Annotated in this window: 57 protein-coding genes (1 of these 57 only partly in view); 38 read left to right on the top strand and 19 right to left on the bottom strand. The window is 72.5% G+C overall.

The window, feature by feature from the left end:
- Positions 1-650, top strand: partial view of a phosphate ABC transporter ATP-binding protein PstB gene (gene pstB, locus ACIP4P_RS42955; protein WP_350517196.1) — the 3' portion only. It extends 127 nt beyond the left edge of the window; the window shows 650 of its 777 coding nt (coding positions 128-777); its start codon lies off the left edge, out of view; the stop codon is at positions 648-650.
- Positions 651-833: 183 nt separating this feature from the next.
- On the opposite strand, the gene ACIP4P_RS42950 is transcribed toward pstB, so the two are convergent.
- A complete protein-coding gene (locus ACIP4P_RS42950) occupies positions 834-1,829 on the bottom strand; it encodes an inorganic phosphate transporter (RefSeq protein ID WP_350517197.1) in 996 nt (331 codons plus the stop codon).
- 5 nt (positions 1,830-1,834) lie between these two features.
- On the bottom strand, positions 1,835-2,455 hold the full coding sequence (locus ACIP4P_RS42945) for a DUF47 domain-containing protein (RefSeq protein WP_188298808.1): 621 nt from the start codon (positions 2,453-2,455) through the stop codon (positions 1,835-1,837).
- Between the two features lie 356 nt (positions 2,456-2,811).
- Here ACIP4P_RS42945 and ACIP4P_RS42940 point away from each other — a divergent pair, with 356 nt between their 5' ends.
- Entirely contained in the window at positions 2,812-3,192 is a 381-nt protein-coding gene (locus ACIP4P_RS42940) for a metal-sensitive transcriptional regulator (protein WP_400929275.1), read from the top strand.
- 61 nt (positions 3,193-3,253) lie between these two features.
- Here ACIP4P_RS42940 and ACIP4P_RS42935 read toward each other — a convergent pair whose 3' ends face one another.
- Together ACIP4P_RS42935 and ACIP4P_RS42930 are read right to left on the bottom strand one after the other, a co-directional pair.
- A complete protein-coding gene (locus ACIP4P_RS42935) occupies positions 3,254-3,442 on the bottom strand; it encodes a hypothetical protein (RefSeq protein ID WP_400929272.1) in 189 nt (62 codons plus the stop codon).
- A gap of 195 nt (positions 3,443-3,637) precedes the next feature.
- Positions 3,638-4,537 carry a hypothetical protein gene (locus ACIP4P_RS42930; RefSeq protein ID WP_400929269.1) on the bottom strand — a complete coding sequence of 300 codons (900 nt, stop codon included), beginning with the start codon at positions 4,535-4,537 and terminating at the stop codon, positions 3,638-3,640.
- Positions 4,538-4,696: 159 nt separating this feature from the next.
- On the opposite strand from ACIP4P_RS42930, the gene ACIP4P_RS42925 reads away from it, so the two are divergent.
- A complete protein-coding gene (locus tag ACIP4P_RS42925; protein WP_400929266.1) occupies positions 4,697-4,891 on the top strand; it encodes a hypothetical protein in 195 nt (64 codons plus the stop codon).
- Positions 4,892-4,912: 21 nt separating this feature from the next.
- Here the strand turns inward: ACIP4P_RS42925 and ACIP4P_RS42920 are convergent, their stop codons facing one another.
- A complete protein-coding gene (locus ACIP4P_RS42920) occupies positions 4,913-5,668 on the bottom strand; it encodes a phosphatase PAP2 family protein (RefSeq protein WP_400929263.1) in 756 nt (251 codons plus the stop codon).
- A 179-nt stretch (positions 5,669-5,847) separates the two neighbouring features.
- Positions 5,848-7,035 (bottom strand): NlpC/P60 family protein, encoded by a 1,188-nt coding sequence (locus ACIP4P_RS42915; protein ID WP_400929295.1) that lies wholly within the window; start codon positions 7,033-7,035, stop codon positions 5,848-5,850.
- Positions 7,036-7,283: 248 nt separating this feature from the next.
- On the opposite strand from ACIP4P_RS42915, the gene ACIP4P_RS42910 reads away from it, so the two are divergent.
- The 6 genes from ACIP4P_RS42910 to ACIP4P_RS42885 all read left to right on the top strand — a co-directional run bounded on the left by ACIP4P_RS42910 (position 7,284) and on the right by ACIP4P_RS42885 (position 14,911).
- Positions 7,284-7,634, top strand: a complete 351-nt coding sequence (locus tag ACIP4P_RS42910) for a hypothetical protein (RefSeq protein ID WP_350517202.1) — start codon at positions 7,284-7,286, stop codon at positions 7,632-7,634.
- A gap of 169 nt (positions 7,635-7,803) precedes the next feature.
- Entirely contained in the window at positions 7,804-8,622 is an 819-nt protein-coding gene (locus ACIP4P_RS42905) for a hypothetical protein (protein ID WP_400929260.1), read from the top strand.
- Positions 8,612-9,895, top strand: a complete 1,284-nt coding sequence (locus tag ACIP4P_RS42900; protein WP_400929257.1) for a hypothetical protein — start codon at positions 8,612-8,614, stop codon at positions 9,893-9,895. Before ACIP4P_RS42905 ends, ACIP4P_RS42900 begins: the two co-directional genes overlap by 11 nt.
- 7 nt (positions 9,896-9,902) lie before the next feature.
- Positions 9,903-11,492 (top strand): SCO6880 family protein, encoded by a 1,590-nt coding sequence (locus tag ACIP4P_RS42895; RefSeq protein WP_350517205.1) that lies wholly within the window; start codon positions 9,903-9,905, stop codon positions 11,490-11,492.
- 50 nt (positions 11,493-11,542) lie between these two features.
- Positions 11,543-12,892: an ATP-binding protein gene (locus ACIP4P_RS42890; protein ID WP_400929253.1), complete on the top strand. Its 1,350-nt coding sequence runs from the start codon at positions 11,543-11,545 to the stop codon at positions 12,890-12,892.
- Between the two features lie 219 nt (positions 12,893-13,111).
- Positions 13,112-14,911, top strand: coding sequence for a bifunctional metallophosphatase/5'-nucleotidase (locus tag ACIP4P_RS42885; protein ID WP_400929250.1), 1,800 nt, complete (start codon positions 13,112-13,114; stop codon positions 14,909-14,911).
- 72 nt (positions 14,912-14,983) lie between these two features.
- On the opposite strand, the gene ACIP4P_RS42880 is transcribed toward ACIP4P_RS42885, so the two are convergent.
- The 5 genes from ACIP4P_RS42880 to ACIP4P_RS42860 all read right to left on the bottom strand — a co-directional run bounded on the left by ACIP4P_RS42880 (position 14,984) and on the right by ACIP4P_RS42860 (position 20,623).
- Positions 14,984-16,459 (bottom strand): sensor histidine kinase, encoded by a 1,476-nt coding sequence (locus ACIP4P_RS42880; RefSeq protein WP_400929247.1) that lies wholly within the window; start codon positions 16,457-16,459, stop codon positions 14,984-14,986.
- The gene (locus ACIP4P_RS42875) at positions 16,456-17,226 is read right to left on the bottom strand and encodes a response regulator transcription factor (protein WP_400929244.1); all 771 of its coding nucleotides are present in this window, start codon (positions 17,224-17,226) and stop codon (positions 16,456-16,458) included. The genes ACIP4P_RS42880 and ACIP4P_RS42875 overlap by 4 nt, the downstream gene beginning before the upstream one ends.
- A gap of 134 nt (positions 17,227-17,360) precedes the next feature.
- Positions 17,361-18,581, bottom strand: a complete 1,221-nt coding sequence (locus ACIP4P_RS42870; protein ID WP_400929241.1) for a S1C family serine protease — start codon at positions 18,579-18,581, stop codon at positions 17,361-17,363.
- Between the two features lie 115 nt (positions 18,582-18,696).
- Positions 18,697-19,755, bottom strand: coding sequence for a LacI family DNA-binding transcriptional regulator (locus ACIP4P_RS42865; RefSeq protein WP_400929238.1), 1,059 nt, complete (start codon positions 19,753-19,755; stop codon positions 18,697-18,699).
- A 136-nt stretch (positions 19,756-19,891) separates the two neighbouring features.
- Complete coding sequence (locus ACIP4P_RS42860) at positions 19,892-20,623, bottom strand: response regulator transcription factor (protein ID WP_350517212.1); 732 nt, start codon at positions 20,621-20,623, stop codon at positions 19,892-19,894.
- A gap of 647 nt (positions 20,624-21,270) precedes the next feature.
- On the opposite strand from ACIP4P_RS42860, the gene ACIP4P_RS42855 reads away from it, so the two are divergent.
- The 7 genes from ACIP4P_RS42855 (at position 21,271) to ACIP4P_RS42825 (ending at position 25,877) form a co-directional block, all read left to right on the top strand.
- Positions 21,271-21,564: a MoaD/ThiS family protein gene (locus ACIP4P_RS42855; protein WP_350517213.1), complete on the top strand. Its 294-nt coding sequence runs from the start codon at positions 21,271-21,273 to the stop codon at positions 21,562-21,564.
- Positions 21,565-21,569: 5 nt separating this feature from the next.
- The gene (locus tag ACIP4P_RS42850; protein WP_400929233.1) at positions 21,570-22,979 is read left to right on the top strand and encodes a hypothetical protein; all 1,410 of its coding nucleotides are present in this window, start codon (positions 21,570-21,572) and stop codon (positions 22,977-22,979) included.
- A 101-nt stretch (positions 22,980-23,080) separates the two neighbouring features.
- Positions 23,081-23,803 carry a DUF2993 domain-containing protein gene (locus tag ACIP4P_RS42845; protein WP_400929230.1) on the top strand — a complete coding sequence of 241 codons (723 nt, stop codon included), beginning with the start codon at positions 23,081-23,083 and terminating at the stop codon, positions 23,801-23,803.
- Positions 23,804-24,058: 255 nt separating this feature from the next.
- Positions 24,059-24,139, top strand: coding sequence for an Ms5788A family Cys-rich leader peptide (locus ACIP4P_RS42840; RefSeq protein WP_350517234.1), 81 nt, complete (start codon positions 24,059-24,061; stop codon positions 24,137-24,139).
- A gap of 229 nt (positions 24,140-24,368) precedes the next feature.
- Positions 24,369-25,205 (top strand): sulfurtransferase, encoded by an 837-nt coding sequence (locus tag ACIP4P_RS42835; protein ID WP_350517216.1) that lies wholly within the window; start codon positions 24,369-24,371, stop codon positions 25,203-25,205.
- A gap of 37 nt (positions 25,206-25,242) precedes the next feature.
- Positions 25,243-25,533 carry a DUF1416 domain-containing protein gene (locus ACIP4P_RS42830; RefSeq protein WP_030244525.1) on the top strand — a complete coding sequence of 97 codons (291 nt, stop codon included), beginning with the start codon at positions 25,243-25,245 and terminating at the stop codon, positions 25,531-25,533.
- Between the two features lie 65 nt (positions 25,534-25,598).
- Positions 25,599-25,877, top strand: a complete 279-nt coding sequence (locus ACIP4P_RS42825) for a DUF3099 domain-containing protein (protein WP_400929226.1) — start codon at positions 25,599-25,601, stop codon at positions 25,875-25,877.
- Positions 25,878-25,899: 22 nt separating this feature from the next.
- On the opposite strand, the gene ACIP4P_RS42820 is transcribed toward ACIP4P_RS42825, so the two are convergent.
- Entirely contained in the window at positions 25,900-26,262 is a 363-nt protein-coding gene (locus tag ACIP4P_RS42820) for a DsrE family protein (protein ID WP_350517218.1), read from the bottom strand.
- 348 nt (positions 26,263-26,610) lie between these two features.
- Between ACIP4P_RS42820 and ACIP4P_RS42815 the strand changes: the two genes are divergently transcribed.
- The 3 genes from ACIP4P_RS42815 to ACIP4P_RS42805 all read left to right on the top strand — a co-directional run bounded on the left by ACIP4P_RS42815 (position 26,611) and on the right by ACIP4P_RS42805 (position 28,740).
- Positions 26,611-27,195, top strand: coding sequence for an FABP family protein (locus ACIP4P_RS42815; protein WP_350517219.1), 585 nt, complete (start codon positions 26,611-26,613; stop codon positions 27,193-27,195).
- Positions 27,196-27,293: 98 nt separating this feature from the next.
- Positions 27,294-27,758: a Fur family transcriptional regulator gene (locus ACIP4P_RS42810; protein ID WP_350517220.1), complete on the top strand. Its 465-nt coding sequence runs from the start codon at positions 27,294-27,296 to the stop codon at positions 27,756-27,758.
- A 19-nt stretch (positions 27,759-27,777) separates the two neighbouring features.
- A complete protein-coding gene (locus tag ACIP4P_RS42805) occupies positions 27,778-28,740 on the top strand; it encodes a folate-binding protein (protein ID WP_350517235.1) in 963 nt (320 codons plus the stop codon).
- Between the two features lie 47 nt (positions 28,741-28,787).
- Here the strand turns inward: ACIP4P_RS42805 and dtd are convergent, their stop codons facing one another.
- Positions 28,788-29,246: a D-aminoacyl-tRNA deacylase gene (dtd, locus tag ACIP4P_RS42800; RefSeq protein ID WP_400929221.1), complete on the bottom strand. Its 459-nt coding sequence runs from the start codon at positions 29,244-29,246 to the stop codon at positions 28,788-28,790.
- A 542-nt stretch (positions 29,247-29,788) separates the two neighbouring features.
- On the opposite strand from dtd, the gene ACIP4P_RS42795 reads away from it, so the two are divergent.
- The 3 genes from ACIP4P_RS42795 to ACIP4P_RS42785 all read left to right on the top strand — a co-directional run bounded on the left by ACIP4P_RS42795 (position 29,789) and on the right by ACIP4P_RS42785 (position 31,721).
- Entirely contained in the window at positions 29,789-30,400 is a 612-nt protein-coding gene (locus ACIP4P_RS42795) for an ABC transporter substrate-binding protein (protein ID WP_400929218.1), read from the top strand.
- 72 nt (positions 30,401-30,472) lie between these two features.
- A complete protein-coding gene (locus ACIP4P_RS42790; RefSeq protein WP_400929215.1) occupies positions 30,473-31,432 on the top strand; it encodes an asparaginase in 960 nt (319 codons plus the stop codon).
- 79 nt (positions 31,433-31,511) lie between these two features.
- Positions 31,512-31,721: a dodecin gene (locus ACIP4P_RS42785; RefSeq protein ID WP_350517224.1), complete on the top strand. Its 210-nt coding sequence runs from the start codon at positions 31,512-31,514 to the stop codon at positions 31,719-31,721.
- 129 nt (positions 31,722-31,850) lie between these two features.
- Here ACIP4P_RS42785 and ACIP4P_RS42780 read toward each other — a convergent pair whose 3' ends face one another.
- The gene (locus ACIP4P_RS42780) at positions 31,851-32,342 is read right to left on the bottom strand and encodes an inorganic diphosphatase (RefSeq protein WP_350517236.1); all 492 of its coding nucleotides are present in this window, start codon (positions 32,340-32,342) and stop codon (positions 31,851-31,853) included.
- 76 nt (positions 32,343-32,418) lie between these two features.
- On the opposite strand from ACIP4P_RS42780, the gene dacB reads away from it, so the two are divergent.
- The 6 genes from dacB (at position 32,419) to folE (ending at position 40,467) form a co-directional block, all read left to right on the top strand.
- The gene (gene dacB, locus ACIP4P_RS42775; protein ID WP_400929211.1) at positions 32,419-34,074 is read left to right on the top strand and encodes a D-alanyl-D-alanine carboxypeptidase/D-alanyl-D-alanine-endopeptidase; all 1,656 of its coding nucleotides are present in this window, start codon (positions 32,419-32,421) and stop codon (positions 34,072-34,074) included.
- A 162-nt stretch (positions 34,075-34,236) separates the two neighbouring features.
- Positions 34,237-35,421 carry a zinc-dependent metalloprotease gene (locus ACIP4P_RS42770; protein WP_400929208.1) on the top strand — a complete coding sequence of 395 codons (1,185 nt, stop codon included), beginning with the start codon at positions 34,237-34,239 and terminating at the stop codon, positions 35,419-35,421.
- A gap of 296 nt (positions 35,422-35,717) precedes the next feature.
- Positions 35,718-36,845 carry a tRNA lysidine(34) synthetase TilS gene (gene tilS / locus ACIP4P_RS42765; protein ID WP_400929205.1) on the top strand — a complete coding sequence of 376 codons (1,128 nt, stop codon included), beginning with the start codon at positions 35,718-35,720 and terminating at the stop codon, positions 36,843-36,845.
- Between the two features lie 70 nt (positions 36,846-36,915).
- The gene (hpt, locus tag ACIP4P_RS42760) at positions 36,916-37,470 is read left to right on the top strand and encodes a hypoxanthine phosphoribosyltransferase (RefSeq protein WP_045692298.1); all 555 of its coding nucleotides are present in this window, start codon (positions 36,916-36,918) and stop codon (positions 37,468-37,470) included.
- Positions 37,471-37,697: 227 nt separating this feature from the next.
- Positions 37,698-39,752, top strand: a complete 2,055-nt coding sequence (ftsH, locus tag ACIP4P_RS42755; protein ID WP_350517228.1) for an ATP-dependent zinc metalloprotease FtsH — start codon at positions 37,698-37,700, stop codon at positions 39,750-39,752.
- Positions 39,753-39,861: 109 nt separating this feature from the next.
- Complete coding sequence (gene folE / locus ACIP4P_RS42750) at positions 39,862-40,467, top strand: GTP cyclohydrolase I FolE (protein WP_400929200.1); 606 nt, start codon at positions 39,862-39,864, stop codon at positions 40,465-40,467.
- 28 nt (positions 40,468-40,495) lie between these two features.
- Here folE and ACIP4P_RS42745 read toward each other — a convergent pair whose 3' ends face one another.
- Positions 40,496-41,284: a ferritin-like domain-containing protein gene (locus ACIP4P_RS42745; protein WP_350517230.1), complete on the bottom strand. Its 789-nt coding sequence runs from the start codon at positions 41,282-41,284 to the stop codon at positions 40,496-40,498.
- 125 nt (positions 41,285-41,409) lie between these two features.
- Positions 41,410-42,564: an alpha/beta hydrolase gene (locus ACIP4P_RS42740; protein WP_400929197.1), complete on the bottom strand. Its 1,155-nt coding sequence runs from the start codon at positions 42,562-42,564 to the stop codon at positions 41,410-41,412.
- A gap of 378 nt (positions 42,565-42,942) precedes the next feature.
- Between ACIP4P_RS42740 and ACIP4P_RS42735 the strand changes: the two genes are divergently transcribed.
- The 7 genes from ACIP4P_RS42735 (at position 42,943) to ACIP4P_RS42705 (ending at position 49,540) form a co-directional block, all read left to right on the top strand.
- A complete protein-coding gene (locus ACIP4P_RS42735; protein WP_400929194.1) occupies positions 42,943-44,784 on the top strand; it encodes a phosphatidylglycerol lysyltransferase domain-containing protein in 1,842 nt (613 codons plus the stop codon).
- A gap of 79 nt (positions 44,785-44,863) precedes the next feature.
- The gene (folP, locus tag ACIP4P_RS42730; protein ID WP_400929191.1) at positions 44,864-45,736 is read left to right on the top strand and encodes a dihydropteroate synthase; all 873 of its coding nucleotides are present in this window, start codon (positions 44,864-44,866) and stop codon (positions 45,734-45,736) included.
- 10 nt (positions 45,737-45,746) lie between these two features.
- Positions 45,747-46,244: a nuclear transport factor 2 family protein gene (locus ACIP4P_RS42725; RefSeq protein WP_350509220.1), complete on the top strand. Its 498-nt coding sequence runs from the start codon at positions 45,747-45,749 to the stop codon at positions 46,242-46,244.
- Positions 46,245-46,490: 246 nt separating this feature from the next.
- Entirely contained in the window at positions 46,491-46,850 is a 360-nt protein-coding gene (gene folB / locus ACIP4P_RS42720; RefSeq protein ID WP_030288941.1) for a dihydroneopterin aldolase, read from the top strand.
- 43 nt (positions 46,851-46,893) lie between these two features.
- Positions 46,894-47,481, top strand: a complete 588-nt coding sequence (folK, locus tag ACIP4P_RS42715) for a 2-amino-4-hydroxy-6-hydroxymethyldihydropteridine diphosphokinase (RefSeq protein WP_400929187.1) — start codon at positions 46,894-46,896, stop codon at positions 47,479-47,481.
- Between the two features lie 198 nt (positions 47,482-47,679).
- Positions 47,680-48,168 carry a DUF3180 domain-containing protein gene (locus tag ACIP4P_RS42710; protein WP_350516819.1) on the top strand — a complete coding sequence of 163 codons (489 nt, stop codon included), beginning with the start codon at positions 47,680-47,682 and terminating at the stop codon, positions 48,166-48,168.
- Between the two features lie 154 nt (positions 48,169-48,322).
- Positions 48,323-49,540 (top strand): hypothetical protein, encoded by a 1,218-nt coding sequence (locus ACIP4P_RS42705; RefSeq protein WP_400929183.1) that lies wholly within the window; start codon positions 48,323-48,325, stop codon positions 49,538-49,540.
- 85 nt (positions 49,541-49,625) lie between these two features.
- Here ACIP4P_RS42705 and ACIP4P_RS42700 read toward each other — a convergent pair whose 3' ends face one another.
- Positions 49,626-50,201 carry a TerD family protein gene (locus ACIP4P_RS42700; RefSeq protein ID WP_400929180.1) on the bottom strand — a complete coding sequence of 192 codons (576 nt, stop codon included), beginning with the start codon at positions 50,199-50,201 and terminating at the stop codon, positions 49,626-49,628.
- A gap of 145 nt (positions 50,202-50,346) precedes the next feature.
- A complete protein-coding gene (locus ACIP4P_RS42695) occupies positions 50,347-50,844 on the bottom strand; it encodes a hypothetical protein (RefSeq protein WP_400929178.1) in 498 nt (165 codons plus the stop codon).
- 105 nt (positions 50,845-50,949) lie between these two features.
- On the opposite strand from ACIP4P_RS42695, the gene arfB reads away from it, so the two are divergent.
- Positions 50,950-51,381, top strand: a complete 432-nt coding sequence (gene arfB, locus ACIP4P_RS42690) for an alternative ribosome rescue aminoacyl-tRNA hydrolase ArfB (protein ID WP_400929175.1) — start codon at positions 50,950-50,952, stop codon at positions 51,379-51,381.
- Positions 51,382-51,439: 58 nt separating this feature from the next.
- Here arfB and ACIP4P_RS42685 read toward each other — a convergent pair whose 3' ends face one another.
- A complete protein-coding gene (locus ACIP4P_RS42685) occupies positions 51,440-51,967 on the bottom strand; it encodes a flavin reductase family protein (protein WP_400929172.1) in 528 nt (175 codons plus the stop codon).
- 366 nt (positions 51,968-52,333) lie between these two features.
- On the opposite strand from ACIP4P_RS42685, the gene ACIP4P_RS42680 reads away from it, so the two are divergent.
- Together ACIP4P_RS42680 and ACIP4P_RS42675 are read left to right on the top strand one after the other, a co-directional pair.
- On the top strand, positions 52,334-54,124 hold the full coding sequence (locus ACIP4P_RS42680; RefSeq protein WP_400929169.1) for a diguanylate cyclase domain-containing protein: 1,791 nt from the start codon (positions 52,334-52,336) through the stop codon (positions 54,122-54,124).
- A 172-nt stretch (positions 54,125-54,296) separates the two neighbouring features.
- Positions 54,297-55,292: a carbohydrate-binding protein gene (locus ACIP4P_RS42675; RefSeq protein ID WP_400929166.1), complete on the top strand. Its 996-nt coding sequence runs from the start codon at positions 54,297-54,299 to the stop codon at positions 55,290-55,292.
- Positions 55,293-55,503 lie beyond the last annotated feature (211 nt).

Below are 55,503 nucleotides of genomic sequence, written 5' to 3'. Positions count from 1 at the left end.
AGTCCACCTTCCTGCGCACCCTCAACCGGATGCACGAGGTGATCCCCGGCGCCCGGGTCGAGGGCAAGGTCCTCCTGGACGACGAGAACCTCTACGCCTCCAACGTCGACCCGGTCGCCGTGCGCCGCTCGATCGGCATGGTCTTCCAGCGCCCGAACCCGTTCCCGACCATGTCGATCTACGACAACGTGGTCGCCGGGCTCAAGCTCGCCGGTGTGAAGAAGAAGGCCGTCCTGGACGAGGTGGTGGAGCGCTCGCTGAAGGGCGCCAACCTCTGGAACGAGGTCCACACCCGGCTGAACAAGCCGGGCGCCGGCCTCTCCGGCGGCCAGCAGCAGCGCCTCTGCATCGCCCGCGCGATCGCCGTCGAGCCGCAGGTCCTGCTGATGGACGAGCCCTGCTCCGCGCTCGACCCGATCTCCACCCTCGCCATCGAGGACCTGATCGGCGAGCTGAAGTCGCAGTTCACCATCGTCATCGTGACCCACAACATGCAGCAGGCGGCCCGCGTCAGCGACCGCACCGCCTTCTTCAACCTGGCGGGCGTCGGCCAGCCGGGCAAGCTGATCGAGCTGGACGACACCCAGCGGATCTTCTCCAACCCGTCGGTGCAGGCGACCGAGGACTACATCTCCGGCCGCTTCGGCTAGAGCCGGACCCCAGCTGTCCCGCGGTGCTGCATGGCGGTGCCGCCGCGGGGCATGAAGAAGGGCCCGCCCCCCGAGATGTGGGGGGCGGGCCCTGCTCTGTTATTCGCCCGCTCGCCTCCGGTTGTGCCTCGGGGCGGGGGTCGCCCGCTCGCCTCCGGTTGCGCCTCGGGGCGGCTTTGGGCGTCAGCCCCAGAAGAGGTGGACGAACCAGTACATCAGCGCTGCGACGATGGCGGCCGCCGGCATCGTGATGAACCAGCCGAGCACGATGTTCTTGGCGACGCCCCAGCGCACCGCGCGGATCCGCTTGGTGGCCCCCGCGCCCATGATCGCCGCGGTGATCACGTGGGTGGTGGAGATCGGCGCCTTGAAGACGAACGACGTGATGTACATGATCGCCGCCGAGGTGGCCTCGGCCGCGAAGCCCTGCGGCGGGTCCAGCTCGATGATCTTGCGGCCGAGGGTCCGCATGATCCGCCAGCCGCCCGCGTAGGTGCCCAGCGAGAGCATCGTCGCGCAGGAGATCTTCACCCAGACCGGGATGTCCCCGGTGGTCTGGTGGCCCGAGATGGTGAGCGCCATGACCACGATGCCCATGGTCTTCTGGGCGTCCTGCAGACCGTGCGCCAGCGCCATCGCGGCGGCCGAGGCGGTCTGGGCGACCCGGAAGTTGCGCTTGGCGCGGTGCGGGTTGGCCCGGCGGAACAGCCAGAGGATCGCCAGCATCACGGCGAAGCCGCCGATCAGACCGACGATCGGCGAGACGATCATCGGGATGACGATCTTGTCGATCACCCCGCTCCAGATCACGTCGATGCCGCCGGCCAGCGCCGCGCCCACCATGCCGCCGAACAGCGCGTGCGAGGAGGAGGACGGCAGACCGAAGTACCAGGTGATCAGGTTCCAGGCGATCGCGCCGACCAGGGCGGCGAACAGGATCGCCATCCCCTGGTTGCCGGTGGGGGTCTCGATGATCCCCTTGGAGACGGTGTGCGCCACCCCGCTGCCCAGGAAGGCACCGGCCAGGTTCATCACGGCGGCCATCGCGAGCGCGGCCTTCGGGGTCAGCGCCCGGGTCGAGACCGACGTGGCGATCGCGTTCGCCGAGTCGTGGAAGCCGTTGGTGTACGTGAAGAAGAACGCAACGCCGATGACGGCGATGAGTGCTGCCATGTCCACGGGGGTCAGGACTCCTTGACGGCGATGGTCTCCACCGTGTTGGCGACGTGCTCGAAAGCGTCCGCCGCCTCCTCCAGGACGTCCACGACCTGCTTGAGCTTGAGCACCTCGATGGCGTCGTACTGGCCGGAGAACAGGTGGGCGAGCAGCTTGCGGTGGATCTGGTCGGCCTGGTTCTCCAGGCGGTTGACCTCGATCCAGTACTCGGTGAGGTTCGACATGCTGCGTAGGTTCGGCATCGCCGCGGCGGTGAGTTCCGCGGCCCGGGCCAGTACCTCGATCTGCTGCTCGACGCCCTTCGGCAGGGTCTGGATGTCATAGAGGACGACCAGATCGACGGCCTCCTCCATGAAGTCCATGATGTCGTCCAGCGACGAGGCCAGGCTGTAGATGTCCTCGCGGTCGAACGGCGTGATGAAGGAGGAGTTCAGCTGGTGGAAGACGGCATGGGTGGTGTCGTCCCCGGCGTGCTCGGCGGCGCGCATGCGCTCGACGATCTCCGCGCGGGCCGACACGTCTGATCCCAGCAGTTCCAGCAGGAGCTTCGATCCGACGACGAGGTTCTCCGCGGCGGCGGCGAACATGTCGTAGAAACTCGTCTCCTTCGGGGTCAGGCTAAAACGCACGGAATTCTCCGATGTGCGGGGTAGGGACTGAACGATGCTAGGTGCAACCGAGCACGATCGCGCAAATGGGGTGGTGGCCGGGGAGGCGGATCCTCCCCTTCCGTTCGTGCCGCACCGGATGGCCCGACCGCACGGTTGAACGCGGACGCGAGGCCCCAGTCTGACGGAACCTCGCCCGGATCGCCCTCGTCCTGCGCGCGCACGACCGGGGCGCCGCTCAGACGGGTGAACCCCGGCACGATCCCCACCAGGCGCTCCGGCACATGCCGGGTGGGCCGTCGGAACACCACACGGGGCCCCGGTGTTGGACACTGGTGGCCGACGCAGCCACCAGGCACTCAGACGAAGGCGGGCCGATGACCACGACGCAAGCGCGCACCGAGCCGGACCACACGCCCGGCACCGAGCCGCAGGCCGACACCCCCGCCGTCGCGGGCCACGCGGGTGGTCACGGCCCGCACGGCTACAGCGCCCAGAAGGACGCCCACCTCAAGCGGCTGCGCCGGATCGAGGGCCAGATCCGCGGCCTCCAGCGGATGGTCGACGAGGACGTCTACTGCATCGACGTGCTCACCCAGGTCTCGGCCAGCACCAAGGCCCTGCAGTCCTTCGCGCTCTCCCTGCTGGAGGAGCACCTGCGGCACTGCGTCGCCGCGGCCGCCGAACAGGGCGGGGCCGAACTGGACGCCAAGGTGGCGGAGGCCACGGCCGCGATCGGCCGACTGCTGCGCAGCTGACCCGCCGACGGACGGCCCGGCTTCCCGGTCGCTCGCCCCGCCGGCCACCGACCGCCGCTCGTCAGCCGTCGCCCTCCCGCTCGGCCCGGGCCGGATCCACCCGGTCCAGCAGCACCTCGTCGATCCGCTCGGTCGGCAGCCGGTCACCGGCGCTGGCCGTCGCGGCGATCATCAGCTCGCCGGCCAGCTCGATCTCGTCGAGGGCCGCGTCGTCGTGGCCACCGCTGCGGCCGCCCGTGGACGACACCACCTGCACCACCCCTTCAGTGCCTCGCCAGCCCGGGCGGCAGCCACCCGACGTCCAGCCTAGGCACTCCGGGGCCCGTCCACATGGCACGGACGGGCCATCTCGGCGCCGCCGAAACGGGTGGCCGTCGCTCCCCGGACGGCCACCCGCTCCGGCGGCGCCCCGCTTCGCCCCGGCGCCGGAGCGCTGCCCCGGGTGCTACTTCGGGCTCTCCGAGGGCTTCATCTGGTAGATGTCCGAGGCCGCCGGCTCGGCCGCCTCGACCGGCTTGCCGAAGTCCGACAGCGAGGTGGTCGAGGTGACCTTCACCTGGTCCTTGGCCTCCTTCGACCCGGCCACCCCGGCGAAGGTGAACACCTCGACCACCTTGTGCAGCCGGCCCTGGTCGTCCAGCCAGGCGTCGTACGGGACCTCCTTGACGGTGAAGGTCTGCCCGCCCATCCGCAGGCCGTCCCCGCCCCGGCCGCCGGTGGCGTCGGCCGCCTTGGCGAGGTCCAGGGTGCCCCGGTAGTGGTGCAGCGGGGTGCCGTCCACCGTCTCGGTGCCGACCAGGTCGGCCTTCTGCGCCCCGCGCAGCGCACCCGCCGCCGAGGCCGGGTCGGTGGCGCCGCCGCTGACCAGGTTGCCGTCCGGCAGCTGGCGCACGTCCAGCTTGACCCACTTGCCCTCGGGCACCTTCGCGCCGCTGTTCTGCAGGTAGACGGTGCCCGGCAGGACCACCTCGACGATCTTCCCGGTGGTCGCCGCGCCCGGCGGCACCTGGACCTCCAGCCGGCCGATCCGCTTCACGTAGTCGTAGCCGCCGGTCCCGGTGAAGGAGGCCTTCTTGTCGGCGGACTCCGTGACCAGCTCGGTGCCGGCGTGCGCGGAGCCGGTGCGGCCGGTGATGTCGGCCGCGTTGCGGACCGCCGTCAGCGGGTCGGCGGCCAGTTGGTCGGGGGCGCTCGACTGCTGGTCGGCGGAGCCGCCGCCGGAGTGGGCCGAGCACCCGGCCGCCCCCGCGGCCAGGGCGGCGGCCAGCAGGGCGGCCCCGGCCGCCGAACGCAGGTGCGGCCCCGGCCGGCGCGCCGACCGTCCGGTTCGCTGCTGGTCGGTCATCTTCATCCTCGCGACAACCCCCTCGGGCCCGACTGCCCTGCCGGACGCCGCAGCGGACAGAGCTCTTTCCGGGCAAACGAGTTGGAGCGCCAAGAGTTACGGGTCCGGGGTCCCGACGGGGTTCGCGCACCGGCCGCCCGGCGCGTTACGGTGAACAACGTGCACAGTGAGCTGCCGGTCGTCCCCGGCACCACCCCGATGCCCGAGCACCGTGTCGCGGTCAGTGAACGCGGTTCCTTCGCCTTCGCGACCTGCAGCTGCGGCTGGTACTCCGCCGCCCGCCGCTCCCGCGACCTGGCCCGCCGCGAGGGGGCCGACCACCTCGCCGGATCCGACGGCGACCCGGCGGACTAGACCACTCCCCGGCAGGGCCGGTCAGGCCGCGAGGTCGGACTCCGGCGGCTGCTCCTCGCAGCGCACCGCGTCGCGCCCGCGCCGCCGTCCGCGCGGGGCGGCGCCGCGGCCCTTGCCGCCCTTTCCGCCCTTTCCGTTCCTGCCGCCGCTGCCGGTGCGTTCCGGTGCCCGGATCAGCGGGGCGACCGCCGTCCGGGTCAGCGCGTGGCAGAACGGGACCAGCACCGCCATCGCGATCGGCGCCAGCAGCAGCACCACGGCGACGGCCAGCGCGAAGCCGCCGATCACGTCGGTCGGGTAGTGGACGCCCATGAACATCCGGCAGAAGCCCTGCAGCAGGGCGAGGCCCCCGGCGATCCAGCCCAGCTTCCGGTTCACCAGGAAGAGCGACACCGCGACCGCCATCGTCATGGTCGAGTGGTCGCTGACGAAGGAGTGGGTGCCCGCCTTGCCGTCCACCAGCACCAGCAGCCCCGGGTGGTCGACGAAGGGCCGCGGCCGGTTCACGATCGCGGCGATCGGCAGGTTGGCCAGCTCGGCGATCGCCACCGAGAGCGGCACCCAGAGCAGCCCGGCGATCGCCACCGGGGCGTCCGTCCGGCGCCTGGCCTGCAGCCAGCCCACCAGCCCGAGCATCCCGAGGCCGATCAGGATGCCGTACTCACCGATCCACGAGACCAGGTGGTCCAGCCACTGCGGGGAGCGCTTGGCCAGGCCGTTGACGGCGTAGAGCAGGCCGAGGTCGGGGTTGGTCGTGTCGGCAAGCGGCGTCGACACGCCGCACCTCCTTCTGGTCCGCTGCACCTGTTCGTTCCCGCCGGGGCCCGCCCGGCGCGGAAAGCTGACGAGGGACCACCGGACCCAACGTCATCGCCGGGACCAAGCGTTCCACGGAAACACGCGGTTATGGAAACTTGACTCAGCGTCCACAGGCCGCACACAGATCGACGGACGACTCAGCCGGTACCGGTGGTTCCGGCGGTACCGGCCGGTCCGTCGGGTCGGCCCGGCCCGGTCGGGGCGGGCGGGGCGGCGACCGCGGGCCGGGCGGGTGCGGCCGGGGTCGCGGGTGCGGCCGGCGTGGTCGGCGCCGTGGCGCCCGGGCGGCTCGGGGCGTTGATCGCACCGCTGTCGTTGTTGCGGCTCGGCAGCGCCTGGGCGCCGTCCGTGGTGACCCGGGTCGCCCCGAAGTACTCCTTGGTGTCGATCTTGTCGTAGCGGATCACCGCGTTGGTGTGCGGCGCGTTGATCATGTAGCCGCCGCCGACGTAGATCCCCACGTGGTGGATGCTCCGCGGGTCGCTCAGGTCGGTCGCGAAGAACACCAGGTCGCCCGGCCGCAACTGATCCCGCGACGGGTGCGGACCGGCGTACCACTGGTCGTTCGCCACCCGGGGGAGGGTGATGCCCACGGTCTGGAACGCGGCCACGGTGAGCCCGGAGCAGTCGAACCGCCCGTTCTGCCAGGGCGCCCCGTCACCGCCCCACAGGTACGGGGTGCCGAGCTTGGTCTGGGCGAAGTAGATCGCGGCGGCCGACTGCGGGGAGACCTCCAGCGGCGCGGTCGGCGTGGGCGGCGCGGCGAAACTGCGGGCCATCGCCTGGATGTTCCGCACGTAGCCCTGGGTCTCCTTGTACGGCGGGACGCCCCGGTTCTTCGTCACCGCGTACGGGCCGGCGTTGTAGGCCGCCAGCATGTTGGCCTGCGGATCGCCCGGCACCCCGGCGACGTCCTTGGCCAGCGCGCAGTCGTAGACCGCCGCGGTGGCGATCGCGTCGTACGGGTTCCAGACGTCCTTCCTGCCGTCCCCGTCACCGTCCGTCGCGTAGACCGGCCAGGTGTCCGGCATGAACTGCGCCATTCCCTGTGCCCCGACCGGGGATTGGGCCTTGGGGTCGAAACCGCTTTCCTGGTACAGCTGCGCGGCGAGCATCGGCGGGGAGATCTCCGGACAGAGCGAGCCCCACTTCTGGATCGCGTCCTGGTAGGCCGCCGGGACGGTGCCGGGGGAGAGGGCGGAACGATTCGCCGACTGCTGCGGCGTCCCACTTGCCGCATACGTCCCGATCGTGACCAGACCGAGGAACCCGAACGCAACAACTCCCGCCGCAGCGGCGGCCGTACCGGCCTTCCGGAGTACCATCAGCACCATCCCGACGAATCGTCAGTCGAAGTGTCCCGGAAGGCGTTGCTCACCGCAATCATCAGAGATACAAAGAGTGAGCGCTATCCTTCGTACGGTGGACATCCTCGCGTACGTGTCCGATGCCTCACGACCAATCCGCGAGAAGTAGCCAAGTCGACATCAGATCTGGCCAAGAATAGGCACCGACCCTTCGCGCGGGCGGGGTCCGGGCCCTTGAATTTGCCTGATCGGGCGGTGAGATGGAAATGAACCTGAGCAGCGTGCACACCTATGCGGTCGGCCACCTGGCCGAGGACCCTCCCAAGAAGCCGAATATCGACACCATCATCGGCGGGATCGCCCCGGACTGGGGCCCGTTCGCGAGCCTCGGGTCGGAGGCCCGGGTGATGGTCGAGGTCATCATGGCCGTCGCCATCCTCATCTGCCTCGGCCTCGCCGTCTGGGGGGCGGCCAAACAGCGGATCGGCGCGACCGCGATGCGGGACAGCTTCGGCGCCGAACAGGGCAAGGGGCTGATCGTCGCCGGACTGACCGGCGTGTTCATCATTGGATCACTCGGCACTCTGTTCACCATTGTCTACGGCATGGCTGTCTGACGATCGGACAGCAGTGACCCGGCCCGTCTGAGGGCAGGTCCTCCGCCCGGACCTCCCCGACGGGCCGACCCGCCCGGAGTCCACCCCCCGTTCCCACCCTCCGTCCGCGCCCGCCCCCGGACGGAGGGCCCCCGGAGCCGCCCCGGCTCCCCGCACCAGGAGGGCCGCCGTGCCGTTGTCCGACGACCAGCCGCACACCCGTACGCGGCTGCCGGTCGACGAACAGCCCTCGGCACTGCCGACCATCCGTCAGTCCAGGCCGCTGCGCACCCTGCTGACCGTCCTGGTGGTCGTCACCCTGCTCGTGGTCGCCATCTCCATCGCCAACCGCGGCAAGCCCGGCTCCGGCGGCAGCGGCGGCAGCTCCGCCGACCACGCGGCCGCGAACGCCACCTCCGGCGCCGGCCCGGCCCCCAGCGGCGACCAGCCCGTCGGCACCACCGTCAACGGCATCGCCTCCGGCTTCCCGCACAGCGAGCAGGGCGCCCAGTCCGCCGCGGCCAACTACGCGGTGGCGATCGGCTCCGCGGACATGTTCCGCACCGACAGCCGCCACACCATCGTCGCCACCATCGCCGACCCGGGCGCGGCGGGGGCACTGCAGAGCCGGCTCGACCAGGGCTTCGGCGGTGACACCGCCGCCCGCTACGGCCTCGACGCCCAGGGCCGGGCGCCCAAGGGCCTCACCTTCGTCAGCCGCACCGTCCCGGTCGGCACCAAGTCGACGGGCTACAGCGACGCGGACGCCAAGGTCGAGGTGTGGTGCACCGGCCTCACCGGCCTCGCCGGCGAACGCTCCGTCCAGCCGGTGACCGCCAACTGGTTCACCCTCGCGCTCTCGCTCCACTGGACGGGGAGCGACTGGAAACTCGCCGACTTCACCAGCCGGCAGGGCCCCGCGCCGATGCCCGGAGACCAGCAGGCCGCCACCGCCGACGAGATCACCGGCGCCGTGCAGCAGTTCGGGGGGTTCCGCTATGCCCGTTGACCAGACCACACACCGCTCGGCCGTACGCCGCGCGGGCACGCTCGCGGGGGCCCTGGTCGCCCTGCAGGTCGCGGCGATGCTGGCGGCCCAGCGGGTGTTCGCCGATCCCTCGCCGACGCCGAGCGCGACGCCCACCTGCCAGAAGGTCGACCTCCCGATCCCGGGCAGCGACGCCGGATGCGCTCCCAACGGAGCGGTCGTCGTCCCCGGGAGCGGCGCTGTAGGGACCGTCACCGACCCCCTCGGGTCGCTGGCCAAGGGCTGCGCCCAGGCCGCGGCCTGGGTGGTGCGGAACCTGTCGGGGGCGATCGACGGGACGACGTCGGTGGACTTCACCAACCAGTCGTTCCTGCAGCAGTACGCCGTGGTGTTCGCGGTGTCGACGGTGATCACGCTGGTGCTCTGGCTGCTGGCGGTGACCAAGCGGGCGGCGCGCGGGGTGCCGTTGACGACGGCGATCTCGGAGGCGATCGGCTTCCTGTGGCTGACCGTGGTGGCCTCCGCCTTCACGCCGCTGATCCTGTACACCGTGGTGAGCGTGACCGACGGGTTGACCAAGGCGATCGCGGTCGGGACGAAGTCGGATACCGGGACGTACCTGGGCGGGTTCGCCGACACCCTGGAGAAGGGGAACGTCGGCGGCGGTCCGCTGATCCTGGTGATCGTGTCGCTGGTGGCGGTGCTGGCGGCGGCGGCGCTCTGGATCGAGCTGGTGATCCGGGCGGCGATGCTCTACGTGGGGGCGCTGCTGGGGACGGCGGTGTACGCGGGGCTGGTGGACCGGCAGTTGTGGAAGCACGTGCGCCGGTGGGCCGGGATGATGCTGGCGGTGGATCTGGCGAAGCCGATCATCGTGATCATCCTGGGTCTGGCGGGCGCGGTGGCGACCGGTGCCGGGGCCAACGACGACTTCGCCCGGGTGCTGTCCGGGCTGGCGATCCTGTTCCTGTCGATCTTCGCGAGTGCCGCGGTGTACCGCTTCGTGCCGACCTTCGGCGACGAGATGCTGAACATGCGTCGGGCCCGGGCGAGCGCGGTGCAGGCCGGTTCGGCGATGATCAACGGCACCGCGAACCTGATGAAGCAGGGCATCACGACCCACGGCGACCGCGGTCCGCAGGCGGCCGGCGGGGGTGGCGGGGGTGCGGGCGGCGGCTCGGTCGCGCCCGGCATCGCCGCGCACGCCGGCCGGACGCCGGCCCCGCCGCCGCAGGCCGGGCCGCCGCAGGCCCCGGTTCCGATCCGCGACAGCAATCCAGCGAAGGGAGGGTGACGGGTAAGTGAGCAGCGAACCGCTCGGCCAGTACGGGGCCCAGTACGCCCAGCCGTACGTGCACCAGCGCCGCACCTACCTGATCGGCAAGGCCCGCCCGAACGCGCCGATCGGCCGGAACCGGGAGTCCGGGGAGATCCTGCTGATCATCTTCGGGGCGTTCCTCGGGATGCTCTGGGGTCTGCTGATGCCGGTCCTGGCGCTGCGGATCGCCGGGTTGATCGGCCTGCCGCTGCTGGCCATCGCGGCGGTCTACGTGCCGTACCGCAAGCGGACGTTCTACAAGTGGGTGGAGATCAACCGCACCTACCGCCGGACGGCCCGCAGCGGGCGCGGGCTGTGGCGTTCGGACGCGATGGACGCGGGCACCCGGATGGACGGCCGGGAGGTGGAGATCGGCCCGCCGCCCGGGGTGGGGCGGCTGCGGTGGCTGACCGCGCCGTTCGGGCCGGACGAGGTCGGGGTGCTGATGCACCTGGAGCGGCGGACGGTGACGGCCGCGATCGAGATCGAGGGCCCGGGCGTCGGGCTGCGCGACTCGGAGGACCAGGAGGCGCTGGTCGACCGCTTCGGCACGCTGCTGAAGCACGTCGCCAACGGGGACGGCTTCGTGACCCGGCTGCAGATCCTGGCCCGCACCCTGCCGGCCGACCCGGACGCGCACGCCAAGGACGTCGAGCGGCGCGGCGACCACGACGCGCCGCGCTGGCTGCAGGACTCGTACGACCAGCTGCAGTCGATGGTGTCGACCTCCTCGGAGCAGCACCGGGCGTACCTGGTGGCCTGCATGCACTACACCCGTGACCTGGCGGCGGAGGCGCACGCGATGGGCCGCAGTGCCCACGACAAGCGCGCGGCCGGTGCCCCGTCCCGGGACGACGACGGGCTGGCGGCCGTGATGGCCCGCGAGCTGACCGACATCTGCGCCCGGCTGGCGGAGGCGGACATCCGGGTGCGCCAGCCGCTGGGCCAGGCCCGGCTCTCCTCGCTGCTGCACTCGATGTACGACCCGGACCACCCGATCGACCACATCCAGGCGATGTCCCGGCGCAACGCCTGGCCGGCCGAGCTGGACGCGACCCACCCGCAGTACCTGACCGCGAAGACCCGGGAGTCGGCGACCCGGGAGCCGTGGTGCCACGCGACGGCGTGGGTCAAGGAGTGGCCGCTCACCCCGGTGGGCGTCAACTTCCTGGCCCCGCTGCTGGTGCACACCCCGGACGTGATCCGGACGGTCGCGGTGACGATGGACCTGGAGCCCACCGACGTCGCCATCGAGCGGATGCTGACCGAGAAGACCAACGACGAGGCGGAGGCCAGCCGCGCGGCCAAGATGAACCGCACGGTCGACCCGCGCGACCTGGCCCACACCGGCCGGGTGGACCAGCGCGGTGACGACCTGGCCTCCGGCGCAGCCGGGGTGAACCTGGTCGGCTACATCACGGTCTCCTCGCGCAACCCCGACGCGCTGGCCCGCGACAAGCGGACCATCCGGGCCTCGGCCGGCAAGAGCTACCTCAAGCTGGAGTGGTGCGACCGCGAGCACCACCGGGCCTTCGTCAACACCCTGCCGTTCGCCACCGGCATCCGGCGCTGACCCGCCGCCCGTGACCGTCCACCCCGCCCGCTGACACCAGGAGGCCGCCCATGACGCTCGGCAACCTCACCGACGCGTTCACCAGCCTGATGTTCGGCAAGGTGGAGACCACCCGGCTGCCGGTGCGCACCTCCACCGGCCAGGCCCAGGCGGTCTACCTGCCCACCGCCGCACCGGGGTTGGGCGACTCGGGGGTGATCATCGGGCGCGAGGTGTACAGCGGCAAGGGCTACGTGTACGACCCCTTCCAGCTGTACGGGCAGCAGCTGCCGGCCCCGCACTGGCTGGTGCTGGGCGAGTCCGGCAACGGCAAGTCCGCGTTGGAGAAGACGTACGTGCTGCGGCAGTTGAGGTTCCGGGACCGGCAGGTCGTGGTGCTCGACGCGCAGGGCGAGGACGGCGTCGGCGAGTGGAACCTGATCGCGAACGCGCTGGGCATAAAGTCCATCCGCCTGGACCCGATGGCGGCCCGGGACGGCGGGGTGAAGCTCAACCCGCTGGACCCGGCGATCACCCAGACCGGCCAGCTGTCGCTGCTGCGCACCATCGTCGAGGTGGCGATGGGGCGCGGCCTGGAGGAGCGGGCGGGCTTCGCGCTGAAGGCCGCGCACGCCCATGTGGTGGCCTCGGTGCGGGATCGTCAGCCGGTGCTGGACGACATCATCGACACCCTGCGCAACCCCGACCTGTCCTCGGTGGAGTCGCTGGGCGTGGCGGTGGACGAGGTGCAGTCCTGGGGCCTGGACGTGGCGCTGGTGCTGGACCGGCTGGTCGACGGCGACCTGCGCGGCATGTTCGACGGCCCGACCACCGACGGCATCGACCTGGACGCGCCGCTGATCGTCTTCGACCTCTCGCACATCGACCGCAACTCGATCGCGATGCCGATCCTGATGGCGATCGTCGGGGTGTGGCTGGAGCACACCTGGATCCGGCCGGACCGGAAGAAGCGCATCTTCCTGGTCGAGGAGGCCTGGCACATCATCAACAGCCCGTTCGTGGCCCAGCTGTTCCAGCGGTTGCTGAAGTTCGGCCGCCGGCTCGGGCTCTCCTTCGTGGCGGTGGTGCACCACCTGTCGGACGTGGTGGACGGGGCGGCGGCCAAGGAGGCCTCGGCGATCCTGAAGATGGCCTCCACCCGGACGATCTACATGCAGAAGGCCGAGGAGGCGCGGGCCACCGGCCGGGTGCTGGGCCTGCCGCGCTGGGCGGTGGAGATCATCCCGACCCTGTCGCCGGGCATCGCGGTCTGGGACGTCAACGGCAACGTCCAGGTGGTCAAGCACATCATCACCGACACCGAACGGCCGCTGGTGTACACCGACCGGGCGATGACCGAGGACGCGGTGGCCGAACGGGCGCGGGCTGAGCGGCAGTTGGCGGCCGAACCAGGGGTCTGAGCGGGGCCCTGGGTCGCGGCCCAGGGCGCCTTCGGGGGGTCGTGCGCAGGCCACCGGTCCCGTCGGGACGGCGGTGGTTCGTCGACAGGCAATCCTCTCGTTACGTCAGACACCCTGACAGCTACGCGCGTTGACCCTAGGCTGCACTCGCGCAACACATCGCCCACGCACCGGTGCCCTCGCCGCCGCGTGCTCCTCCACAGTGCAGGGGAACCTCTCATGCTCACCGTCAGATCCCGACGGGCGGCGTTCGCCGTCGTCGCCGCCGCAGGTCTGTTCGGCACGGTGGTCGTGCCGACGGCCGCCCAGGCCGCCGACGCCAACGCCAAGCGTCACAAGACCGTCAACCTCCAGCTGCTGGCGATCAACGACTTCCACGGCAACCTGGAGCCCCCGGCCGGCTCCTCCGGCACGATCAAGGAGATCGACCCGGCCACCGGCCAGGTGGTCTCGACCCCGGCCGGCGGCATCGAGTACCTGGCCACCGAGCTGCGCAAGGCGCGGATCCCGGCCGACGACTCGATCACCGTCGCAGCCGGTGACATCGTCGGCGCCAGCCCGCTCACCTCGGCGCTGTTCCACGACGAGCCGACCATCGAGGCGATGGACAAGCTCGGCCTGGACGTCACCTCGGTCGGCAACCACGAGTTCGACCAGGGCGCGGCGGAGCTGCTGCGCAAGCAGGAGGGCGGCTGCCACCCGACCGACGGCTGCTACGAGCCCGGTCGCACCTTCAAGGGTGCCAACTTCAACTACCTGTCGGCCAACGTCACCGACGAGCAGACCGGCAAGCCGCTGCTGCCGCCGTACTGGGTGACCAAGTCGCAGGGCGTGAAGATCGGCTTCATCGGCGTCACCCTGGAGGGCACGCCGAACATCGTGACGGCGGAGGGCGTCAAGGGCCTGAAGTTCGGCAACGAGGTCAGCACGATCAACAAGTACGCCGCGGAGCTCAAGGCCAAGGGCGTCAACTCGATCGTCGCGCTGATCCACGAGGGCGGCTACCCGGCCAGTGGCGTCTACAACTACGACTGCGGCCCGGCCGGCCAGGGGATCTCCGGACCGATCGTCGACATCGCGAAGAAGATCGACCCGGCGGTCGGCGCCATCGTCACCGGCCACACCCACAACGCGTACTCCTGCAGCATCCCGGACCCGGCCGGCGTGCCGCGCTCGGTGACCAGCGCCGCCTCCTTCGGCCGGCTGTTCACCCAGATCGACATGAAGCTGGACAAGACCACCGGCGAGATCGTCCGCCCGTCGGTCAAGGCCGAGAACCACGTGGTGCGCCGTACGGTCGAGAAGGCCCCGGACATGACGGCGCTGATCGACCGCTACTCCAAGCTGGCCGCCCCGAAGGCCAATCGGCCGATCGGCTGGATCGCCTCGGACATCAACGGCCGTGGCAGCGGCGACCTGGAGAAGCCGCTCGGTGACGTGATCGCCGACGCCCAACTGGAGGGGCTCGCCCCGGCCGACAAGGGCGGGGCGCAGGTCGCCTTCATGAACCCCGGGGGCCTGCGCTCCGACCTGGTCTACAAGGCGTCGGGCGGTGAGGGCGACGGGGTGGTGACCTACGGCGAGGCGTTCACCGTCCAGCCGTTCACCAACATGATGCAGGTCAAGACGCTGACCGGGGCCCAGCTGATCCAGCTGCTGCAGCAGCAGGTGAGCGGCCTCAACGACGCGGCGCCGAAGGTCCTCCAGGTGTCGAACAACCTCCACTACACCCTGGACATGCGCAGGACCGGCGCGGACCGGGTGGTCCTGGACTCGATCCGGCTGAACGGCGCCCCGGTCGACCCGGCCGCCAGGTACCGGGTCGCGGCCAACGAGTTCCTGGCCGGCGGCGGCGACGGCTTCCCGGCCTTCGCGGCCGGCACCGACAAGCTCGTCGGCGTCTCCGACCTGGACGTCTTCACGGCCTACCTGACGGCCCACAGCTCGGCGGGCTCGCCGCTGAAGGCGCCGGCCCAGGACCGGATCAAGATCCTCGGCCCGGGCGGCGACATCGACTGACCGGCCGTCGGCCGGATCCGAGGACGGGCGGGGCGCTGTCGGGGCGCCCCGCCCGTCCGTTGTTCCCGGCGGCTACTCGGGGGCGGGGCCGCCGGGAAGTCTCACGGTCGCCAGCGCGCCCGGTCCGCCGTCCCCGGCCGGGCCGAGCGTGACCTCGCCGCCGGCTTCCCGGACGCTCTGCGCGACGATCGACAACCCCAGGCCGGAGCCGGGCAGTTGGCGGGAGGAGGGGGAGCGCCAGAACCGGTCGAAGACGTACTGCAGTTCGTCCGGCGGGATGCCGGGGCCGTGGTCGCGGACGGTCAGCACGCCCTGGTGGAGCCGGACGTCGATGGTGCCGCCGGGCGGGCTGTACTTGACCGCGTTGTCCAGCAGGTTGATCACCGCCCGTTCCAGGCCGGCCGCGTCGCCGTGCGCGTACCAGGGCTCGGTGCTCACCTCGAAGACCAGGCCGGGGCCGCGGAGCTTCGCGCGCTCGACCGCCCGGCCGGCGATCTCGTGCAGGGCGACCACGGTGAGGTTGGGACCGGCCTTGGGGGTGTCGGGCCGGGAGAGCTGGAGCAGGTCGCCGATCAGCACGGTGAGTTCCTGCATCTGGGCCTTCATGTTGCCCAGCAGCTTGGTCTTGGTGGCGGCCGGCAGCGGGCGGCCGGTGTCGTTGCTGCGGATCAGCAGGTCGACGTTGGTGCGCAGCGAGGTGAGGGGCGTGCGCAGCTCGTGGCCCGCGTCGGCGATCAGCCGGGTCTGCCGCTCGCGGGAGTTGGCGAGGGCGGTGCTCATCGAGTTGAAGGAGGTGGACAGCCGGGCGATCTCGTCGTCGCCGTGCACCGGGATGGTGGTGCCGACCTCCTCGGTCCGGGCGATGTGCTCGACGGCGTCGGTGAGTTGGTCGACCGGCTTGAGGGAGGAGTGGGCGACCAGACGGCCGGCGACGGCGGCGAGCATGATGCCGCCGAGGGAGACGGCACCGAGGAGGACGGCGAGGCCCTGGAGGGAGTCCTCGACGGACTTGGTGGGGGTGGCGACCATGACGACGGTGGGCATCGTGAACTTGTGACTGGAAGTCAGCCGGACGATCGCGGGTTGTCCGTTGGTGTAAGTCCCGTCGCGGATGATCGACTGCCCTGGCCCGAGCCGGTACGCCGCGGCGTCCCCGGGCTTGGTGACGATCGCCTTGTTCGCCCCGGGCGGTAGGCAGACCCCCGCGGCGGAGAGGAACTGGGTGTCTCGCGGCACGGCCCCGCCGATCTCCGGCAGGCTGCCGCCTCGCTGGTGCTCCAGCGCGTCCTCCGGAGTCGGAAAGCAGGTCAGCCGTCCGGGAAAAGCCGGGGGTGCGCTGGCCAGGTCGAACTTCACCTGGTCGTACAGCTGCTTCTCCACGATGAACCAGCACGCCAGCGCCGACATGGCGATGGCCACCGCCACCGCCGCCGCGCTCAGGAAGGTGAGGCGGCCGCGGAGCGAGCGGGAGCGGTACCAGTGGACGGCGCGCGCGCGGCGGCCGGGCGCCCGTGGGGGAGCCAGGGGCGGGGGCGGAACAGTGCTCACGCGCTGGTGCCGGCGGCCGGGCGCAGGGCGTAGCCGACACCGCGTACGGTCTGGATGAGCCGCGGCAGGCCGCCCTGCTCGGTCTTGCGGCGCAGGTACATCACGTACACGTCCAGGGAGTTGGAGGACGGTTCGAAGTCGAAGCCCCAGACCGCCTTGAGGATCTGCTCGCGGGTCAGGACCTGCCGGGGGTGGGAGAGGAACATCTCCAGCAGCATGAACTCGGTGCGGGTGAGTTCGACCGCCTTGCCGCCGCGGGTGACCTCCCGGGTGGCGGTGTTCATCCTCAGGTCGGCGAAGGCGAGCACCTCGCTGTCGTCCTCGACGGCGGCGCGGGCGGCGGCCTCAGTGGCGAGGGCGTTGCGGCGCAGCAGGGCGCGGACGCGGGCGAGGAGTTCGTCGAGTTCGAAGGGCTTGGCGAGGTAGTCGTCGGCGCCGACGTCGAGGCCGGTGACGCGGTCGCCGACGGCGTCGCGGGCGGTGAGCATCAGGACGGGGACGGTGTCGCCGCGGGAGCGCATCCGGCGGACGGCGGTGAGGCCGTCCATCCGGGGCATCATGATGTCCAGCAGGACGAGGTCGGGCTTGTCGCGTTCGACGGACTCCAGGGCCTCGTAGCCGTCGGTGGCGGTGGCGACCTCGTAGCCCTCGAAGGCGAGGCTGCTCTCCAGGGCGTCCCGGAGGGCGGGTTCGTCGTCGACCACGAGGAGCCGGGCGGAGGGGTGGCCGGCCTCGGCGGTGGTGCGGTCGTCGGCGGACGGGGTCATGGGCGGGTGCCCTTTCTCGTCGGGTGGAGGGCCTGCTGGGTCTGCTGGTCGCGCTGGTTCTGCGGGTTCTGCTGGTGGCCATTGTCCGCCTCGCGGACTCGCGGTCCTACGGATTCCGGCTCACCGGCCGTGCCTCACAGGTTCTGGCCGGCTTCGAGCTTCGGCAGGACCTGCTTGATGTCGTTGATCGGGATGGCGAAGCCGAGGCCGACGCTGCCGGCGCCGCTGCTGCCGGAGGAGCCGGAGCCGCTGGGCGCGTACATCGCCGAGTTGATGGCGATGACCTGGCCGTTGGCGTTGATCAGCGGGCCGCCGGAGTTGCCGGGGTTGAGGGCCGCGTCGGTCTGGAAGGCCTTGTAGGTGGTGGTGCTGCCGTTGTTCTGCTGTTGCTGCTGCTGGGCGCCGCCGCCGCGCATGCCGGGCAGGCCGGGCAGGAAGGGGAGGCCGAAGCCGCCGTTGCCGCTGGTGGAGCTCTCGTCGACCTGGACGGTGACGTCGCGGTTCTCGGCGCTGATGATGCCGGAGGTGACGGTGCCGGTGAGGCCGTCGGGGTTGCCGATGGCGACGACCGGGTCGCCGATGGCCACGGTGGAGGAGTCGCCGAGGACGGCCGGGGTGAGGTTCTTGGCGCCGGTCGCGGTGATCACGGCGACGTCGAGGTTCTTGTCGGTGCCGGTGACGGTCGCGGGGGCGGTGGAGCCGTCCTTGAAGGTGACGGTGATCTGTCCGCCGTCGGCGGCGGTCGAGATCACGTGGAAGTTGGTGAGGATCTGGCCGCCGTCGTTCAGGACGACGCCGGTGCCGGTGGCGGTGCCGTTGCGGTCCTTGACGGTGATCTGTACGACGCTGGGCGAGACGGTGGCGGCGATGGCGGGCACGTTGGCGGTGCCGTCGGTGCGGGCCGAGACGGGGCTGGCGATGGTGCTGACCCGGGTGTCGCCGGACTGGCGGTCGGCGGCGATGACCCCGCCGGTGACACCGCCGATGACGGCGGCGATCGCGGCGACGGCGGTCACCAGGGCGAGGCGTCCGCGCAGCAGGCCGCGCCGGGCCCGGCCGCGGTTGCCGGGGCCTTCGGGGCCGGTGGGGTGCCCGAACAGGGTGGGCGGCTCGGGCGGCATCGGCGGCGGGGGCGGGGTGGCGCCGAAGGCGCCGCCGGAGTGGTCCTCCTGGTGGCCGTACCCGCGGTACGGGTCGGTGCCGCCGTCGGTGGCGCTTTCGGCGCCGCCCTGGTGGTGGCCGTACCCGGTGTAGGGGTCGGTGCCGTCGGTGCCGGAGCCCAGCACGGTGCCCTCGATGACGCGGGGCTCGTACTGGCCGTACTGCTCGCTGGGGTTGTGCCGCTGTTCGCTCATGTCCACCAAGCTCCGCCTGGTGGATGAGGACCGGATGAGAAGCGGCTCAGAACGCGGCGAGAAGCCCGTTGACTTCTCATAAAGCCTGGTCAGACCGCCTCCGGAGCGGAACCTGCTATTCCGGTACGGCTGCGCCCGGCGCGGCGCCGTCGCAGCCGCAGGAACGGCGGATGACCAGGCGGGACGGGAACTTCCGGACCCGCTCGGTGTCCGAGCCGGGCACCATCAGGGAGTCGTCCAGCACCAGGTCGACGGCGGCCCGGGCCATCGCGTCGCGGTCGGAGGCGACGGTGGTCAGCGGCGGGTCGGCGAGCGCGGCCTCGGGCACGTCGTCGAAGCCGGCCACCGCGAGGTCCTCGGGGACCCGCAGGCCGACCTCGCGGGCGGCCCGCAGCACGCCGATGGCCTGGTCGTCGGTGGAGCAGAAGACCGCCCGGGGGCGGTCCGGGGAGCGCAGCAGGTCGAGCGCGACCTCGTAGGCGCCGTAGCGGTGGAAGGGCGCGTCGATCAGGTGCGGCGCGGTGGGGACGCCGTGGGCGTCCATGGCGCGCTGCCAGCCCTCGACGTGGTCGATGACCGGGTCGCCGGGGGCGGGGGATTCCACCGGGCCGCCGAAGCAGGCCACGTACGGGTGCCCGTGCTCCTCCAGCAGGTGGCGGACGACGGCCTCGGCGCCGCCCACGTCGTCGGTGACCACCGCGACGTCGTCGATCGCCTCCGGGCGGCGGTGCAGCAGCACCACCTTCGCCCCCTCCATCGCGGCGAACTCCTCGGCGGCGCGCTGCGAGGGGCCCTGGCTGACCAGGATCAGACCGGAGACCCGCATGCCGAGGAAGGCGCGGACGTAGTGGACCTCGCGGTCGTCGACGTAGTCGGAGTTGCCGATCAGCACGAGCTTGCCGCGCTCGGAGGCGGCCCGTTCGACGGCGTGGGCCATCTCGGCGAAGAAGGGCTGGCGGGCGTCCGGGACGACCATGCCGATCAGGTTGGTCCGGCGGGAGGCCATCGCCTGGGCGACGCTGTTCGGCCGGTAGCCGAGCTGCTCGATCGCCGCGAGGACCTTCTCCCGGGTCGCGGGCGCGACCGGGCGCGGACCGTTGTTGATCACGTAGCTGACGACCGCGGTCGAGGTCCCAGCCAGTCGGGCTACATCGTCGCGCGTCACCTTGGCCACGGGGGGAGTCTACGCGTGTGGCCCCCGGGGCGGCAGTGGGACCTGAGGCCGCTCCGAGGGCTCGACGGGGCCGCACCGGGAGCAATCCGGACGAGCCGGGCGGGGGACGGGCCCGCCCGGCTCCGCGGTGCGGGGGTCAGGCCTCCAGCGGGGCCGAGGGGCGCTGGGCGAGCTCCGGGCGCTCGCTCTTCTCGGGCTTCTCCGGGACGACGAAGCGGTAGCCGACGTTGCGCACGGTGCCGATCAGCTGCTCGTTCTCGACGCCGAGCTTGGCGCGCAGCCGTCGTACGTGCACGTCCACCGTCCGGGTGCCGCCGAAGTAGTCGTAGCCCCAGACCTCCTGCAGCAGCTGGGCCCGGGTGAAGACCCGGCCGGGGTGCTGGGCGAGGTACTTGAGCAGCTCGAACTCCTTGAAGGTGAGGTCGAGCGCCCGGCCCTTGAGCTTGGCGGAGTAGGTGGCCTCGTCGACCGAGAGGTCGCCGTTGCGGATCTCCATCGGGCTGTCGTCGGCGACGACCTGGAGCCGGCCGAGCGCGAGCCGCAGCCGGGCCTCGACCTCGGCCGGGCCGGAGGTGTCCAGCAGGACGTCGTCGATGCCCCACTCGGCGGTCACCGCGGCCAGGCCGCCCTCGGTGACCACCAGGATCAGCGGGCAGCCGATGCCGGTGGAGCGCAGCAGCTGGCAGAGGCTGCGGATCTGCGGCAGGTCGCGCCGCCCGTCGACCAGGATGACGTCCGCGCTCGGGGTGTCCACCAGCGCCGATCCCTCGGCGGGGGCCACCCGGACGTTGTGCAGCAGCAGGCCGAGGGCCGGCAGCACTTCGGCGGACGGCTGCAGTGCGTTGGTGAGGAGGAGGAGTGAACTCATACCCGGTGGTCCCCTTTCCGGGTCGTCGCGGTCGCGTCCCGGCTGCCGCCGCAGTCGGAGGACGCCGGGGTGAGGGGGAAGGACGCCCGGGCGGTGTCGGGGAAGCGCTGGGCGCGCCGGGGGTCCCGCAACCCCCGGTGCACCGTTCCTGCCCTGTTCATCCCGCGAACCCTCCGGTCTGGTCCGGTCCCGGGTGGCGGCCCGGCGCCGGGTGGCGACCCCGCCGGGCCGGCACGTCCTTGTGCCGCGAGAGGCGGGGCGGTTCCCGCGAAGCGCCGGGGGTGGGCCGACGAATCGCACGAACGTCCGTACTGGCGTCCTGAAAGCACAAAAGGACCCGGGGGCGACTCTGCCCGGATCCCTCTTGGTGGTCGAGGATAGCCGACCGGCTCCCGCGCCGGGAGTGCGCGAATCCGGCGGTTCGCCCAATCCGGGCGTGCGCCGGGTGAGCCTGGACACAGCTTCGAGCGCCGCTGCGGGTCGGTCCGGCCAGGCCGGTTGCCGTCCGCACCGGCGGACACGCCATCATGGGACGCACATCGGCGGCGCTGCCGGGATCCACCGTTCGGGTGGTTCGGCGGGCGCGGCGACGGCGAGCCGGACCGGGGCACCGGGGCCGGGCGAGGACGAACGGAAGGGGTGGCCCGATGGGCGCGACCACCGAGCCCGCGAGCGGCGCCCGGGCGCGCGGGACGATCCGCTACTGGGCGGCGGCGAAGTCCGAGGCCGGGCTGGCCGAGGAGCCGTACCGGGCGGCGACCCTCGCGGAGGCGCTGGCGGCGGCCCGGGAGCGGCACGCCGACCGGCCGAAGTTCGTCCAGCTGCTCGGGCACTGCTCGTACCTGGTCGACGGTGCACAGGTGGGCGGCCGGGACCACGCGACCGTGGCCCTGACCGAGGGCGGGACGGTCGAGGTCCTCCCGCCGTTCGCGGGAGGCTGAGCGGCGTGACGGACATGAACAACCCGAACCACGGCGGCGGCTACGGCAACTGGCCGCAGCAGCCCCAGCCCCAGCCGCCCCATCCGCACCGGCAGCCGCCGCACCCGCAGCAGCACCCGTACGGCTATCCGGTGGACGACGAGGCGGCGACCACGCTGCTGCCGCCGGTGCCCGCGCTGGACGACCCGGCCGCGACCACCCTGCTGCCGCCGGTGCCCCCGATGGACGACGCGCCGACCGCGCTGCTGCCGCCCGTCCCGCCGCTGGACGACGCGGCGGCCACCACGCTGCTGCCACCGGTGCGGGTCTCCGGCGCGATGCCGGTCGCCCCGCCGCCGCACTTCGGGCAGCCGCCCGTGCAGCAGTCCCCGATGCCCGCACCGATGCAGGCCCCGAGGCAGGCGCCGACGGCGTACCAGCCGCAGCAGCCGCCGGTGCAGCAGCCGCAGCAGCCGTCCCGGGCACGGCACCGGGCCCCGGCGGCGCAGCAGCAGGCCGCGCCCGCCGGGCCGCCCGTGGCCGGGATGCCGCCGGGCGCCGGGATGCCTCCGGGCGGGCTCGGCTTCGACCCGCCGACCATGACGCTCAAGCGCCCGGACGTCCCGGGCGGCCCTGCCGGGCCCGTCGGCCCCGCCGTCCCGCCGTACGGCGGCGTTCCGCCGCAGCCGCTGCCGGTCGCCCCGCAGGCCGCCGCCCCGGCGGCCCGGAACGGTTCGCCGATCATCGACCCGGGCCTCCAGCCCGCCCTGATCACCGCCGCCGCGGCCGCGCTGCTGGCCGGCGGTGCCGCGCTGGGCCAGGTGGCGCTGGCCCTGGTGGTCGCGCTGCTGCAGCTGCTGACGGCGGCCGGCTGGTTCCGGCTGAACGGCATGTGGCCGGCCCGGCAGGGCATCCTGCTCGCCGCGCTGGCCGGGCTCACCGCCGACGCGGCGGTGCTGCTGGCGGACGTGAACGGCGGTGCGGCCGCTGTGGTCGGCACCCTGGGCGGGTTCTTCCTGCTGGTGCTGGTCCTGCAGACGTTCCGTCCCTCGGACCCGAAGGAGCGGTTCTACGCGCTGACCGTGCTGGGTTCGGCCACCGTGGTGACGGCGCTGTGCACCACGCTGCTGCTGGCCGACTGGGTGCCGGCCGGGGTGGGCGCGGTCGCGCTGGCCACCCTGCTGGCGGCGGCTCCGCTGCCCGGCCCGAAGCAGCTGGGCCCGGTGCTGGGCCTGGTCGCGGCGGTGCTGCTGGGCGTCCTGGTGGGTGCGCCGGTGGCGCTGGGTGCGCTCGCCGGGCTGGGGGCGCTGGTCGGCCGCCGGGTCGCGGCGTACGACTTCCCGTCCCGCTTCGTGCACATGACGGCGGGCGTGGCGCTGCCGCTGGCGGTGGCCTCGCCGCTGATCTGGCTGGCCACCGACCTGCTGGCCGGCTGAGCCGGGTACGTCACAACCGCGTCCCGTCCCGGAACCACCTTCCGGGGCGGGACGTCGTACGGTCGTGCGGTGGACGGCGACCGGCGACGACGGGGGACACGATGCGCGGATGGCTGAAGGCGACGATCGCCCTGGTGGTGCTCGCCGGGCTGCTGGTGGGCGCGGACCGGATCGCGGTCGGGGTGGCCGAGGACGAGGCCGCCGACCAGCTGGTGAAGAGCGGCCAGATGAGCAAGCGGCCGGACGTCACGATCGAGGGCTTCCCGTTCCTCACCCAGGTGCTCTCGAAGAAGCTGGACGACGTCCGGATCTCCTCGGACGGCCTGACCGTGCAGAACGACGGCAAGCAGGTGGCGCTGCACTCCTTCCAGGCCAGGCTCTCCGGGGTCGAGGTCGGTGGCAACCTGAAGAGCGCCACCGTGGACAGCGGCAGCGGCAGCGGCGTGATCACCTACCAGGACCTCGCCCAGTTGCTGCCGCCGGCCTCCCAGCTGATGGGCGGCGCCCCGCTGCCGGGCGGCGCCAACTCCCGGCTGAGCCTGTCGTACGGCGGCCCGGGCAAGGTGAAGGCCTCTCTGGGGCCGGTCTCGGTCGGTGAGGCGACCGTGCACAACCAGGGCAACACCATCACCGTGGACGGCCTCAAGCTGAGCTCGCTGGCCGAGATGTTCGCCGGTCTCACCAACCGGAAGGTCGAGCCGGCCAGCTTCACCCTGGACTCGATGCCGGCCGGGCTGCAGCTGGCCGGGAAGGACGGCGTGACGCCGCTGCCGGACGGCCTCCAGCTGTCCTTCGAGGGCAAGGGCGTCAAGCTGCTGGGCTGATCCCGGCCCCCGTCGGGAGGCCCCCGTTCCGCTCTCCGTTCCGTTCCCCGGTCCGCTCCGCGAGACGCGCTGTCCAGCGCGGCCCGCGGGGCGTCGTCGTTTCCGCCCGTTGTGCGCCGTCGCCGGGCCCCCGTCCGGCGCCCGACCGGTGCCCGGCGGACCGCTTTCACGGCGAATCCCAGCATGCGGTCGTTTCGATCCCGGCATTCGATACGCTGATGACAGCGGCCCCCGGGTGTCCCTAGCATCGTCACCATGAAGCGACAGACGGATCTCACGAAGCGGCGGGCGGTCGACCTGTGCCGCGTGGCCGCCTGTCTGTGTCGAATGCGCTAAGTCGGCGTCTTGGCAGGGCAGTTGAAGCCCGCCGCCGAACTTCCCGGTGATCCTGCCCGGCCTCCCTGGCCGCTGGTCGCCGCCGTACTCCGCAGTTCCCCGCCCGGTTGTCCCGGCTTCGCCGCTCCGTCCCATCATTCGGACAGGAATTCGGACCGGACCCGTCCGGGCACCCCTGTAGCACCCGTGAGCAGCACCTCCGCACACCGCCCTCGGATGGAGAACCACCATGAGCCGCAGCGACGTCCTGGTCGACGCCGACTGGGTCCAGGCCCACCTGGACGACCCGAAGGTCGTCATCGTCGAGGTCGACGAGGACACCTCCGCGTACGACAAGAACCACATCCGCAACGCGGTCCGGATCGACTGGAAGAAGGACCTCCAGGACCCGGTCCGCCGCGACTTCATCGACCAGGCCGGCTTCGAGGCGCTGCTCAGCGCCAAGGGCATCGCCAACGACGACACCGTCGTGCTGTACGGCGGCAACAACAACTGGTTCGCCTCGTACGCCTACTGGTACTTCAAGCTGTACGGCCACGGCGACGTCCGCCTGCTGGACGGCGGCCGCAAGAAGTGGGAGCTGGACTCCCGCGACCTGGTCTCCGAGGTCCCGGCCCGCCCGGCCACCCAGTACGCCGCGCAGGCCGCCGACGCCTCGATCCGCGCCTTCCGCGACGACGTGCTCGCCGCCATCGGCAACCTCAACCTGGTCGACGTCCGCTCGCCCGACGAGTTCTCCGGCAAGCTGCTCGCCCCGGCCCACCTCCCGCAGGAGCAGTCGCAGCGCCCCGGCCACGTGCCGAGCGCCCGCAACATCCCGTGGGCCAAGAACGCCAACGACGACGGCACCTTCAAGAGCGACGACGAGCTCAAGGCCCTGTACGAGGCCGAGGGCATCGACCTGGCGAAGGACACCATCGCCTACTGCCGGATCGGCGAGCGCTCCGCGCTCACCTGGTTCGTCCTGCACGAGCTGCTCGACCAGCAGAACGTGAAGAACTACGACGGCTCGTGGACCGAGTACGGCAGCCTGGTCGGCGTGCCGATCGAGCTCGGCAGCAACTGAGCCCCCGGCTCGACCCGTAAGTCAGAAGGAGACAGACATGTGCGGTGCGAAGGCCGGCGGCCCGGACCTGGCAGGAGTTGACGTGGCGAACGAGACGATCATCCAGGGTTCGGTGACCCGCGACGGAGAGCCGGTCAACGGCTACGTCCGGCTGCTGGACGAGGGCGGCGAGTTCACGGCCGAGGTGCCCACCTCGGCGACCGGCCAGTTCCGGTTCTTCGCCCGCCCGGGCAAGTGGACCCTGCGCGCGCTGGTCCCGGGCCAGACCGTGGACCGTCAGGTGGTGGCCTCCCAGGGCGCCGCCGTCGAGGTCGCGATCGCGGTCTGACCGGGCCGGACGAACACACCGAGGGCCCCTGCCGAGCAGGGGCCCTCGGTCGTACCGTGGAAGACGTGCAGACGAGGCGTCGGCGGCGCTACTACTACGCCATGATGGGCGTGTGCCTGGGCCTGTTCGTCCTGGCCTGGGGCGTGGTGCGGTTCTTCTCGGTGGGGGCCGCGGCGGGCCTGTGCGTGTTCGCGATGGTCATCCCGCCGGCCGCCGCGGTGTTCGCCAACAAGCGGGACCCGGACGACGACTGGTGGAACGACCCCCGCTGGGACGACCCGAAGTGGGACGACCCCGGTCACGACCGGGACCACCCCGACCACGAGCGCCACGACAAGCCGTAGACGTTCCTCGGCCGGACAGGGCCTAGTAGACGAGCGCCTGGACGCCGTCCGCCATGATCTCGCTGACGAAGACCTGGGCGCCCGCGATCCGGACGCCCTCGACGGTGTCCTTCTGCTCGATCCCGCGCCGGACCGCGCACTGGGTGCACAGCGTCACCGAGCCGGACTCCAGGATCGACTCCAGGAGGTCCGGCAGCGGCGCGGCGTGCGGCAGTTCGAACTCCGCGGCCCTGCCCGGCAGGGCGAACCAGGAGGACTCCCCGGTCAGCCAGAGCGAGACCTCGATCCCGCTGGCGACGGCCACGGCCGCCACCGTGAAGGCCTGCGAGCAGCGCTCCGGCGCGTCCGCCCCGGCCGTGACCTTGATGACGAGCTTCTTCGACATGGCGCCACCTTAGAGGTCCCGCCGCCGCCGTCCGCCGTCATCGTGGAATCCCTTGGGCAAACCTTGGACGGCGTCCCGGATCCGGCACGAAACCCGACGTGGTGGGGCTCACCGCGACCGCCCGGACCCCGCTGGATAGAGTGGGCGCGAGCAGAATCCACCACACTGTCGCTGCCTGGGAGCCAACCGTGTCCGCTCTGGAAATCTTCTTCGACGGTCTGCTGGCCCTGATGGCCGTGCTGATCACCTGGTTCGCCATCTTCTCCGTGATGAAGCTGTACCAGGGCCAGCGCTGACCCTGCCGTACGGTTGAGGCAGACCGCACCGACCACGACAGTGACCAGGAACATGATCGAGATCCCCTCTGACCTCCACAAGGACGTCGTCCCGCTCGCCTTCCTCCTCGGTACCTGGGAGGGCGCGGGGGTGTACGACTTCCCGGGCACGGAGAAGTGCAACTTCGGCCAGGAGATCGTGATCCGGCACGACGGCCGGCCCTTCCTGGAGTTCCGCTCCCGCACCTGGGTGCTGGACGAGCAGGGCGAGAAGGTCCGTCCGCTGGAGAACGAGCACGCCTTCTGGCGCATCACCAGCAACCACGACGGCACCACCGGCGCCCGCGGGATCGAGATCTCCTCCGTCCGCGACGACGGCACCGTCGAGATCTGGTACGGCGAGCTGGCCGACGGCAAGCCGCAGGTCGACGTCTCCACCGACGCGGTGGCCCGGATCGAGGGCTCCCCGGAGTACTCCGGCGGCAAGCGGCTGTACGGCTTCGTCAACAACGAGCTGCTCTGGGTCGGCGAGAAGGCCGCCCCGAGCGTCCCGCTGCGCCCGTACATGTCCGCGCAGCTGAAGAAGGTGCTCAGCCCGGCCCAGCTGATCAAGGACATCAACGACCTGCCGGACGACGGCATCGCCTTCTTCAAGTAGGCCTTCGAGTTCGCACGATCCGTGCACGAGGTAGGGACCGGCCCCCGGCCGGTCCCTACACTTGCCTCAGGACCCCCGACCTTGGCAGGGACAGAACCGTGGCGGACACCGGTACCACCGACTGGCAGCTCTCCGGCGACTGGAAGGCCGACCTGCGCGAGCGCGGCTACCGCCTCACGCCCCAGCGGCAGCTCGTGCTGGAGGCCGTGGACGTGCTCGACCACGCCACCCCCGACGACATCCTCTGCCACGTGCGCAAGACCGCCAGCGGCATCAACATCTCCACGGTCTACCGCACCCTGGAGCTGCTGGAGGAGCTGGGCCTGGTCTCGCACGCCCACCTCGGCCACGGCGCCCCGACCTACCACCTGGCCGGTCGCCACCACCACCTGCACCTGGTCTGCCGGGACTGCGAGAAGGTCACCGAGACCGGCACCGAGATCGCCCAGCCGCTGATCGACCGGCTGCGCGAGCAGCACGGCTTCGACACCGACCTCAAGCATTTCGCCATCTTCGGCCGCTGCGCCGACTGCGCCGCCGGGCAGGCCGAGGACCGGTCGTAAGCTGGCCGGTATGACCGGTGTGAAGAGCCCGCTGCTTGCCCTGCCCGGAGCCGTCCCCGCCGAGGGGGCCGACGAGGGAGTCGCCGCCCACTACGGCGACATCTTCCGCGAGCAACGGAACCTGTCGCGGGGCACCGGCTTCGTCGACCTCTCGCACCGCGGCGTGGTCACCGTCACCGGCGCGGACCGCCTCGCCTGGCTGCACCTGCTGCTCACCCAGCACGTCAGCGGGCTGGAGCCGCAGCATGCCACCGAGGCGCTGGTGCTCTCCGCGAACGGACACGTCGAGCACGCGCTCTACCTGGTCGACGACGGCACCACCACCTGGGCGCACGTCGAGCCCGGCACCCAGGAGGCGCTGGTCGGCTACCTGGAGAGCATGAAGTTCTTCTACCGGGTGGAGGTCGCCGACGCGACCGCCGAGTACGCCGTGGTGCACCTGCCGGCCGGCTCCACCGGTTCGGTCGAGGGTGTCCCGGCCGTCCGCGAACTCCCGTACGGGCGCGACCTGTTCGTGCCGCGCGCCGAGCTGGAACAGCGCACCGCCGGGTACGGCCCGGCGGCCGGGGTGTGGGCGTACGAGGCGCTGCGGATCGAGGGCCACCGGCCCCGGCTCGGCTTCGAGACCGACCACCGGACCATCCCGCACGAGGTGGACTGGCTGGGCACCGCCGTCCACCTGCAGAAGGGCTGCTACCGCGGCCAGGAGACCGTCGCCCGGGTGCACAACCTGGGCCGCCCGCCGCGCCGGCTGGTCTTCCTGCACCTGGACGGCACCGAGGAGACGCTGCCCCCGCACGGCACCGAGGTGCGGCTGGCCACCGACCCGGACGGGCGGTCGCTGGGCTTCGTGACCTCCTCGGCCCGGCACCACGAGCTCGGGCCGATCGCGCTGGCGATCGTCAAGCGGAACGTCCCGGTGGACGCGGTGCTGCTGGCCGGGACGGTGCCGGGCACCCAGGACGTGATCGTCCCGCAGTAGCGCGGACGGCGCGGTCCGCGCGGACCGCGCCGCCCGGACCGCGTCGCTCAGACCTCCACGAGGACGGTGAACGGGCCGTCGTTCACCAGCGCCACCTGCATGTCGGCGCCGAACCGGCCCGTCTCCACCTTGGCGCCGAGCGCCCGCAGCTGGGCCACCACCTCGTCCACCAGCGGCTCGGCGACCGGCCCGGGGGCGGCGGCGTTCCAGGTGGGGCGGCGGCCCTTGCGGGCGTCGCCGTAGAGGGTGAACTGGCTGATCACCAGCAGCGGGCCGCCGATGTCCGAGCAACTCCGCTCCACGCCCTCGTTGTTATTCCCCTGCTCGGGGGAAGGCGGCAGGATCCGCAGCGTCCAGAGCTTGCGGGCCAGTTGGGCCGCCTGGGCCGGGGTGTCCCCGTGGGTCACGCCGACCAGGACGCACAGTCCGGGCCCCTCGATCGCGCCGACGGTCTCTCCGGCCACGGTCACCCGGGCCTCGGTCACTCGCTGCACCACTGCTCGCATGCCGCCATTGTGCCGGAGCGCGGTACGGGCCCGTGGGGCTCCGGGGAATCACGTGGGGCTCCGGGGAATCCGGGGGCGCCGCGTTCCGGCGGGCGTCCGGGGCGGGACCGGACGGCGTACGCGAGGGGCGCGTGAAGCCATGGCGCGCGCCGTGTAGCGCACGCCTGCGCAGGGTCGGGCGCCGCTCTTCCAGCGGAAAGGCCTGGTCATATCAGCCACCCCCGTTCGCCAGGGGGCCGTTCGGGTGCACGGGCGGTGCGCGCGCGCCTGGTGGGGTGGCACGCTGGGGAACCGTACGAGGGGCCCGGCGCGCCTGAAGGTCCGCCGCACCGGGCCTGGGTTCGGCCGGGCGGTCGAGCCGGTAGGTCAGGCGTTCTGTCGGGGTCGCCCCGGCGGGTGGTCCCGGCCGGGGAGCGGAACCCTTCGGGGCCCCCGGGCGTGCCAACGGACGGGACGTGCGGGCCCGTCGGGGGACGGGCCGGGCCGGCGGCAGGGACGGAGTGCCGCGAGCGGGCGGGATCGGACGACGGCAGGTGGGTTGGATGATGGACGCGAGCAGCGCGGCGTGGAGCCTCTCCGGGCGGGTGGCGCAGGCCCCCGGGGCCCCGGTCGGCCCGGACGGCGAGCCCGACCTGGAGCGGCTGGGCCTGGACCAGCTGCGCACCCTGCGCCGGGAGACCCTGGAGCAGGAGGCCGACCTGTCCTACCTGCGGCGGCTGCTGCACGGGCGGATGGACATCCTGCGCGCCGAACTCGACCGCCGCCCCGGCGGCCCGGTCCGGACCGGCGGTGTCCGGCCGGTCGGCGAGGAACCCGGCGGCGACCTGCTGGACCGGCTGCCGGCCATCCTGACCGACGCTCCCTCCACGGTGCGGCGCTCGGCCCGGCACGTCACCCTCGGCCCGCCGCGCACCCAGGAGTCGCAGCTGGAGGCGGACGCGTTGATGGGCGACGTCCAGCTCGCCGACCTGGCCGCCCACCCGGCCGAGGAACTGCTGGCCGCCCTGGAGCGGCTGCGCGCCCACGAGCGCGAGGTGTCCGGCCGCCGGCAGCTGCTGCTGCGGACGGCCGACGGTTGCAACGCCGAGATCACCCGCAGGTACCGTGATGGGGAAGCACGGGTCGACGACCTGCTCGCGGAGAGGCCGCTCTGACCGGGTGAGTCGTCGGGGGCGGGTGGGGTCCGGCTTCCTCCCGGCCCACCCTCGCCCCCGGAAGGCTCCCCGATGCCCCAGTCCGCCACCCCGCCCGTGCTCGCCGAGGTCATACGCTCGGGCTTCACCGAGGGCCGTCACCACGGTTCCCTGGTCCTGCTCGCCGCCGACGGCTCGGTCGAGTTCGCGCTCGGCGACCCCGACGCGCCGGTCTTCCCCCGCTCGACGGCCAAGCCGTTCCAGGCGGTGGCCACCCTGCGGGCCGGGCTGGCGATCGAGGGCGAGCTGCTGGCGCTGGCGGCCTCCAGCCACTCTGCGGAAACGTTCCACCTCGACGGTGTCCGGGCCATCCTCGGCTCCGCGGGCCTCGACGAGTCGGCCCTGCGCACCCCGGCCGACCTGCCGCTGGACGAGACCGAGGCGGAGCTGCTGCTCGCGGCCGGCGGGCGGCGCGCCCCGATCCTGATGGACTGCTCGGGCAAGCACGCCGGCTGGCTGGCCGCCTGCGTCGCCAACGGCTGGGACACCGAGGGCTACCTCGACCCGGCGCACCCGATCCAGGACCTGGCCCGCGAGGCCCTCGCGGAGGGCACCGGCGAGACCCCCGTGCACACCGGCGTGGACGGCTGCGGCGCCCCGCTGCTGGCCGTCTCGCTGACCGGCCTGGCCCGCGGCTACCGCAGCCTGGTGCTGGCCGCCGAGGGCAGTGCGCCGCGCCGGGTGGCCGACGCCATGCGCGCCCACCCCGAGTACGTGGCCGGCACCCGCCGGGCCGACACCTGGCTGATGCGGGCCGTCCCGGGCGCACTGTCCAAGATGGGCGCCGAGGCCGTCCAGGTGGTCGCGCTGCCGGACGGCCGGGCGCTCGCGTTCAAGATCGAGGACGGCTCGGAGCGGGCCCGCGGCCCGGTGCTGGCGGCGGCGCTGCGCCGGCTCGGGGTGACCGGGGCCGACGACACCGTCGAGCGGATCGGCGCGGCCCCGCTGCTCGGCGGCGGCGTGCCGGTCGGCGAGGTCCGGGCGGCGTTCTGACCGCGGCGCTCGGGGTGCGGGCGGACCCGGGGCGGTGCACGGTGGACCGGGGGCCGTCGCACAGCTGAGGGAGTCCGCCATGACCGACCACGTGTACCGGGTGACCGAGATCGTCGGGTCCTCGCCCGAGAGCGTCGACGCCGCGATCCGCAACGCGGTGGAACGCGCCTCCCGGACGCTGCGCAACCTCGACTGGTTCGAGGTCGGGCAGGTCCGGGGCCACCTGGAGGACGGCCGGGTCAAGCACTACCAGGTGTGCATCAAGGTCGGCTTCCGGCTGGAGGACTGAGCGCCGGAGAACTGAACACCGGAGGACCGGGCGCCGGACCTCCGGACCTCCGGACACGACAGGGGCCGGGCCGCGGACGAATCCGCGGCCCGGCCCCAAAGGCGTCCCGACTCAGATCGGAACGACGGCTCAGTGGCCGCCCTGCTCCGCCAGGCGCTTGACCGAAGCGGTGACCTCGGCCTCGGCCTCGACGCGGCCGACCCAGTTGGCACCCTCGACCGACTTGCCGGGCTCCAGGTCCTTGTAGACCTCGAAGAAGTGCTGGATCTCCAGGCGGTCGAACTCCGACACGTGGTGGATGTCGCGCAGGTGCTCCCAGCGCGGGTCGGTCGCCGGGACGCACAGCAGCTTGTCGTCGCCGCCGGCCTCGTCGGTCATGTGGAACATGCCGATGGCGCGGCACTTGATGAGGCAGCCCGGGAAGGTCGGCTCGTCCAGGATGACCAGGGCGTCCAGCGGGTCGCCGTCCTCGCCGAGCGTGCCCTCGACGTAGCCGTAGTCGGCCGGGTAGCGGGTCGAGGTGAAGAGCATCCGGTCGAGCCGCAGACGACCGGTCTCGTGGTCGACCTCGTACTTGTTACGAGAGCCCTTCGGGATTTCGATAAGGACGTCGAACTCCAACGGTGCCTCCAAGGTAGGGACTGACAGAATCCAAGTGTCTCCTACGGGAGTGAGTGCTCGGGAAAGGGGCCGGTCGGTGGGAGCTGGGGTGGGGGCGGCGCGCCGTCGCAGGGGGACGGCCGCCGGACTGTTCGGGGCGGCCCTGCTGGTCGTCGGGACGGTGCTGGGCGCGGGCGGTGCGTACGCCCAGCCGTCCCCCGGGCCGGGCGGGCACACCGCCGGACAGGGCGGGGACGACAACAGCCAGGGCGGCCGGGGGGACCAGGGCGACCAGGGCGGTCGGGACGGCCGCAAGGGCGAGCCGGGCCGGACCGAGCCGGGCCGGACCAGGCCCGCGCCGGGCCAGAGCACCGGCGGCCCCGGCCGCCGGGCCGAGCCGCCCGGCACCCCGGCCACCACTGCGCCCACCACCGCGCCCGGCGGCGGTTCGCGGGTCGCCCGCCCGGTGCCCGCGACGGGCGCCGTGCTGGCCGGCGTCGACACCGCTCCGGAGGGCGTCGTCCCCACCGCCCAGGGCCTCCAGCAGGCGCTCGCCCCGGCCCTCGCCGACCGGAGCCTGGGCACCGTGACCTTCGCCGTCGCGGACGCGGCCACCGGGCAACTCCTGTACGGCTCGGGGGAGAACACCCCGGCCACCCCCGCCTCCACCACCAAGCTGGCCACCTCGGTCGCCGCCCTGTCGCTGATCCCCGCCGACACCCGGCTCACCACCCGGGCGGTCCGCGGCGCGGACCCGGGCACCGTCACCCTGGTCGGCGGCGGGGACCCGACGCTCACCGCGCTGCGCGCCGACCAGGTGCAGATCGGCGACCAGCCCGCCGACGCCGACACCGCGCCCGCCTCGCTGGAGGAGCTCGCCCGGCAGACCGCGGCCGCCCTCAAGGCGGCCGGCACCGGCACCGTCAAGCTGGACTACGACCTCTCGCTGTACAGCGGTGGCCAGCCGCACCCGACGAACCCCGACAACCAGAACATCGCCCTGGTCGTCCCGCTGATGGTGGACGAGGCCAAGACCGACCCGAAGAGCCGGGAGGACGCCCCGAACCGGGTCGCCGACCCGGCCAGGGCGGCCGCCGACGCCTTCGCCGCGCTGCTCGCCGCCCAGGGCGTCACCGTCGAGGGCAAGGCCAGGCCCGCCGCCGCCCCGGCCGCCGCCGACGCCCCGGTGCTCGGCCGGGTGGACTCCCCGACCGTCGCCCGGCTGATCGAACGGATGCTGACCACCTCCGACAACCAGCTCGCCGAGGCGATCGCCCGTCAGGTCGCCCTCGCCGGGCACCAACCGGCCAGCTTCGAGGGCGCGGCGACCGCCGTCACCCAGGAGCTGACCAGGCTCGGCGTGCCGATGACCGGCGTGGTCCTCAACGACGGCAGCGGCCTGCACAAGGGCAACGCCATCCCGCCGGTGACGCTGGTCCGACTCCTCGCGCTGGCCGCCTCCGACCAGCACCCGACCCTGCGCCCGGTCCTCACCGGCCTCCCGGTCGCCGGCTTCACCGGCACCCTCGCCAAGCGCTACGGCTCCGGCTCCGGCGCCGCCGACGCGGCCGGCCTGATCCGCGCCAAGACCGGCACCCTCAGCAACGTCAACACCCTGGCCGGCACCGTCGTCGACGCCGACGGCCGGCTGCTCACCTTCGCCGTCATGACCAGCACCCAGGCTCCCGCCGACACCGCCCGCGCCGCCATGGACCGGATCGCCGCCCGCCTCACCTCCTGCGGCTGCCACTGACCCCGGGCCCGGCCGTCGGGGCGGTCCCCGGGCGGGGGCCGCGGGCGCGCGAGGGGCGGGCAGAACAGCCGCGGGGCGGGTGGGACGGCCCGCCCGTCGGGCCGGCCGGGTGTTCCCGGCGGGTGACTGCCGCTGGTGGTGGGGAGCACGTACGGTGAAGGCATGACGAGCGCGAGTGGTGGGGCTGACATGGTCGACTGGAACCTCGCGGTCGCAACCGCGACCAGGTTGGTGCGGCCGGGGCCGGAGGTGAGCCGGGCCGAGGCGGCGGTGGTGGTCGCCGAGCTGCGCCGGCACGCGCTGGAGGCCGAGGAGCACGTGCGGGCCTTCACCGGGATGCGGTCGAGCAGTCTGACCGCGGCCGCCGCGACGCCGGTGCTCGTCGTGGACCGTCCGGGCTGGGTGCGGGCGAACGTGGCGGGCTTCCGCGCGGTCGTCCAGCCGCTGGTGGAGAAGCTCCAGGCGCGGCGGGCGAACAGCGCGGCGGCGGGCGTCTTCGGGGCGGTGGGGGAGAAGGCCACCGGGATCGAGGTCGGGGCGCTGCTGGCGTTCCTGTCCACCAAGGTGCTGGGCCAGTACGAGACCTTCGCCCCGGCCGAGCCCTCGCTGGAGGCGCCGGACAGCCCGGCGGCGCTGTTCGACAAGCCGCGGCTGGGCCCGGAGGGCCCGGGGCCGGGCCGGCTGCTGCTGGTGGCGCCGAACATCGTGCACGTCGAGCGGGAGCTGGACGTGGACCCGTCCGACTTCCGGCTCTGGGTCTGCCTGCACGAGGAGACCCACCGGACGCAGTTCACCGCGGTGCCGTGGCTGCGCGACCACATCCAGTCCGAGGTGCAGTCCTTCCTGGCCGAGACGGACGTCGACCCGGGCGCGCTGCTGGACCGGCTGCGCGACGCGGCGGGCGCGCTGGGTGGCGGCCTGCCGGGGACGGGCGCCCGGGAGAGCCGGGACGGCGCCTCCGCCGGGAACCTGCTGGAGGTCGTCCAGACGCCCGCGCAGCGGGAGATCCTGGGTCGGCTGACGGCGGTGATGTCGCTGCTGGAGGGCCACGCGGACGTGGTGATGGACGGCGTCGGCCCGGCCGTGGTGCCGACGGTGGCGGAGATCCGGGAGAAGTTCCAGCAGCGCCGCGACCGGGGGGCGAACCGGCTCGACCTGGTGCTGCGCCGGCTGCTCGGGATGGACGCCAAGCTGCGGCAGTACCAGGACGGCGCGGTGTTCGTCCGGGCCGTGGTGGAGCAGGTCGGCATGGAGGGGTTCAACCGGGTGTGGACGTCCCCGAACACCCTGCCGACCAAGGACGAGATCCACGACCCGGCCGCCTGGGTCGCCCGGGTCGCCCGCTGAGGAGTCGGCCGGGTCGCGGACCCCGATCGGGCATTCCCGGCACGCGGCGGGACCGTCGCCGGTCGGCGGCGGTCAAACCCGCTCGTACGAGTGGTCCAATCCGGCAGGGGGTGGGTGAAGATACGTTTCTCCATTCACCCGAACGTGGGACGGTGGTCGTACCGGTGGCGCGGGTGGCGTAGCGGGTGGCCACTATCTGCCACCATCTGTGAGCGCCCGGTAACGCGGCGCTATGCAGCTGCGCGGCCCCGGCCGCCCGCCGCAGTCCTGTCCCCTCCGTCGAGGAGTCGTCCGCCGTGGGCCCTCACCCCGCCGTCGCCGCGATACGCCTGGCCGTTCGCCGTACGCTCACCGACCTCGTCGCCGAGGCCGGTTCCACCTTCACCGCGCCCGTGCGCGAGCCCCGCGAGCGTCCGGTCGGGACGCCGCTGGTGGGTGCCGCCGTCGGCACCACCCTGATCGGCAACGCCGCCCGCCACCCCTCCGGGCTGCCCCGCACCCCGGCCGCCCCCGGCTCGCCGCTGGTCCTGGTCGCCGTCAGCGGCGGTGCGGACTCCATGGCGCTGGCCATCGCCGCCGCCTTCGAGGCCCCCAAGATCGGCCTGCGGGTCGGCGCCGTCACCGTCGACCACGGCCTCCAGGACGGCTCCGCCGACCGGGCCGCCCAGGTGGCCGAGCGGCTGCGCTCGCTGGGCCTGGACCCGGTCGAGGCGGTCCCGGTGCGGGTCGGCCGGGCCGGCGGCCCGGAGGCCGCCGCCCGGGACGCCCGCTACGCCGCCCTGGACGAGGCCGCCGAGCGGCACGGCGCGATCGCGGTGCTGCTCGGCCACACCCGGGACGACCAGGCCGAGACCGTGCTGCTGGGGCTGGCCCGCGGCTCCGGCTCCCGGTCGCTGGCCGGGATGCCGGCCCAGAAGGGCCGCTACCGCCGTCCGCTGCTGGAGCTGGACCGGGCGGCCACCCGGCAGGCCTGCTCCGCCCAGGCGATCCCGGTCTGGGACGACCCGCACAACTGTGATCCCGCCTACACCCGCTCGCGGGTCCGCCACGAGGTGCTGCCGGTGCTGGAGAAGCACCTGGGCGGCGGCGTGGTGGAGGCGCTGGCCCGCACCGCCCGGCTGTTCCGCGACGACGCCGACGCCCTCGACCAGTGGGCCTCCCTGGCGGAACGCGACCTCCGTACGGGCGAGGGCGCCCTGGACGCCGTGAAACTGGCCGAACTGCCGCCCGCCGTACGGCGCCGGGTGCTGCGCCGGGCCGCGCTGCGCGCGGGCTGTCCGGCCGGGGACCTGTTCGCCCGTCACCTGGAGACGGTGGACCTGCTGGTCACCGGATGGCGGGGCCAGGGGCCGCTGCACCTACCCGGGGGCGTCGAGGCGACCCGCAGGTGTGGCACGCTGGTCTTTCGGCGGCAGGGCGACTGAGGGCGAGGCACGTCCCGGGGGAGCCGGCCGTCGGCCACACATACCCCGAACGTTTGAGGACGTATCCCCGGTGGACCAGAACGACATGGGCGCTGACCTCGCGAAGGTGCTCATCAGCAAGGACGAGATCGACGCCAAGCTCCAGGAGCTGGCCGAGCGCATCGACCGGGACTACGCAGGCAAGGACCTGCTGATCGTCGGCGTCCTCAAGGGGGCCGTGATGGTCATGGCCGACCTGGCCCGGGCCCTGCACTCGCAGGTCACCATGGACTGGATGGCCGTCTCCTCCTACGGCATGGGGACCAAGTCCTCCGGCGTGGTGCGGATCCTGAAGGACCTGGACACCGACATCGCCGGCCGGGACGTCCTGATCGTCGAGGACATCATCGACTCCGGTCTGACGCTGTCCTGGCTGCTGGGCAACCTGGGCTCGCGCGGCCCGGCCTCGCTGGAGGTCTGCACCCTGCTCCGCAAGCCGGACGCGGCCAAGGTCGAGATCGACGTGAAGTACGTCGGCTTCGACATTCCGAACGAGTTCGTGGTGGGCTACGGCCTGGACTACGCGGAGAAGCTGCGTAACCTCCCCTTCATCGGCACCCTCGCCCCGCACGTCTACGGCGGTTGAGGGCCCCGTTCGGGCTACGGGCGGGAACAGTAGGTTGTTCCCGCCCGTTGGACCGGGGGACAAAGAACCAAAGCCGTCTCGCCGTGCTCCCGCCACGGGTGGGTCCCACTGCGGTACGGTCCAATAAACCGCTCTTCACATGAGCACCGATTCCGGATGCGCCGCGGCCCCCAGCCTCCCGGCGCCGCTGAGTGGCAGGAGGGACGGGGCGGCAACGCCCCGCATGGATGGACGTCAAGCGATACTTCCGTGCGCCGATCATGTGGATCGTGCTGGCCGTCCTCGCCGTCATCGTTTTGATGCAGGTCGTTTCGGACTCGAACGGCTACAAGACGGTGGACACCGGTCAGGTCGTTGCCGCGATCGATGCGCACAACGTCAAGTCGGCGCAGATCACCACCGGTGACTCGAACACGATCAAGATCCAGCTGAAGGACGGCGCCACGCTGTCCCCCGCCGGTTCGGGCAAGGCCCCGTCCGGCACCAAGTTCCAGGCCTCGTACATCGGTGACCAGGGCGTCGCGATCGCCGACAAGCTCCAGTCGCAGATGAACGACAAGAGCAGCGCCCTCACCGAGGGCTACACGGTCAGCCCCGAGAAGCAGAGCACCTTCGTCAGCCTGCTGCTGTCGATGCTGCCGATCGTGATCATCGTCCTGGTCTTCCTGTTCCTGATGAACCAGATGCAGGGCGGCGGCTCCCGCGTCATGCAGTTCGGCAAGTCCAAGGCCAAGCTGCTGACCAAGGACACCCCGAAGACCACCTTCGCCGACGTCGCCGGCGCGGACGAGGCGGTCGAGGAGCTCCACGAGATCAAGGAGTTCCTGCAGGAGCCGGCCAAGTTCCAGGCCGTCGGCGCCAAGATCCCCAAGGGCGTGCTGCTCTACGGCCCGCCCGGTACCGGCAAGACCCTGCTGGCGCGTGCCGTCGCGGGCGAGGCCGGGGTGCCGTTCTACTCCATCTCCGGCTCGGACTTCGTCGAGATGTTCGTCGGCGTCGGCGCCAGCCGGGTCCGCGACCTGTTCGAGCAGGCCAAGGCGAACGCCCCGGCGATCGTCTTCGTCGACGAGATCGACGCCGTCGGCCGGCACCGCGGTGCGGGCCTCGGCGGTGGCCACGACGAGCGCGAGCAGACCCTCAACCAGCTGCTGGTCGAGATGGACGGCTTCGACGTCAAGGGCGGCGTGATCCTGATCGCGGCGACCAACCGCCCCGACATCCTGGACCCGGCGCTGCTGCGCCCGGGCCGCTTCGACCGCCAGATCGCGGTGGAGCGCCCCGACCTCCAGGGCCGACTGGACATCCTCAAGGTGCACCAGAAGGGCAAGCCGATCGCGCCCGACGTCGACATGTCGGCCGTCGCCAAGCGCACCCCGGGCTTCACCGGTGCGGACCTCTCGAACGTGCTCAACGAGGCCGCGCTGCTGACCGCCCGCTCGGACAAGAAGCTGATCGACAACGGCATCCTGGACGAGGCGATCGACCGCGTCGTGGCGGGTCCGCAGAAGCGCACGCGGATCATGTCCGACAAGGAGAAGAAGATCACCGCGTACCACGAGGGCGGTCACGCCCTGGTCGCGGCGGCCTGCCAGTACAGCGACCCGGTGCACAAGATCACCATCCTGTCCCGCGGTCGGGCCCTCGGCTACACCATGGTGCTGCCGGACGAGGACAAGTACTCCACCACCCGCAACGAGATGCTCGACCAGCTGGCCTACATGCTGGGCGGGCGCGCGGCGGAGGAGCTGGTCTTCCACGACCCGACCACCGGTGCCTCGAACGACATCGAGAAGGCCACCGCCACGGCGCGGGCCATGGTCACCCAGTACGGCATGACCGAGCGCCTGGGCGCGATCAAGTTCGGCTCCGACAACTCGGAGCCGTTCCTGGGCCGCGAGATGGGCCACCAGCGCGACTACTCGGAAGAGGTCGCCGGGCTGGTCGACGAAGAGGTCAAGAAGCTCATCGAGAGCGCGCACAACGAGGCCTGGGAGATCCTGGTCGAGAACCGCGACGTGCTCGACAACCTGGTTCTGGAGCTCCTGGAGAAGGAGACCCTGAACAAGGAGCAGATCGCCGAGATCTTCGCCCCGATCGTCAAGCGCCCGCACCGGCCGGCCTGGACGGGCTCCGCCCGCCGCACGCCGTCCACCCGGCCGCCGGTGCAGTCGCCGAAGGAGCTGGCGCTCACCAACGGCGCCGCGGCCTCCTCGGACACCGCGCCGGTCGACATCGTGAAGCTCCCGCCGCTGCCGGCCACCGAGCCGCCGACCGAGGGCTGACCGGGCTTCCCGGTAGGGAATGGTTGCCGCGTCACCAGGGTTTGTACCCTGGAGGCGCGGCATCCGTGCTGTTCAGCCAGAGTTCTTCCCACAACAAAGCGAGGCCCGCATGATCGACCCGGTGACGCTCGACGGTCCGCCCGCCGTCGGGATCTTCGACCAGAAGCGGGCCGAGAACGCCATCCGCGAGCTGCTGCTCGCCGTCGGGGAGGACCCGGACCGCGAGGGCCTGCTGGAGACCCCGGCCCGGGTCGCGCGGGCCTACAAGGAGATATTCGCGGGCCTGTGGCAGGAGCCCGAGGACGTCCTGACCACCACCTTCGACCTCGGTCACGACGAGATGGTGCTGGTCAAGGACATCGAGCTGACCTCGGTCTGCGAGCACCACCTGGTGCCGTTCCGCGGTGTCGCGCACGTCGGGTACATCCCGTCCCCCAGCGGCAAGATCACCGGGCTGTCCAAGCTCGCCCGGCTGGTCGACGTCTACGCCCGCCGCCCCCAGGTGCAGGAACGGTTGACCAGCCAGGTGGCCGACGCGCTGATGCGGATCCTGGAGCCGCGCGGGGCGATCGTCGTGGTCGAGTGCGAGCACATGTGCATGTCGATGCGCGGCATCCGCAAGCCCGGCGCCAAGACCATCACCTCCTGCGTGCGCGGCCAGCTGCGCGACCCGGCCACCCGGGCCGAGGCGATGAGCCTCATCATCGGCCGGTAGCGCCGAAGGGCCGGCCGGGCGGTACGGCTCAGGGCACCTCGGGCTCCGCGTGCGGCGGAGCCGGGGTGCCCAGTGCGTTCCGGCGCTCCGGCATCCGCAGCGTGACCATCCGCCGCCAGCCGTAGGCCCGGTCGTACAGGTAGAGCGCGTGCACCCCGAGGGTCACCAGGGCCAGCTGCCAGCGGGACCAGCGCAGGATCCGCGCCATCCGGGCGGTGACGGCGAGCCCGACGTCCCGGTGGGTGCGGATCTCGCCGCGGGCGGTGGTCTCCAGGGCGTGCCGGATGTACGGGCCGTGGCCCTGGGCGGCCAGCCGCAGCAGCTCCTCGTGGCAGTACGCGAGGTGGTTGTCCTCGTCGGCGGAGATCATCCGCATCGCCCGGCCGAGCTCGGGGTCGTCCCCGTACACCCTGACCAGCTGGCGCATCTGCTCGGCGGCGCGCTGCTCGGTGACCCGGCTGTGCGCGAGGTAGGTGATGATCTCGCGCTCGGTCAGCGGGGCGTCGCCGGTCAGCCGCTCGTGGGAGAGGCCGACGCCCTGGCGCTCCAGCAGCATGCAGTAGTCGGCCTCGTCCGGGACGGGCACCCTGGGCAGGCCGCGCTTGTGCAGCAGCTGGGTGAAGATCCGGCCGTGCTTGCGCTCGTCCGCGCCGTGCCGGGCGACCTTCGGGGCGAGCACCGGGTCCCGGGTGAGGGCGGTGATCCGCTCGTTCTCCCAGCCGCCCTGGTCCTCGCCGCCGGCCGCGATGCTGCAGAACAGCTGGTAGGCCTGGTCGTTCCGGTAGATCTCGTTGAAGAGCGATCTGGTGCTCAGCACGGTGCCTCCTGCGCGGATCCGGGGCGGCCGCCCGTCCGGAGGTCGGACGGGCGGCCGCGATTCGTCCCCCCGAACCGCCGGCCGGACGGGCCGACCGGCGGGTAATCACCCGCAAGCGCGAGGACCTAGCCGAGGTGGGCGCCCATCCATTCCAGCGAGGCGGGCAGCTCCCTGGTCCAGCTGTCGAAGTTGTGCCCGCCGTCGTCCAGGTAGAGCGAATCCACCTTGAACTGCGGATTGGCCGCCGCGACCTGGGTGGCCTGGTCGACGAACTGGACGGTCTGCTGGTAGTCCGTCTCCGTCCGGGTGGAGACCACCAGCATGTTCAGCGACGGGGCCGGGAGGTTCTGCAGCCGCCAGCCGAGGTCGTGCTGCTGGGTCAGGGTCTTGTCGCCGCTGAAGAGGTCGCCGCCGGTGTACTGGTCCTGGCGCACCGAGAAGTCGCCGTGCAGGCCGGTGGCGCTGCCGTAGACGTTCGGGTTGCGCATCGACAGGCGCATCGCGCAGCTGCCGCCGGTGGAGTAGCCGAACACGCCCCAGGAGGCGGCCGAGCGGCCGAGCCGGTAGGCGCTCTGCAGCGCCTCGGGCACGTCCTTGGTGAACCAGGTCTCGGTGCGCGGCCCGCCGGGGACGTCCACGCACTCGGTGTCCCGGGAGGGGACCACCGAGGGGCGGGCCAGCACCAGGACGGTCGGCGGCATCTTGCCGGAGCGCTGCAGCTCGGCCGCCGTCTGCACGGTGGGCAGCTCCTTGAGCAGGTTCAGGGTGGTGCCCGGGAAGCCGGCCAGGGTGAGCACGACCGGGAAGCGGACCAGGGCGAACTTCGGGTCGAAGTACTCGGGCGGCAGATAGACGAACATCTGGTCGGAGAATCCGGTCTCCTTGCCGTTGACCCGGACCGACTCGACCTTCCCGACCTCCTCCGGCGCGCCCTTGGGCAGGTTGGTGACGCCCTCCAGACCGCCCTCGTCGGTCGGCTGGACCAGCTTGTCGGAGACCGGGGTGCCGCCCTTGTGGTTCTCGTTGCTGGTCAGCGCGAGCTTGGCGCCGCCGGGGTTGAGCAGGTCGTCCCAGGAGGTGTAGAACCCGAAGGAGTTGTTCACCGACAGCGCCAGGACCGCGAGGATCGAGACTTGAACGACTGTCATCAGGCCGATCCGGCCGAGCACCGGCAGCGGGCGCTGCCGGGCCAGCCTGGGCCAGAGCCACAGGGTGATGACGAGGGCCGCCGCTCCGAGAGCGAGCAGCGAGTTCACCAGCACGTCGCTGGTCAGTTCCATGCCGTCGGCCTTCCGGTGGGACGCTGTCGGTGCAGGCTTCATCGTCTGGCGGTCCGTCAGGCCGGGCCACCGCAGCTAGGCTGTCCGGGCGCCCGGGCGGGGGTGGCAGGGCGGGGGAAGGTCCGCGGCAACCGGCGCCCTAGAATGCGGCGTCCACCGTACGTAACGCGTGCCGGAGGGTTCCGTCCCGCCACGCGGCGGTGGACCCACGGCTCCGCCCCCGGCTCAACCCGCAGCGCGCCCACGGCACCGGAATACCGTCCGTTTCCGGGTCCTTGGTATGCGCATTGCCTGATGAAGGAATAGGCATGAAGGTCCATCACACGTGCTCCCCCGGAGTGAACGGACACCGCACCGCAGCCTCTACGCTGAGCTTCCATGAGCGCTCCCGTGTCCGTTGAGCCGAGCCCCGAGCAGCCCCCGCGCCGACGGCGCGGCCTGCAGACGCTGCGCAACCAGGCGGCGGCCGTCCCGAGGGCCTGGCTCCCCGGTGCGGTCGGCTACGCCTGTCTGCTGATCGGCCTGGTCGACATCGCGAGCGCGGTGTTCCCCAAGCTCCGGCACACCAAGATGCACACCTTCGCCGGGCAGCTGCCGGGCGGCACCACCAGCCTGGCCGCGGTCGGCACGCTGATGGTCGGCATCCTGCTGGTGCCGCTGGCGCACGCGCTGCGCCGGCGCAAGCGGCGGGCCTGGCGGGCGGTCTGCGTGCTGCTGCCGCTCAGTGCCGCGCTGCACATCATGCGCTGGCACCAGATCGGCCCGGCGGTCGTCTCGCTGGTCGTCCTGGCCGTGATGCTGGTGCACCAGCGCGAGTTCTACGCCAAGGCCGACCCGCGCACCCGCTGGGGCGCGGTGGTCAACCTGGTCGTGATGGGCGCCCTCAGCGTGCTGCTCGGCCTGCTGATCGTGAGCACCCGCACCCGGTACGAGTTCGGCCACCCCGGCCTGTACGAGCGGTTGCAGCACGTCGGGTACGGGCTGTTCGGCTTCGAGGGCCCGATCCGCTACACCAACGAGCGGATGTCCGACCTGGTCGCCTACCTGCTCGGCGGCCTCGGCCTGCTGACCGCCTTCACCACCGCCTACCTGGCGCTGCGCCCGGGTAAGCCGAAGCCGGAGCTCACCGTCGAGGACGAGGAGAAGGTCCGCGAGCTGCTCAAGCGGCACGGTGAGCGCGACTCGCTCGGCTACTTCGCGCTGCGCCGCGACAAGAGCGTGCTGTTCTCGCCCACCGGCAAGGCCGCGATCTCCTACCGGGTGGTCTCCGGCGTGATGCTCGCCTCCGGCGACCCGGTCGGCGACGTCGAGGCCTGGCCGGGCGCGATCAAGGTGTTCATGGCCGAGGCCCGTGAGCACGCCTGGGTGCCGGCCGTGATGGGCTGCAGCGAGGTCGGCGGCGAGGTCTGGACCCGCGAGGCGGGCCTGGACGCGCTGGAGCTGGGCGACGAGGCCATCGTCGACACCTCCACCTTCTCGCTGGCCGGCCGGGCCATGCGCAACGTCCGCCAGATGGTCAAGCGGATCGAGCGCAACGGCTACTCCTGCAAGGTGCGCCGGGTCTCCGAGCTCAGCGTCGAGGAGAAGTACCGGATCGCCGACGCCGCCGCCCGCTGGCGCGGCACCGACACCGAGCGCGGCTTCTCGATGGCCCTGGGCCGCTTCGGCGACCCGCTGGACGACGACTGCGTGGTGGTCACCGCCCACAAGGCCCCGGAGGAGGGCGAGAGCGGCGACGACCTGAAGGCCGTGCTGCACTTCGTGCCCTGGGGGCCGGACGGCATCTCGCTGGAGCTGATGCGCCGCGACCGGGCCGCCGACCCGGGCCTGAACGAGCTGCTGATCGTCGCCGCCCTGCAGGAGGTGGGCGCCCTGGGCGTCCGTCGGGTGTCGCTCAACTTCGCGATGTTCCGCTCGGCGCTGGCCCGCGGCGAGCGGATCGGTGCCGGCCCGGTGCTGCGCGCCTGGCGCGGACTGCTGGTGTTCCTGTCGCGGTGGTTCCAGATCGAGTCGCTGTACAAGTTCAACGCCAAGTTCCAGCCCGAGTGGGAGCCGCGCTTCCTGGTCTTCCCGAGCACCCGGGACCTGCCGCGGATCGGCTTCGCCGCGATGCAGGCGGAGGCCTTCATCACGCTCGGCATGCCGCGCTTCTGGCGCAGGCGCCAGCGTGAGGGCCTGATGCCGGTGCCGTCGACCCGTGAGGTCACCGAGGCCGCCTGAGGCCGCCCGAGGCCGACCGCCATCGAACGGGGCCCCCGCCGAGAAACCTCGGCGGGGGCCCCGTTCGATAATGGGGGGCATGAGCGATGTGCCCCCCTACTCCCTCCCGGCCGGACTGCCGCGGCTCGGCCGCTGCGCGGTGATGGGTGTGGTCAACGTCACGCCCGACTCCTTCTCGGACGGCGGGATGTGGCTCGACCCCGCCAGGGCGATCGCGCACGGGCTGGCCCTGCGGGCCCGCGGCGCGGACCTGGTGGACGTCGGCGGCGAGTCCACCCGGCCCGGGACCCAGCGGGTGCCCGAGGAGGAGGAGCTGCGCCGGGTGCTGCCGGTGGTGCGCGAGCTGGCCGCGGCCGGGGTGATGGTGTCGGTGGACACCATGCGGGCCTCGGTCGCCGAGCGGGCCGTCGAGGCCGGCGCCGCGATCGTCAACGACGTCTCCGGCGGCCTCGCCGACCCGGCGATGGCCCGGGTGGTCGCGGCGACCGGCGCGCCCTTCGTGGTCATGCACTGGCGCGGGCAGTCCGCCGACATGGAACGGCGGGCCGTCTACCAGGACGTCGTACGGGACGTGGTCGCCGAGCTGACCGCCCGGGTGGAGGCGCTGCTGGCCGCCGGGGTCAAGGAGGACCAGTTGGTCCTCGACCCGGGGCTCGGCTTCGCCAAGACCCCCGAGCACAACTGGGCGCTGCTCGGCCGGTTGGACGCGCTCACCGCGCTCGGCCGTCCCGTCCTCGTCGCGGCTTCGCGGAAGCGGTTCCTGGGTACGCTGCTCGCCGACCCGGAAACCGGGGAGCTGCGCCCGGCCCGTGAGCGGGACGACGCGACCGCCGCGGTCTCGGTGCTGTCGGCCCAGGCCGGAGCCTGGGCGGTCCGGGTGCACGACGTGTCCGGTACGGCGGACGCCGTCCGCGTGGTCGCGGCCTGGCAGCGCGCGGCGCGGCTGGGGTGAGGGAGGGTCTGTGACAGGTGACGGCAGGTTGAGCGGCGGGACGGCCGGTAAGGCCCGGGAGGTGGACCTGGAGGCGGTGCTCGCGGCGAACCGGGCCTTCTACGAGGCGCTGGAGCGGGGGGACGTCGAAGCGGTCGAGGAGGCCTGGCTGGGGCCGGAGCACGCCGACGACAAGGGCGGCGTGGTCTGTGTGCACCCCGGTTGGCCGGTGCTGCGGGGGCGGGCCCAGGTGACCCGCTCCTACATGCTGATCATGATGAACACGGAGTACATCCAGTTCTTCCTGACCGATGTCGAGGCCGAGGTCCACGGTGATGTGGCCCTTGTCACGTGCACCGAGAACATCCTCTCCGGCGGCGAGGCGGAGGAGGAGGGGGAACTCGGCCCGCTGGTCGGCGGAAAGGTCGTGTCGAGCAATCTGTTCCGTCGTACCCCGGCCGGGTGGAAGCTCTGGTCGCACCACGGCTCACCCGTGCTGACCAGCGGGGACGAGGACGACGAGGACTGATTCCGGGAGTCGCGGAAAATCGGCGCCGAACGGTCGCCGGGGAATTTCCGAGTGGTCACCGAACGTTCACGTCAATCGCCATTCCGGTGCGCGTGGCGACGGTTCGTGCCGGGTAGGACGGTCAGGCGTTGTCCGCGCTCGCGGGTAGATTCGAAACGGAGTGGCGGGCGTGCTGCCCGCCTTCGCCCCGCCCGTCCATGCCTTTCCCGGGTGGGGCCCGTCCGACTGGGAGCAGTGATTCGTTTGCTGGACCGCGTCACCCTGCGGGGGCTGCGAGCCCGGGGCCACCACGGCGTCTTCGAGCGCGAGCGTGTCGAGGGCCAGACCTTCGTGGTCGATCTCGTGCTGTACCTGGACACCCGCCCCGCCGCGTCCGGAGACGACCTCACCCGCACGGCGCACTACGGCATCGTGGCCGAGGAGGTCACCGCGATCATCGCCGGGGAACCGGTCGACCTGATCGAGACCCTGGCGCAGCGGATCGCCGACCAGTGCCTGAAGCACGACGCGGTCGAGGAGGTCGAGGTCACCGTGCACAAGCCGGACGCCCCGATCACCGTGCCGTTCGACGACGTGACCGTGACCATCCACCGGGGCCGCGCATGACCCCCACCGCGCGCCTGGTTTCCGATGCAGAGGGAATTCTTCGATGACCAGCACTGAGCCGAACGCGTTCGACCTGGAGGACCGGGTGGACTCCGCCGACACCACGCTGCACAGCCAGCGGTGCGCGGTGATCGCGCTCGGCAGCAACCTGGGCAACCGGCTGGACACCCTGCAGGGTGCCGTCGACGCGCTCGCCGACACTCCCGGGCTGAAGATCAAGGCCGTCTCGGCGGTCTACGAGACCGAGGCCGTGGGCGGCCCGGAGGAACAGCCCAACTACTACAACGCGGTCGTGGTGCTGCGCACCTCGCTGCCGCCGCGGGACCTGCTGGAGCGCGGCAACGCGATCGAGGACGCCTTCGGGCGGGTCCGCGAGGTCCGCTGGGGCGCGCGCACCCTGGACGTCGACATCCTGGCCTACGAGGGCGTGGTCAGCGAGGACCCGCTGCTGCTGCTGCCGCACCCGCGGTCGCACGAGCGGGCCTTCGTCCTCGCCCCCTGGCTGGACGCCCAGCCCGAGGCCGAGGTGCCCGGGCACGGTCCGGTCGCCGCGCTGCTGGCGGCGCTCGGCGGGCCGGACGCGCAGGGCGTGAAGCGCCGCGACGACATCCGGCTGACGCTGCCGGAGTAGGGCGTGACGGGCCGGCGGGACGGGCCGGCGGGCGGCCCGGCCGGTCCGGTCCGCCGGGTCGGTCGGGAACTCGGCCGCGGGGCCCGGCCGTACGAGTGGATGTCCGCCCGTCCGGTCCCGGTACGGTGGCCTGACGCCGTCGTACCGGGCCACCGGGCGGGCGGTCGGCTCTGGTACTCCGGGAAGGACCTCCTCCGCGTGAAGCTGCTTCGCCTCCGTCTGCTGATCGGCATCACCGCCGCGACGACGGCGCTGTCCTGGGCCGGCTCCAAGCTGTGGGCGTCCCTGGACACGCTGCCGGCCGTGCCGGCCGCGGCTCCGGTGGTGCTGGCGGCGGTGGCGGTCATCCTGCTGGCGACCGCGATCTCGCTGCGCTCCCGGCTGAAGGCGGTGCGCGAGCGGCAGCCCGGCGCCAAGCGGGTCGACCCGCTGCTGGCGGCGCGGGCGGTGGTGCTCGGGCAGGCCAGCGCGCTGGTCTCCTCGGTGGTCACCGGCATCTACGCCGGCGCCGGGATCTACCTGCTCGGCGAGCTGGACGTGTCGGCCCGCAAGGACCAGGCGGTGACCGCCGGGCTCGCGGTGCTGGCGGGGGCCGCGGTGATCGCGGCGGCGCTCTGGCTGCAGCACGTGTGCAAGCTGCCGGAGAACCACGACGACCCGGGCGGTCCGGCGGCCTCGCCCCGCTGACGGAACGGCCGGATCCGGTCGCACCGCGCTGAACAGGGCTTTTTTCGTGATCTTGAGTGAAAAGCCGGGCACGTGCGGTAAAAACTGCGCACTGTCAAGGGTTGAAGGGGACCCTGGGCTGACACGGCCCCAATTCGCACGCTAGTTTCTTGGCATGTCTCGCGGACGCCACCGTCATTCCTCCGTCCTCGGCCGGGTCTTTCCCCCCACCGCCGCCGGCGTACTGCTGGTGGCCGCTCTGGCCGCGCTGCTTTTCAGTCAGGACACCGTCCTGGTCCGCTCGGTGGGCATCGCCGCGCTGATCGCCACGCTCGGCTTCGCGGTGCTGCTGCGGCAGCGGGACAAGGCGGCCCGGGCGGCCGCCGAGGTGTCCTCGGCGCAGCGGCTGCGGGCCGAGGAGCGCTTCGAGGAGCAACTGGCCGAGGCCGAGTACGCGGCCGAGGTGGCCGAGGAGCGGGCCACCCGGTTCGGGCGGCGGCTGACGGCGGAGAAGTCGCGGCTGGCGAAGGCGGAGACCGAGATAGCCCGGCTGCTGCGCGAGCGGGCCGTGGCGGTGGCGGAGCAGGCGCTCAAGGAGGCCGAGGCGGCCCAGAAGGCGCTCGCCGCGAGCCGTCCCAAGTACCCGGCCAGTCCGGCCGCGTTCGTCCGCGCCGCGTCCGTGCTGCGGCTGCTGGAGCGGCGGGCGGCCGAGCAGGAGGCGCAGCGGGAGCGCACGGCGGGCGCGGAGGTCGCGCTGCGGGCTCGTACGGCTCCGGCCGCCTCGGTCGCCCAGGTCGCTCCGGTCGCTCCGGTCGCTTCGGCGCCCAAGCCGGTGTCGGTGCCCGCTCCGGTGGCGCCCACGGTGCCCACCCCGGCGCAGGCCCCGGCCGGGCCGGCCGCGACCGCTGCTCCGGCGGGCCGTACCCCGGTGCAGCCCACGCCGCTGCGCCCGGCGCTGACCGCGACGGTCGGCCAGCTCGGCGGTGGGTCCGGGGCGGGTGGTGCGCAGGCCGGCGCGTCGGCCGCCGCGCCGGCTCCGGTGGAGCGGCAGCGGCAGCGTCCGGCGCAGTCCGGGCCGGCCCGCGGGCCGGGCTTCAGCTTCTTCGGCCGCGGCACGGGTGCGGCGGTCCGGGCGGCGGCTCCGGCCCCGGCGGTGGGCAGCGTCGCCGAGCTGGCGGAGCGCGCGGACCTGGCCGACGTGGTGGGGGACGAGGCGGTCGCCGCGAAGGCCCGCGCCGAGGCGCAGGAGACCCGGGAGGCCGCGGCGGAGGTCCGCCCGGTGGAGCCGGTGGCCGCCGACGGGGCCGGGGCGGACGGGACCACCGTGGTGGACCTGACGCCCGAGGACGAGACCGAGCTGATCGAGCTGCCGGAGCTGCGCGCCACGCGCTGAGCGGCCCTGGAGACGCGGCGCGGCGCGGGAAGTCGGACGGGTCGACTTCCCGCGCCGCGGCGGTTCCGTTCCGGCGTGCGTCGGATCAGATCTGCACGCCGAAGTCCTGGGCGATGCCGGCCAGGCCGGAGGCGTAGCCCTGGCCGACCGCGCGGAACTTCCACTCGCCGTTGTTGCGGTAGAGCTCGCCGAAGATCATCGCGGTCTCGGTGGCGGCGTCCTCGGAGAGGTCGTAGCGGGCGATCTCGGCGCCGCCGGCCGCGTTCACCACGCGGATGTAGGCGTTGCGGACCTGGCCGAAGTTCTGGCCGCGGGCGGTGCCGTCGTAGATGGTGACCGGGAAGGTGATCTTGACGGCCTCGGCCGGCAGGCTGGCCAGGTCGACGTTGATCGACTCGTCGTCGCCGGCGCCCTCGCCGGTCCGGTTGTCACCGGTGTGCACGACGGTGCCGTCCGGGGCGCTGGTGTTGTTGAAGAAGATGAAGTGCGCGTTGGAGAGCACCTTGCCGTCCGCGTTCAGGACGATCGCGCTGGCGTCCAGGTCGAATTCGGCGCCGGTCGTGGTGCGGACGTCCCAGCCCAGGCCGATGCTGACCGCGGACAGGCCGGGGGCCTCCTTGGTCAGCGAGACGTTTCCACCCTTGGAGAGGCTCACTGGCATGGCGATTGCAGTCCCTTCGTTCGCTTTTCCCGGGACAACGCAATACGACGAGGGCTTGGTTCCGTGGATCCCGTGAATTCTTCGTCAGGGGTCAACCCCGGGCAAAGGGTGGGCAATGCGGTGGCATGGTCGGGCGGTTCCGGGGTCAGACCCGGGGGAACCGGCCCTGCAGCGTCCAGATGTTCGGGTTGTCGGCCAGGTCGGGGTGCATGTCGAACAGGTCGGCGAGGGTGTCCTGGAGGAAGTCCCGGGCCTCGCGGCGCAGCTCGCTGTGCCGGATCACGGCGGGCGGCTCGTCCCGCAGCCAGGTCGCGGTGACCTCGACCCAGTTGAAGCGGCGGGCGAAGCGCAGCAGTTCGGTGTTCTGGGTGAAGTCGAGGTCGGCGGTCTGCACCCGGGCCGCCCGGGAGCCGTCCGGGTCGAGGTCGAGCTGCTCGACGATGTCGCACAGCGCCCAGGCGAAGTCCAGCACCGGCACCCAGCCCCAGCGGGTGGAGAGTTCGGCGCCCTCGGCGTCCAGGTAGACGTCGCCGCAGAACAGGTCGTACCGCAGCGAGCGCACGGGGGCGGTGCGGTAGTCGGTCTGCGGGGGGTCGGGGAAGCGGTTGGAGAGGGAGTAGCCGAGCTCGATCACGTACGCCATTGTCGGGGGTCCGGGCCGGTGGCGGTAACCGGCCTCCGCTGCGGGGTGCGGGCGACCGACCTTTAACCGCGTGACCGGGAGTGGTCGGCGCGGGATGATGGGCGCATGTCCGAGCCCATCCGCGTACGGGGGTCGGTGGTCGTCCCCGACGCCGAGCTCGTCTGGCGCTTCTCGCGTTCCTCCGGCCCCGGTGGCCAGCACGTCAACACCTCCGACTCCAAGGTCGAGCTGCGCTACGACGTGGCCGCCTCGAAGGCGCTGCCCGAGGTGTGGCGCACCCGTGCCCTGGAGCGGCTGGCGAACCGGCTGGTGGACGGCCGGGTGCTGGTGATCCAGGCCTCGGAGTTCCGTTCGCAGTGGCGCAACCGGGAGGCGGCCGGGGCCCGGCTGGCCGCGTTGCTGAGCGAGGCGTGCGCGCCGCCGCCGAAGGCCCGTCGGGCGACCCGGCCGAGCCGGGGGATGGTGCAGCGGCGGCTGGAGAACAAGAAGCACCGCTCCGAGCTGAAGCAGGGGCGGCGGGCGCCGCGCGGCGAGTAGTCCGGCGCGGCGAACCGTTTCGGCCGGGGCGCCGGCGGGTGTCGTGCGGTGCTGCGGCTCAGCCCAGCGTGCGGTAGCCGCCGTGGAAGTAGAGCAGCGGGCGGCCGCCGGGGGTGGGGACGGTCGCCTCCAGGACCCGGCCGAGCAGCAGGGTGTGGTCGCCCGCGGGTATCCGCTGTTCGGTGCGGCATTCGACGGTGGCGAGCGCGCCCTCGATCAGCGGGGCGCCGGTGTGGGCGCCGTGGCGGTGCGGGGTCTCCGCGAACAGCAGCCGGTCGCTGAGCCGGCCCTTCATGGCGAAGCGGGAGCCGAGCGTCTTCTGCCCCTCGGTGAGCACCGAGACCGCCCAGGTGTCGTTGCGGGAGAGCACCTCGTCCATTCGGGAGTCCTCGCGCACCGAGATCAGCACCAGTGGCGGGTCCAGCGACACGGAGAGGAAGGAGGTGGCGGTCATGCCGATGTCCTCGCCGTCCTCCTCGTCGTGGACGGTCACCAGGCTGACGCCGGCGGCGAGCTGGGAGAGTGCTGCCCGGAACTCGTCGGGCGTGGCCTGGGTGGCAGCTTCGGGCTGCGGGGACGGGTACACGTACCGCACGGTAGTCGTCGCAGGCGGCAAACGGCATCGGGCCGTGGTCGTAGGACCACCGGCGCACGTCCGGCCGGGCGGGGGCCCGGTCACTCCCAGGGGTGAAGCGGGTGGACCGGCGGGTGCAGTGGGCTTCAGGGTGCGGCCAATGCGGTCGACCACGGGAATTGTTCCGATAGCTCTTTATGTCCCGCTATGGGGCGGATGAGCTGATGAAGGACGCATTAGTGTCGTGTGATTTAAGTCACAAGTGGTGGCCTATTGCTGACCGAGCGTGCCGAACGCTGTGCTCCCTGTGATTCAGTTCTTCTGGCAATCGGACGATAACCAATCAAGAACTATCCGAAGCAGCCGGGGAGCCCCCGCATGGAAGCCGAGTCGGAGCCGTACGTCCGTCTCGCGACCCTCCGCACCTTGCACCGGGTCGTGGCGGACCTCAACGCTGCCCGCAGCCTGGCGGGCACGCTGCAGGCCGTCGTCGAGGGCGCGGTGCACGGACTCGGCTTCGACGCCGCCGCGGTCAGCCTGGTCCGGCCGGACGGCGACCTGGTGGTGGCGGCGGTCTGGGAGCTGGAGGAGAGCCCGATGGGCGGGCCCTCGGTGCTGCTCGGCCAGGTCGGCTCACGCGAGTCCTGGGACCGGCTGCTCGGCGTCAGCGACCACTGGGGCACCCTGCGCTTCCTGCCGTACGACCGCGGCTGGGCGGTCGCCAGCGACATCCCGCGCTGGATCGGCGACGGCCCGCTGCCCGTCTACGCCAACGACTGGCACCCCGCCGACGGGCTGCTCGCCCCGATGTACAGCGCCGGCGGCGACCTGCTCGGCGTGCTCTCGGTGGACCGCCCGCGCAGCGGCAAGCGGCCCGGGGCGTGGACCCGCGAAGCCCTGGAGATGTTCTCGCTGCAGGCCTCCATCGCGATCGGCAACGCCCGGCTGCGGGCCGAGATGCAACGGGCGCTGGCCCGGCTGGAGAAGGAGCAGCAGGCGCTGCGGGCCAGCGAGGAGAGCTTCCGGCAGGCCTTCGAGTACGCGCCCAGCGGGATGGCGATCACCGAGCTGCACGGCGCCGGGCGCGGCCAGCTGACCAGGGTCAACGACGCGCTCTGTCGACTGCTCGGCCGCCCCCGCGCGGTGCTGCGCCAGCAGAGCTTCGCCGACCTCGTCCACCCCGAGGACCGCGCCCTGTTGGAACGCACCAGCGCCGAGAGCGGCCGGGCGGAACTGCGACTGTCCCGGCGGGACGGCGGCTACCAGTGGGTCTGCCTGCGCAACTCGATCGTGGCGGACGCGGCCGAGGGCCCGAGCTTCCTGCTCACCCACGTCGAGGACATCGAGGACCGCAAGCGCCACGAACTCCAGCTCGCCCACCGGGCCAGCCACGACGCGCTCACCGGCCTGCCCAACGGCGCCGAGCTCAAGGCCCGGCTGGCCCGGCGGCTCTGTCCCGAGCCGCAGCCGGTCGGCGCCGCCGCGCTCCCCGCCGAGGTCGGCCACCAGCAGCCGTACGGCTACCCGGCCGACTCCTACAGCGCGCACGCGGCGTACGAGGGACTGGAGGGCGCGGACCCGTACGCCGGGTCGGTGCACGGCTACGGACCGGTCGAGGGCTCCCCGCTGCCCGGCCTCGCGGCCGGCTTCGGGGAACACGTGCACGCGGTGGTCCCGGCCGAGTACGGGCCGAGCGGCGACGCCTGGTCCGTGCCGTTCCGCTCCGGCCCGCCGACGCCGGTCGACAAGGGGCTGGCGGTGCTCTTCTGCGACCTGGACGGCTTCAAGTCGATCAACGACCGGTTCGGGCACAACGCCGGCGACTCGGTGCTGGTCGAGGTGGCCCGGCGGCTGAGCGGGGCGGTCCGGGACGGCGACACGGTGGCCCGGCTGGGCGGCGACGAGTTCGTGGTGCTGGCCGACGGGATCGGCCGGGACGAGGCCAAGGACCTCGCCCACCGGCTGCGCAACGCGATCATCCCGCCGATGCGGATCGACGGGCGGGCGATGCGGGTCGGGGTGAGCCTCGGGATCGGCTGGGCCGGCTGCGGGATGAGCATCGAGGAGGTGCTGCACACCGCGGACGAGCGGATGTACGACGAGAAGCGCGCCCGGGGCGGCGCGGTGCGCGGGGCGCGCGGCGAGCGCTCGCACCGGCGGGCGGGCTGACGGACGCCGCTCGGTTCCGGCCCGAAGTGGATCGGATGCCGAGCACCCGGGGGCGCACAGGTTACCCACGAGTTGTCAAGGGTTCTTTTCCTGCTGTCAGGTAGGACAGGTAGGGTGCCCGGTACGACAGCGTCCATGATCTGCGCCGCCCGCGCGCGGCGACGCACACCGGATGGGGGAGCAGACCACCGTGACGACCGCCGGCGACAACGGATTGCCCGAGGGTCAGGCGGGCGGTGCCCCGCAGGACGACGACCCGTTCGGCTACCTCTACCGCCCGGCCGACGGCTCCACCGGGCAGCCGGCCGAGCCGCAGCAGGGCGTTCCCCGGACGTCCTACAGCCGCCCGATGGAGGTCGGTCGGGCGCAGTACGGCTACCCCCCGCGGGCGCAGCAGCAGCAGCCGTACGGGCAGCAGCAGCCGCCGTACGGCCAGCAGGCCCCGTACGGTCAGCCCGGGATGCCGCCGCAGCAGCAGGCCGAGTACACCGCGCCCACCCAGCAGACCCGCTACGCCGAGCACTCCCGGCCGCAGCCGGGGGACGAGCCGCGCAGCAGCGGCCGGAGCAAGGGCGCGGTGATCGGCGCGGTCGCGGTGGTCGCCGCGATAGCGATCGGCGCCGGGATCGCGCTCTCCACCGGGGACCCGGACGGCGGCAAGGACGCCAAGGGCGGCAGCACGACCGCCGCCCCGCCGGCGCCCAGCGGCGGCGCGACCCCGAGCGGTTCGACCGGTTCGGTCTCGCCCTCGGCGAGCGCCACCGTCTCCGCCGGGCCGGCGACCGTGGACGCCGGTCAGCTGCAGGGCCAGAACGCGCCGTCCGGTAACAGCGTCAAGGGCGCGAAGTCCGCCGACGGCAGCTACCTGACGCTCCAGCAGGGCGGCAGCGTGACCTGGAACGGTCAGATCGCGACGGCCGGGACGTACAAGCTGACCGTGCACTACAACAACGCCGGGGCCGATGTGAAGGGCGCGGCGTCGGTGAACGGCAAGGACTGGCCGAGCGGCCTGACCTTCAAGAACTACTCGCCGGGCAAGGACCCGGCCTCGTCCTGGTTCAGCACGTGGATACTCCCGCAGCTGCAGGCCGGGGCGAACTCGGTCTCCTTCACGGTCCCGTCGGGTCCGATCCTGATCGACCAGATCACGGTGGAGCCGAGCAGCTGACGGGCTGACCGGACGTGCGAACGGCCGCCCTCCCCACCGGGGGAGGGCGGCCGTCGGCGTTCGGTCAGCCGGACTTGACGGTGCGGAACCCGTCGCCGCCGACCACCCAGCGGCCCCGGCGCATGACGGCGACCAGGTCGTAGCTCTCGGAGTCGACCACGACCAGGTCGGCGAGCTTGCCGGTCTCCAGCGAGCCGATCGAGTCGGCGAG

This window comes from Kitasatospora sp. NPDC089509 (assembly GCF_044749365.1).
Taxonomy (GTDB): Bacteria; Actinomycetota; Actinomycetes; order Streptomycetales; family Streptomycetaceae; genus Kitasatospora.
This window is presented reverse-complemented; position numbering and strand designations above follow the sequence as displayed.

Bases quoted from the DNA above. Each gene is read 5' to 3' on its own strand.
- ACIP4P_RS42940 (WP_400929275.1), top strand. From the start codon at position 2,812: ATGACCACGACGCAAGCGCGCACCGAGCCGGACCACACGCCCGGCACC.
- ACIP4P_RS42930 (WP_400929269.1), bottom strand. From the start codon at position 4,537: ATGACCGACCAGCAGCGAACCGGACGGTCGGCGCGCCGGCCGGGGCCG.
- ACIP4P_RS42915 (WP_400929295.1), bottom strand. From the start codon at position 7,035: ATGGTACTCCGGAAGGCCGGTACGGCCGCCGCTGCGGCGGGAGTTGTT.
- ACIP4P_RS42910 (WP_350517202.1), top strand. From the start codon at position 7,284: ATGAACCTGAGCAGCGTGCACACCTATGCGGTCGGCCACCTGGCCGAG.
- ACIP4P_RS42900 (WP_400929257.1), top strand. From the start codon at position 8,612: ATGCCCGTTGACCAGACCACACACCGCTCGGCCGTACGCCGCGCGGGC.
- ACIP4P_RS42890 (WP_400929253.1), top strand. From the start codon at position 11,543: ATGACGCTCGGCAACCTCACCGACGCGTTCACCAGCCTGATGTTCGGC.
- ACIP4P_RS42885 (WP_400929250.1), top strand. From the start codon at position 13,112: ATGCTCACCGTCAGATCCCGACGGGCGGCGTTCGCCGTCGTCGCCGCC.
- ACIP4P_RS42875 (WP_400929244.1), bottom strand. From the start codon at position 17,226: ATGACCCCGTCCGCCGACGACCGCACCACCGCCGAGGCCGGCCACCCC.
- ACIP4P_RS42870 (WP_400929241.1), bottom strand. From the start codon at position 18,581: ATGAGCGAACAGCGGCACAACCCCAGCGAGCAGTACGGCCAGTACGAG.
- ACIP4P_RS42860 (WP_350517212.1), bottom strand. From the start codon at position 20,623: ATGAGTTCACTCCTCCTCCTCACCAACGCACTGCAGCCGTCCGCCGAA.
- ACIP4P_RS42855 (WP_350517213.1), top strand. From the start codon at position 21,271: ATGGGCGCGACCACCGAGCCCGCGAGCGGCGCCCGGGCGCGCGGGACG.
- ACIP4P_RS42845 (WP_400929230.1), top strand. From the start codon at position 23,081: ATGCGCGGATGGCTGAAGGCGACGATCGCCCTGGTGGTGCTCGCCGGG.
- ACIP4P_RS42840 (WP_350517234.1), top strand. From the start codon at position 24,059: ATGAAGCGACAGACGGATCTCACGAAGCGGCGGGCGGTCGACCTGTGC.
- ACIP4P_RS42835 (WP_350517216.1), top strand. From the start codon at position 24,369: ATGAGCCGCAGCGACGTCCTGGTCGACGCCGACTGGGTCCAGGCCCAC.
- ACIP4P_RS42830 (WP_030244525.1), top strand. From the start codon at position 25,243: ATGTGCGGTGCGAAGGCCGGCGGCCCGGACCTGGCAGGAGTTGACGTG.
- ACIP4P_RS42820 (WP_350517218.1), bottom strand. From the start codon at position 26,262: ATGTCGAAGAAGCTCGTCATCAAGGTCACGGCCGGGGCGGACGCGCCG.
- ACIP4P_RS42815 (WP_350517219.1), top strand. From the start codon at position 26,611: ATGATCGAGATCCCCTCTGACCTCCACAAGGACGTCGTCCCGCTCGCC.
- dtd (WP_400929221.1), bottom strand. From the start codon at position 29,246: ATGCGAGCAGTGGTGCAGCGAGTGACCGAGGCCCGGGTGACCGTGGCC.
- ACIP4P_RS42795 (WP_400929218.1), top strand. From the start codon at position 29,789: ATGATGGACGCGAGCAGCGCGGCGTGGAGCCTCTCCGGGCGGGTGGCG.
- ACIP4P_RS42790 (WP_400929215.1), top strand. From the start codon at position 30,473: ATGCCCCAGTCCGCCACCCCGCCCGTGCTCGCCGAGGTCATACGCTCG.
- ACIP4P_RS42785 (WP_350517224.1), top strand. From the start codon at position 31,512: ATGACCGACCACGTGTACCGGGTGACCGAGATCGTCGGGTCCTCGCCC.
- ACIP4P_RS42770 (WP_400929208.1), top strand. From the start codon at position 34,237: ATGACGAGCGCGAGTGGTGGGGCTGACATGGTCGACTGGAACCTCGCG.
- ftsH (WP_350517228.1), top strand. From the start codon at position 37,698: ATGGACGTCAAGCGATACTTCCGTGCGCCGATCATGTGGATCGTGCTG.
- folE (WP_400929200.1), top strand. From the start codon at position 39,862: ATGATCGACCCGGTGACGCTCGACGGTCCGCCCGCCGTCGGGATCTTC.
- ACIP4P_RS42740 (WP_400929197.1), bottom strand. From the start codon at position 42,564: ATGGAACTGACCAGCGACGTGCTGGTGAACTCGCTGCTCGCTCTCGGA.
- ACIP4P_RS42735 (WP_400929194.1), top strand. From the start codon at position 42,943: ATGAGCGCTCCCGTGTCCGTTGAGCCGAGCCCCGAGCAGCCCCCGCGC.
- folP (WP_400929191.1), top strand. From the start codon at position 44,864: ATGAGCGATGTGCCCCCCTACTCCCTCCCGGCCGGACTGCCGCGGCTC.
- folK (WP_400929187.1), top strand. From the start codon at position 46,894: ATGACCAGCACTGAGCCGAACGCGTTCGACCTGGAGGACCGGGTGGAC.
- ACIP4P_RS42705 (WP_400929183.1), top strand. From the start codon at position 48,323: ATGTCTCGCGGACGCCACCGTCATTCCTCCGTCCTCGGCCGGGTCTTT.
- ACIP4P_RS42700 (WP_400929180.1), bottom strand. From the start codon at position 50,201: ATGCCAGTGAGCCTCTCCAAGGGTGGAAACGTCTCGCTGACCAAGGAG.
- ACIP4P_RS42695 (WP_400929178.1), bottom strand. From the start codon at position 50,844: ATGGCGTACGTGATCGAGCTCGGCTACTCCCTCTCCAACCGCTTCCCC.
- arfB (WP_400929175.1), top strand. From the start codon at position 50,950: ATGTCCGAGCCCATCCGCGTACGGGGGTCGGTGGTCGTCCCCGACGCC.
- ACIP4P_RS42680 (WP_400929169.1), top strand. From the start codon at position 52,334: ATGGAAGCCGAGTCGGAGCCGTACGTCCGTCTCGCGACCCTCCGCACC.
- ACIP4P_RS42675 (WP_400929166.1), top strand. From the start codon at position 54,297: ATGGGGGAGCAGACCACCGTGACGACCGCCGGCGACAACGGATTGCCC.